Origin of the sequence: Comamonas sp. A23, from assembly GCF_004522605.1 — a bacterium.
GTDB classification, from domain to species: Bacteria; Pseudomonadota; Gammaproteobacteria; order Burkholderiales; family Burkholderiaceae_C; genus Comamonas; species Comamonas thiooxydans.
Genome location: NZ_RSDT01000001.1, coordinates 566899 through 623173 on the forward strand (window position 1 = coordinate 566899; position 56275 = coordinate 623173).

Annotated in this window: 52 protein-coding genes and 1 riboswitch (2 of these 53 running past the window's edge); of the genes, 29 read left to right on the plus strand and 23 right to left on the minus strand. The window is 61.9% G+C overall.

The genetic code is table 11. From position 1 onward, the window contains the following. Nucleotides 1-394, plus strand: the final stretch of a protein-coding gene (locus tag EIC84_RS02670) for a tripartite tricarboxylate transporter substrate binding protein (protein WP_050789015.1). It extends 605 nt beyond the left edge of the window; the window shows 394 of its 999 coding nt (coding positions 606-999); its start codon lies beyond the left edge, outside the window; the stop codon is at nt 392-394. A gap of 23 nt (nt 395-417) precedes the next feature. Further along, entirely contained in the window at nt 418-2043 is a 1626-nt protein-coding gene (locus EIC84_RS02675) for an FAD-dependent monooxygenase (protein ID WP_003070099.1), read from the plus strand. Nucleotides 2044-2205: 162 nt separating this feature from the next. On the opposite strand, the gene EIC84_RS02680 is transcribed toward EIC84_RS02675, so the two are convergent. Together EIC84_RS02680 and EIC84_RS02685 are read right to left on the minus strand one after the other, a co-directional pair. Then, nucleotides 2206-3462, minus strand: a complete 1257-nt coding sequence (locus EIC84_RS02680) for a hydantoinase/carbamoylase family amidase (RefSeq protein WP_003070096.1) — start codon at nt 3460-3462, stop codon at nt 2206-2208. After that, a complete protein-coding gene (locus tag EIC84_RS02685; protein ID WP_003070093.1) occupies nt 3459-4130 on the minus strand; it encodes an orotate phosphoribosyltransferase in 672 nt (223 codons plus the stop codon). The genes EIC84_RS02680 and EIC84_RS02685 overlap by 4 nt, the downstream gene beginning before the upstream one ends. A gap of 177 nt (nt 4131-4307) precedes the next feature. Between EIC84_RS02685 and EIC84_RS02690 the strand changes: the two genes are divergently transcribed. Beyond that, the gene (locus EIC84_RS02690; protein WP_003070090.1) at nt 4308-5228 is read left to right on the plus strand and encodes a LysR family transcriptional regulator; all 921 of its coding nucleotides are present in this window, start codon (nt 4308-4310) and stop codon (nt 5226-5228) included. Between the two features lie 133 nt (nt 5229-5361). Here EIC84_RS02690 and EIC84_RS02695 read toward each other — a convergent pair whose 3' ends face one another. From EIC84_RS02695 to EIC84_RS02705, 3 genes are read right to left on the minus strand one after another with little or no spacing between them, the layout of a single operon-like run. Further along, nucleotides 5362-5781 carry a YeeE/YedE family protein gene (locus EIC84_RS02695; RefSeq protein WP_003070086.1) on the minus strand — a complete coding sequence of 140 codons (420 nt, stop codon included), beginning with the start codon at nt 5779-5781 and terminating at the stop codon, nt 5362-5364. An 18-nt stretch (nt 5782-5799) separates the two neighbouring features. Further along, on the minus strand, nt 5800-6243 hold the full coding sequence (locus EIC84_RS02700; protein WP_003070083.1) for a YeeE/YedE family protein: 444 nt from the start codon (nt 6241-6243) through the stop codon (nt 5800-5802). Continuing rightward, nucleotides 6240-6584 carry a helix-turn-helix transcriptional regulator gene (locus tag EIC84_RS02705; protein WP_003070079.1) on the minus strand — a complete coding sequence of 115 codons (345 nt, stop codon included), beginning with the start codon at nt 6582-6584 and terminating at the stop codon, nt 6240-6242. The genes EIC84_RS02700 and EIC84_RS02705 overlap by 4 nt, the downstream gene beginning before the upstream one ends. Before the next feature lie 93 nt (nt 6585-6677). Here EIC84_RS02705 and EIC84_RS02710 point away from each other — a divergent pair, with 93 nt between their 5' ends. Then, nucleotides 6678-7583, plus strand: coding sequence for an MBL fold metallo-hydrolase (locus EIC84_RS02710; RefSeq protein ID WP_003070075.1), 906 nt, complete (start codon nt 6678-6680; stop codon nt 7581-7583). On the opposite strand, the gene EIC84_RS02715 is transcribed toward EIC84_RS02710, so the two are convergent. From EIC84_RS02715 to EIC84_RS02730, 4 genes are all read right to left on the minus strand, one after another. Continuing rightward, entirely contained in the window at nt 7584-9065 is a 1482-nt protein-coding gene (locus EIC84_RS02715) for an MBL fold metallo-hydrolase (RefSeq protein ID WP_240701968.1), read from the minus strand. A gap of 17 nt (nt 9066-9082) precedes the next feature. Beyond that, complete coding sequence (locus EIC84_RS02720) at nt 9083-10480, minus strand: DUF1254 domain-containing protein (protein ID WP_003070069.1); 1398 nt, start codon at nt 10478-10480, stop codon at nt 9083-9085. 124 nt (nt 10481-10604) lie between these two features. Further along, a complete protein-coding gene (locus EIC84_RS02725) occupies nt 10605-11990 on the minus strand; it encodes a DUF1329 domain-containing protein (protein WP_003070065.1) in 1386 nt (461 codons plus the stop codon). A gap of 420 nt (nt 11991-12410) precedes the next feature. After that, the gene (locus tag EIC84_RS02730; protein WP_034363257.1) at nt 12411-12821 is read right to left on the minus strand and encodes a hypothetical protein; all 411 of its coding nucleotides are present in this window, start codon (nt 12819-12821) and stop codon (nt 12411-12413) included. A 328-nt stretch (nt 12822-13149) separates the two neighbouring features. Here EIC84_RS02730 and EIC84_RS02735 point away from each other — a divergent pair, with 328 nt between their 5' ends. The 4 genes from EIC84_RS02735 (at nt 13150) to EIC84_RS02750 (ending at nt 16321) form a co-directional block, all read left to right on the plus strand. Beyond that, the gene (locus EIC84_RS02735) at nt 13150-14196 is read left to right on the plus strand and encodes a methionine ABC transporter ATP-binding protein (protein WP_003070063.1); all 1047 of its coding nucleotides are present in this window, start codon (nt 13150-13152) and stop codon (nt 14194-14196) included. A gap of 5 nt (nt 14197-14201) precedes the next feature. Then, complete coding sequence (locus EIC84_RS02740) at nt 14202-14867, plus strand: methionine ABC transporter permease (protein ID WP_003070061.1); 666 nt, start codon at nt 14202-14204, stop codon at nt 14865-14867. Between the two features lie 141 nt (nt 14868-15008). Next, nucleotides 15009-15317, plus strand: coding sequence for a single-stranded DNA-binding protein (locus EIC84_RS02745; protein ID WP_012838140.1), 309 nt, complete (start codon nt 15009-15011; stop codon nt 15315-15317). A gap of 203 nt (nt 15318-15520) precedes the next feature. Continuing rightward, nucleotides 15521-16321 (plus strand): MetQ/NlpA family ABC transporter substrate-binding protein, encoded by an 801-nt coding sequence (locus EIC84_RS02750; RefSeq protein ID WP_003070058.1) that lies wholly within the window; start codon nt 15521-15523, stop codon nt 16319-16321. A 243-nt stretch (nt 16322-16564) separates the two neighbouring features. On the opposite strand, the gene EIC84_RS02755 is transcribed toward EIC84_RS02750, so the two are convergent. From EIC84_RS02755 to EIC84_RS02785, 7 genes are all read right to left on the minus strand, one after another. Further along, nucleotides 16565-17278 (minus strand): nitroreductase, encoded by a 714-nt coding sequence (locus tag EIC84_RS02755; protein ID WP_034363254.1) that lies wholly within the window; start codon nt 17276-17278, stop codon nt 16565-16567. A gap of 25 nt (nt 17279-17303) precedes the next feature. Next, the gene (locus tag EIC84_RS02760; RefSeq protein ID WP_003070056.1) at nt 17304-18518 is read right to left on the minus strand and encodes a thiolase family protein; all 1215 of its coding nucleotides are present in this window, start codon (nt 18516-18518) and stop codon (nt 17304-17306) included. 5 nt (nt 18519-18523) lie between these two features. Further along, the gene (locus tag EIC84_RS02765) at nt 18524-20035 is read right to left on the minus strand and encodes an AMP-binding protein (RefSeq protein ID WP_003070054.1); all 1512 of its coding nucleotides are present in this window, start codon (nt 20033-20035) and stop codon (nt 18524-18526) included. Next, nucleotides 20032-20625, minus strand: coding sequence for a biotin transporter BioY (locus tag EIC84_RS02770; RefSeq protein WP_003070053.1), 594 nt, complete (start codon nt 20623-20625; stop codon nt 20032-20034). The genes EIC84_RS02765 and EIC84_RS02770 overlap by 4 nt, the downstream gene beginning before the upstream one ends. Before the next feature lie 10 nt (nt 20626-20635). Next, nucleotides 20636-21229: an energy-coupling factor transporter transmembrane protein EcfT gene (locus EIC84_RS02775; RefSeq protein ID WP_003070052.1), complete on the minus strand. Its 594-nt coding sequence runs from the start codon at nt 21227-21229 to the stop codon at nt 20636-20638. Next, on the minus strand, nt 21222-21971 hold the full coding sequence (locus EIC84_RS02780) for an energy-coupling factor ABC transporter ATP-binding protein (protein ID WP_003070050.1): 750 nt from the start codon (nt 21969-21971) through the stop codon (nt 21222-21224). The genes EIC84_RS02775 and EIC84_RS02780 overlap by 8 nt, the downstream gene beginning before the upstream one ends. Nucleotides 21972-22588: 617 nt before the next feature. Next, nucleotides 22589-24718 carry a TonB-dependent receptor gene (locus EIC84_RS02785; RefSeq protein ID WP_003070048.1) on the minus strand — a complete coding sequence of 710 codons (2130 nt, stop codon included), beginning with the start codon at nt 24716-24718 and terminating at the stop codon, nt 22589-22591. Nucleotides 24719-25029: 311 nt separating this feature from the next. After that, nucleotides 25030-25121, plus strand: a riboswitch (TPP riboswitch). Between the two features lie 70 nt (nt 25122-25191). Here EIC84_RS02785 and EIC84_RS02790 point away from each other — a divergent pair. The 6 genes from EIC84_RS02790 (at nt 25192) to EIC84_RS02815 (ending at nt 31257) form a co-directional block, all read left to right on the plus strand. Continuing rightward, a complete protein-coding gene (locus EIC84_RS02790) occupies nt 25192-26286 on the plus strand; it encodes a long-chain-fatty-acid--CoA ligase (protein ID WP_003070887.1) in 1095 nt (364 codons plus the stop codon). Next, nucleotides 26283-27749 (plus strand): acyl-CoA reductase, encoded by a 1467-nt coding sequence (locus tag EIC84_RS02795; protein ID WP_003070884.1) that lies wholly within the window; start codon nt 26283-26285, stop codon nt 27747-27749. Before EIC84_RS02790 ends, EIC84_RS02795 begins: the two co-directional genes overlap by 4 nt. 25 nt (nt 27750-27774) lie before the next feature. After that, nucleotides 27775-28512, plus strand: coding sequence for an ABC transporter ATP-binding protein (locus EIC84_RS02800; RefSeq protein WP_003070880.1), 738 nt, complete (start codon nt 27775-27777; stop codon nt 28510-28512). Further along, on the plus strand, nt 28509-29297 hold the full coding sequence (locus EIC84_RS02805) for an ABC transporter permease (protein ID WP_003070878.1): 789 nt from the start codon (nt 28509-28511) through the stop codon (nt 29295-29297). The genes EIC84_RS02800 and EIC84_RS02805 overlap by 4 nt, the downstream gene beginning before the upstream one ends. A 22-nt stretch (nt 29298-29319) precedes the next feature. Beyond that, nucleotides 29320-30318 (plus strand): ABC transporter substrate-binding protein, encoded by a 999-nt coding sequence (locus EIC84_RS02810; protein ID WP_003070876.1) that lies wholly within the window; start codon nt 29320-29322, stop codon nt 30316-30318. Between the two features lie 141 nt (nt 30319-30459). After that, nucleotides 30460-31257 (plus strand): SDR family oxidoreductase, encoded by a 798-nt coding sequence (locus EIC84_RS02815; protein WP_134737294.1) that lies wholly within the window; start codon nt 30460-30462, stop codon nt 31255-31257. Between the two features lie 42 nt (nt 31258-31299). On the opposite strand, the gene EIC84_RS02820 is transcribed toward EIC84_RS02815, so the two are convergent. Together EIC84_RS02820 and EIC84_RS02825 are read right to left on the minus strand one after the other, a co-directional pair. Further along, nucleotides 31300-31701 (minus strand): hypothetical protein, encoded by a 402-nt coding sequence (locus EIC84_RS02820; protein ID WP_050788992.1) that lies wholly within the window; start codon nt 31699-31701, stop codon nt 31300-31302. Between the two features lie 231 nt (nt 31702-31932). After that, a complete protein-coding gene (locus EIC84_RS02825; protein ID WP_003067966.1) occupies nt 31933-32550 on the minus strand; it encodes an FMN-dependent NADH-azoreductase in 618 nt (205 codons plus the stop codon). A gap of 194 nt (nt 32551-32744) precedes the next feature. Here EIC84_RS02825 and EIC84_RS02830 point away from each other — a divergent pair, with 194 nt between their 5' ends. The 7 genes from EIC84_RS02830 (at nt 32745) to EIC84_RS02860 (ending at nt 39524) form a co-directional block, all read left to right on the plus strand. Then, nucleotides 32745-33686 (plus strand): LysR family transcriptional regulator, encoded by a 942-nt coding sequence (locus EIC84_RS02830; RefSeq protein WP_003067965.1) that lies wholly within the window; start codon nt 32745-32747, stop codon nt 33684-33686. A gap of 142 nt (nt 33687-33828) precedes the next feature. Then, nucleotides 33829-34416 carry an alpha/beta hydrolase gene (locus EIC84_RS02835; protein WP_003067964.1) on the plus strand — a complete coding sequence of 196 codons (588 nt, stop codon included), beginning with the start codon at nt 33829-33831 and terminating at the stop codon, nt 34414-34416. A gap of 217 nt (nt 34417-34633) precedes the next feature. After that, on the plus strand, nt 34634-35635 hold the full coding sequence (locus tag EIC84_RS02840; RefSeq protein WP_003067963.1) for a sulfate ABC transporter substrate-binding protein: 1002 nt from the start codon (nt 34634-34636) through the stop codon (nt 35633-35635). A 167-nt stretch (nt 35636-35802) separates the two neighbouring features. Further along, complete coding sequence (cysT, locus tag EIC84_RS02845; protein WP_034352054.1) at nt 35803-36660, plus strand: sulfate ABC transporter permease subunit CysT; 858 nt, start codon at nt 35803-35805, stop codon at nt 36658-36660. Beyond that, nucleotides 36660-37700 (plus strand): sulfate ABC transporter permease subunit CysW, encoded by a 1041-nt coding sequence (gene cysW, locus EIC84_RS02850; protein ID WP_003067961.1) that lies wholly within the window; start codon nt 36660-36662, stop codon nt 37698-37700. Before cysT ends, cysW begins: the two co-directional genes overlap by 1 nt. Nucleotides 37701-37729: 29 nt before the next feature. After that, the gene (locus EIC84_RS02855) at nt 37730-38857 is read left to right on the plus strand and encodes a sulfate/molybdate ABC transporter ATP-binding protein (protein WP_003055644.1); all 1128 of its coding nucleotides are present in this window, start codon (nt 37730-37732) and stop codon (nt 38855-38857) included. 166 nt (nt 38858-39023) lie between these two features. Further along, nucleotides 39024-39524 (plus strand): disulfide bond formation protein B, encoded by a 501-nt coding sequence (locus EIC84_RS02860; RefSeq protein ID WP_003067960.1) that lies wholly within the window; start codon nt 39024-39026, stop codon nt 39522-39524. Between the two features lie 117 nt (nt 39525-39641). On the opposite strand, the gene EIC84_RS02865 is transcribed toward EIC84_RS02860, so the two are convergent. Beyond that, nucleotides 39642-40358: a glutathione S-transferase gene (locus EIC84_RS02865; RefSeq protein WP_012838161.1), complete on the minus strand. Its 717-nt coding sequence runs from the start codon at nt 40356-40358 to the stop codon at nt 39642-39644. 139 nt (nt 40359-40497) lie between these two features. Further along, nucleotides 40498-41361 (minus strand): LysR family transcriptional regulator, encoded by an 864-nt coding sequence (locus EIC84_RS02870; protein WP_003067957.1) that lies wholly within the window; start codon nt 41359-41361, stop codon nt 40498-40500. 113 nt (nt 41362-41474) lie between these two features. Between EIC84_RS02870 and bla the strand changes: the two genes are divergently transcribed. The 8 genes from bla (at nt 41475) to EIC84_RS02910 (ending at nt 50936) form a co-directional block, all read left to right on the plus strand. Beyond that, a complete protein-coding gene (bla, locus tag EIC84_RS02875) occupies nt 41475-42380 on the plus strand; it encodes a class A beta-lactamase (protein WP_003067956.1) in 906 nt (301 codons plus the stop codon). Nucleotides 42381-42860: 480 nt separating this feature from the next. Continuing rightward, entirely contained in the window at nt 42861-43328 is a 468-nt protein-coding gene (locus tag EIC84_RS02880) for a sigma-70 family RNA polymerase sigma factor (RefSeq protein WP_003067955.1), read from the plus strand. Next, a complete protein-coding gene (locus tag EIC84_RS02885) occupies nt 43325-44308 on the plus strand; it encodes a FecR family protein (protein WP_003067954.1) in 984 nt (327 codons plus the stop codon). Before EIC84_RS02880 ends, EIC84_RS02885 begins: the two co-directional genes overlap by 4 nt. Nucleotides 44309-44407: 99 nt before the next feature. Next, nucleotides 44408-46990 (plus strand): TonB-dependent siderophore receptor, encoded by a 2583-nt coding sequence (locus EIC84_RS02890; protein ID WP_034362774.1) that lies wholly within the window; start codon nt 44408-44410, stop codon nt 46988-46990. A gap of 10 nt (nt 46991-47000) precedes the next feature. After that, nucleotides 47001-48641: a PepSY domain-containing protein gene (locus EIC84_RS02895; RefSeq protein WP_003067952.1), complete on the plus strand. Its 1641-nt coding sequence runs from the start codon at nt 47001-47003 to the stop codon at nt 48639-48641. Next, on the plus strand, nt 48638-48955 hold the full coding sequence (locus EIC84_RS02900; protein ID WP_167598989.1) for a hypothetical protein: 318 nt from the start codon (nt 48638-48640) through the stop codon (nt 48953-48955). Before EIC84_RS02895 ends, EIC84_RS02900 begins: the two co-directional genes overlap by 4 nt. Further along, nucleotides 48952-49308, plus strand: a complete 357-nt coding sequence (locus EIC84_RS02905) for a DUF3325 domain-containing protein (protein ID WP_003067950.1) — start codon at nt 48952-48954, stop codon at nt 49306-49308. Before EIC84_RS02900 ends, EIC84_RS02905 begins: the two co-directional genes overlap by 4 nt. A 197-nt stretch (nt 49309-49505) precedes the next feature. Continuing rightward, complete coding sequence (locus EIC84_RS02910) at nt 49506-50936, plus strand: chloride channel protein (RefSeq protein ID WP_003067949.1); 1431 nt, start codon at nt 49506-49508, stop codon at nt 50934-50936. Between the two features lie 414 nt (nt 50937-51350). Here the strand turns inward: EIC84_RS02910 and EIC84_RS02915 are convergent, their stop codons facing one another. The 3 genes from EIC84_RS02915 to EIC84_RS02925 form a co-directional block, all read right to left on the minus strand. After that, nucleotides 51351-51998, minus strand: coding sequence for a dihydrofolate reductase family protein (locus EIC84_RS02915; RefSeq protein ID WP_003067947.1), 648 nt, complete (start codon nt 51996-51998; stop codon nt 51351-51353). 230 nt (nt 51999-52228) lie between these two features. Then, nucleotides 52229-54622, minus strand: coding sequence for an adenosylcobalamin-dependent ribonucleoside-diphosphate reductase (locus EIC84_RS02920; protein ID WP_003067945.1), 2394 nt, complete (start codon nt 54620-54622; stop codon nt 52229-52231). A 253-nt stretch (nt 54623-54875) separates the two neighbouring features. Next, on the minus strand, nt 54876-56275 hold the 3' portion of the coding sequence (locus tag EIC84_RS02925; protein WP_003067944.1) for a 2-isopropylmalate synthase. It continues 280 nt past the right edge of the window; 1400 of the gene's 1680 nt are visible here — the last part of the coding sequence; its start codon lies off the right edge, out of view; it ends in the stop codon at nt 54876-54878.

The window sequence follows — 56275 nt, forward strand, 5'->3', positions numbered from 1 at the left end:
CTTGCTGGGCGGACAGATTGATCTGATGTTTCTCCCTATCCACGTTGCTTTGCAGCACATCAAGGCAGGCAAGCTTCGCGCGCTTGCGATCAGTTCAGACACGCCATCCCCGCTCCTGCCTCAGGCGCCCTCGCTGAGGAGCCTGAACCTGGGCGATATGAATGTGGACATGTGGTATGGCTTGCTGGGGCCCAAGGGCCTGCCTCCCGAGTTTGTGCGCAGCATCAACGAAGCCCTGAAGAGCATTCTTGCTCAGCCTGAAGTTGCCAAAGCATTCGAGTCTCAGGGCATGACGCCCCAGCACAGCACTCCCCAAGCCTTCCAGGCCTTGATCGAAGCCGATGCCAGGCGCTGGGGCAATCTCATCAAGACCCAGGGCATTACTGCCGAATAAGCCGACCATAACAAGAAGATCGAATGAATATGCAAGTCAATCTGACACAAGTTCCTGACAAGGATGCAGATGTAATCATCGTGGGCGGCGGCCCCGTGGGCATGGGGCTGGCGATAGAGCTGGGTCAGCGCGGCATCCGCTGTATCGTCGTGGAGCGCTACGCCAAGCTGCAACCGATTCCCAAGGGGCAGAACCTGACCCAGCGCACCATGGAGCATTTCCACGCCTGGGGTGCGGAAAAAGAACTTCGCGCAGCTCGTACCATTCCGCCCGAATACGGCATAGGAGGCCTGACGGCCTACAACACATTGCTGGGGTCTTATTCTTACGACTGGCTCCAGCGCGATCTCGTCAAGCCTTACTATTTCACGGCGAACGAGCGCCTGCCTCAGTACGCCACGGAAGCGGTTCTGCGGGATAGAGCCGCCGAGCTGCCATCTGTTGAGACCTTTTACGGCTGGAATTTCGATAGCTTGCAGCAGGACGACGAGGGCGTCAGCGTCACGGTATCCGAAAAGAATGGATCGGATAGCAAGACGCTGCGTGCAAGCTATGTCGTCGGCTGTGATGGAGCGCGCTCGGGCGTGCGCCTGCAAGCGGGCATCACCCAGACCAAGACCGACCATGATCGACTCATGGTACTGCTCGTATTCCGCTCACAAGGACTGCACAAGTTGCTTGAGCGCTTTCCCGGCAAGTCTTACTACAACGTGCTTCAGCCTGAACTCAAGGGCTACTGGAAATTCTTCGGCCGCGTCGATCTGGGCAATACCTGGTTCTTCCATGCGCCAGTGCCACCGGGAACCACGGCAGACAACTTCGACTTCCAGGCTTATCTGGAAGGTGCTGTCGGAGCATCTTTTGATGTCGAGTTCGAGCATATAGGCTTCTGGGATCTGCGCTTCATGCTTGCCGACAGCTATCGCTCAGGCCGGGTCTTTATCGCCGGGGATGCAGCGCACAGTCATCCACCCTATGGCGGCTATGGGGTGAACTCAGGCCTTGAAGATGCACGTAATCTCGGGTGGAAGCTGGCAGCCGTGCTGAAGGGCTGGGGCAGCGAAACACTGCTGGACTCCTATGACCAGGAGCGCCGTCCTGTATTCAGATCCACCATTGACGACTTTATTGCCAAGTCCATAGAGACCGATCACCAGTTTCTGGACAGCTTCGATCCAGAAAAGGATAGAAGTGCCTTTGAAGCAGCCTGGAGTCAGCGGGCAAATGGGGCCGCAGGTGAGGTTCATGCTTTCGAGCCCAACTATGAAGGCTCTCCAATTGTGCGCAGTGCTCGGGAGTCGGCCATCGGCAATTGCAGTGCCAAGGGCTCACACATATTCACCGCACGTGCCGGTCACCACCTGGCTCCAGCCGCGCTCGACGATGGCCGGAATGCATTCGAGCATTTGGGGGAGGGCTACACGCTGCTGGCAGCCGATATGCCTGCGCAAACGCTTGAGACGTTTCGATATGTTGCCGGCACCAGGCAGCTGCCTCTGACCATTGTTGAAACCGCAAAAACGGATGAGTTTGCGCGCTACGGGTCAGACTTGATACTGGTTCGTCCGGATGCATTTGTCGCTTGGACGAATAGCGAGAAATTCATATCGAACGAGGATGTGGAAAATCTGCTCAAGGCAGTCATCTGAAAGATCGAGAACAGCTCGATGCTCCCTCGCTTGAGTCGAGCCTGGGCTTGGGCGAGGGGCAGCCTTGGCTACCAAGACTGGCTTCCCGGTAGCAGGCGGCAGCGCAATCATGGCTGCCGGCTTGCAATACGCTCGGAAGTGCCCGGCTAGAGCGGGCAGGGTTCAGACAATCAGCGCGCGAGTCAACAAATCCACTCCAGCCAGGAAGTCGCCGATGTCCATGGCTTCATGCGGATTGTGCGAGCCATTTTCGTTGCGAATGAAGACCATGGCCGATGGCACGCCTGCATTGGCGAACACTGCTGCATCATGGCCGGCACCGCTTGCCATGCGCTCCAGTTTCATACCTTGCTCAGCGGCTGCTTCCAGACGGTTCAGCCAGCTTGCATCCATGGTGGCCGGTTCCGTGAACAGGCGCTCGTCGAACTCGAAACGCACGCCGCGGGCGCGCTCTATGGCCTGACACTCTTCGCGCATCAGGGTGTAGAAGCGCTCCAGCGTCTGGGTGTCCTGGCTGCGCACCTCGAAGCTGAATGCCACTTCGCCGGGAATGACGGAAACGGCATGCGATTGCGCCGAGGTGGAGCAAATGCCCGTGGTCATCACCATGTCCATGCCCATCTGCAGCAGCACGCGCCAGTGTTCGTCCATGCGCGACAGCAGCTCGGCAACCGCCAGCAATGCATCCTTGCGCAGCCAGCGCGGCACGGCGCCCGAGTGGCCGGTTTCGCCGATGCAGCGGATCAGGTTGTGACGGACGTTGCCGCGGATGCCTGTGACCAGGGCCACGGGCCAGCCGCGATTGACCATGACCGGCCCCTGCTCGATATGCAGTTCCAGATAGGCAGATATATTCGCGAGATCCAGCAGCGGCTCGGCGCGTTGAATGGCGTCGATATCGGCGCCGCAGCGCGACATGGCTTGGCTCAACACGCCTGCGCCATCGCGGTGAGGGCGTTTCAATGTGGCGGCGGGCAGCTTGCCCAGCAAGGACAGAGAGCCGAGGTAGGCCTTTCCATACCAAGCGCTTTCCTCGCCGCGCAGGGCAAGAACGCGCAGTGGCGGAGCCTGTTCGTGGCGACCGCGCAGCTGCAGCAGCATCAGCATGCCGGCGACAATGCCTGCCAGTCCGTCGAAGTTGCCGCCCTGCGGCACGGAATCGGCATGAGAGCCAACCACGACGTAGGGTTCCGTCCGGTTTTCCTCTGGCAGACTCAACCACAGGTTGCCGGCTCGATCCCATTCATGGTTCAGGCCCAGATCTTCGGCCCGCTCCTCAAGTATGCGCAGCGCAGCAGTCTCGCCTTCGCCGTAGCTTTCGCGAGTGACGCCAAGGCCGTCGCGGGTGGCATCGCGAATTTCAGAGAGCAGGGCTTGCGCGAGTGCGCTGGTATCCGTCATGGTGTTGCAGGCCATCATGCTCCGCTACCTCCGTGTCGGATGGACCAGTCCACGGGCGAGGCCGAGAAGTCCGCCAGCGTGGCCTTTTGCTCGGCACTGAGCTGTCCGCTCGCAAGCAGCGCTTCATGCAGCTGATTCCAGGTCGCCAGAGCATGCAGGGACAAGGCGTGATCGGCCAGGGTGCCTGCTTGGGGGGCATAGAGCGCATAGTCGAGCAGAACCAGCACGTCCTCGACCACGGGACCGGCGCGGCGCAGGGCGGCAACCGTCCCGGCCTTGGAGCGACCGTCTGTGGTGACGTCATCCACCAGCAGGACCTTGGCATCGGCAGGCAGGCGGCCTTCGAGCTGGGCTGTGATGTCCCAGCCGACAGGACGCTTGCGCAGATAGAGCATGGGCAGCTCAAGTCGCTCGGCCAGCCATGCCGCAAAGGCAATACCCGAGCTTTCGGTTCCCACGATGGCATTGATGCCGCGGGCTGCAACCAGTGGCCGCATGCAGCGGGCTGCGATGTCCATGATTTCGCTGCGCAGAGCGACATCGGACATCAGGACCTGGGCATCCACATAGACCGGGCTGGCCCAGCCCGAGGTGTAGATGAACGGTTGATGCGAAGCAATGCGTACAGCACCGAGGCCGACCAGGGCCCGGGCAACGCGTGGCGCGTCGGAAGCGGATAGAAGCATGAGCGTGTGTGTTGGCAAAGTGGGCATGTTAAGTAGGCAGGCTTGCGGCAAGAAGTGGCTAAAATTCCTCGAGCCGTTCCAAAACGTGATGGCTTGAGCTGCGCGTCTGGGTGTTGACCGCTGCGTCTTGTTTGAAATCCCTGGCTGCGCTTCCGTGCGCCTGCTTGTCATCGCCCCATGTCCGACTTCACTTCGCCGCGCAGCTTTCTGCGCCAGATAGACCTTTCATCGCTGGATCTGTTCGTGCTGATCTGCGAACACGGCAGTATTGCGCGAGCGGCCGAGCAGGGCGGCATGGTCGCCTCGGCGGTCAGCAAGCGTGTTGCCGAACTGGAATCCCTGGCCCGCACTCCCTTGCTGCTGCGCCATGCCCGCGGGGTGCGCCCGACCCCTGCCGGAGAGTTGCTGCTCGCGCATGCGCGCACGATTCTTCTGGGTGTCGAACACCTGCGTGACGACCTTGGCGAATATGCGCGGGGCGTACGTGGGCTGGTGCGCCTCAGTGCCAATGCCTCTGCCGTGGAGCAGTTCTTGCCCGAGGATATTGCTGTCTTCGTGAAGCATCATCCCGATATCCGCATCGATCTGCGTCAGGCAACCAGTCGCTCGGTAGCGCGTGCCGTGCGCGATCACATGGCTGATCTGGGGGTCTGCAGTCCAAGCGACGAAGTCGAGGGCCTGGAGTCCATGCCGTACCGGCATGAACGCATGGTATTGATCATGCCCAATGACCACGCTCTGGCCCATCATCAGGAACTGGCCTATGAAGAAGCACTGGACTATGCCCAGATCGGTTTGCGCGACAGCAGCATCGTTCAGGAGGTGCTCAATCAGGAAGCCCGCGCCGGCCGACGAATGCTGCGCCAGCGCATCGAGGTCGACAGCCTGAGTGCCATGTGCCGAATGATCGAATGCGGGCTGGGTGTAGGCGTCATGCCCGAAGGCGCATACCAGAGACTGGGCGAGGCTCGTGCTCTGCATGCGGTGCCGTTGACCGATGCCTGGGCAGAGCGCAGCCTCAAGCTGTATGCCAATAGCTTTGCCGACCTGCCTGCGCCGGCCAGACATTTTGCACAGGCACTGATGCCGAAGGAGTGAGGCAGGGCGGGTTTCATGAAGCGCTAGGGGCGCTGCTTGCCGTCTGCAAATCCACGGACAAGTGGCGCAGGCTGCCTGCACGGTCCAGGGGCCTTGGTTGCTGGGGGCCTCCCGATCGGATCGCAGCCAGATCTCAGCTATTTTTTGCAGCCCACAGATGCTGCGCCCACATGCCAGCCAGCATGGCGGCGACAAACAGCCAGACCTGCGGTGTAAGGGTCGCCAGATTCATCAGCGCAGGGCCGGGGCAAAAACCTGCCAGTCCCCAGCCTATGCCAAACAGGGCTGAGCCTGTCAGCAGCTTGCGATCAATGACGGTGCTGGCCGGTAGTTGCATGGGCTCGCCCAACAAAGCGGTCTTGCGGCGCTTGGCCCAGGTGAAGGCAATCAAGCCTACGGCGATGGCTCCGCCCATGACGAAGCCCAGCGAAGGATCCCATCGACCGAAAAAATCCAGAAAGTTCTGCACCTTGGCGGGGTTGCCCATACCCGAAAGAATCAGACCCAGGCCAAACACCAGTCCGCAGAGCAAGGCAGCAATATTGATGATCATCATGTTCTCCTTGCTGACTCAAGCAATGACATGGCGCATCACGAACACGGTGATGGCGCCTGTGGCGATAAAGGTTGCCGTAGCGGCCAAAGAGCGCGGCGACAGGCGTGACAGACCGCACACGCCGTGGCCGCTGGTGCAGCCCGAGCTCATACGTGTGCCGAAGCCCACCAGCAGGCCGGCGGCGATGATGATTGCTGGGCTGGAAGGCAGCTGCATGGCTGGCAGCGGGGCAAACAGCGACCAGACCAACGGCGCGGCAATCATGCCCAGGATGAATGCCAGGCGCCAGCCCCACTGCCTGACAGAGGACCAGGTCGGCAACTGCAGCAATGCCCCGGCAATGCCGCTGATGCCCGCCACGCGACCCAGCAAGGCAATGAGCAGGGCAGCGGACAGACCGATCAGCAGGCCGCCGACCAGAGATGTCCAGGGCGTGAATTCACTCCATAAGATGTTCATGCTGTCTCTCCTGGTTGGCAGAACAATTGATACAAGGTTTGCATCAGCTGCAGGGCGCGGGCATCGGCCAACTGATACCAGATGAACTTGCCTTCGCGGCGGGTGGTGACCAGACCCTCGCGCCGCAAAATGCCCAATTGCTGGGACAAGGTAGGCTGGGACACGCCTGTCAGTTGCTCCAACTCGCCCACGGTGCGCTCCTGCAGGGAGAGCTGGCACAGCAGCAGCAGTCGGTCTTCATTGCCCAGTAGCTTGAGCATGACCACAGCTTCGCCTGCATGGGTTCGCATGGCATGCAGATCCAGCGTGGCCTGTGCTTCGTCAAAGGTTGATGAGCTCACTGTTTCACTTTCAAAATATTTTCATATATTATATAAAAAAGTAAATTAATTGGTGTGCTTCGGTGTTTCGGGTACATCGTTTTAGGAGTCACCATGTCCGCCAATGTGATGCATATCGAGCCGTTTTTTGATGCGGCTACCGGTACCGTGAGCTATGTTCTGGCCGATACGATCAGTGGTCAGGCCGCAGTGATTGACCCGGTGCTGGATTTCGAGCCCAAATCCGGCACCCTGAGCAGCCGCTCCGCGGACAAGCTGATTGACTATGTGCGAGCCAATGGCTGGCAGCTGCAATGGATTCTGGAAACTCACGCTCATGCGGATCATCTCTCCGCGGCCCAGCATATTCGTCACCATCTGGGCGGCAAGGTGGCGATCGGTGTCCATATCCGCGATGTGCAGGCCGTGTTTCGCAAGATCTATCACTTCGAGCGCAGCTTCTTGCCTGACGGCAGCCAGTTCGACCATCTGGTGCAGGATGGCGAACGCCTGCCTCTGGGTCAGTTGGAGTTGCTGGCCATGCATGTGCCCGGCCATACTCCGGCCGATATGGCCTACCGTGTGGAGGATGCCGTGTTTGTGGGCGATACCTTGTTCATGCCCGATGTGGGCACGGCACGTGCCGACTTTCCCGGCGGCGATGCGGCGACGCTCTATCGTTCGATTCGGCGTATCCTGGAACTACCTGGGCAGACCCGCATTTGGGTCTGCCACGACTACCCGCCGGCTGGTCGCAAGCCGCAATGGCAGACCACGGTACAGGCCCAGCGCGACAGCAACATCCATGTGCATGATGGCGTCAGCGAGGCGGAGTTTGTGCAGATGCGCACTGCACGCGACGCTACGCTGGATATGCCCACGCTGATTCTGCCTTCGGTGCAGGTCAATGTGCGTGCCGGCAAGCTGCCGCCTGCACAGGACGATGGCCGTACCTATATTCAGCTGCCCATCAATGCCTTTGCCAAGAATGGGCAGCTTCCGCAGGGTCTGCAGCAGTGATTAACGCGCTGTGCTGCCCTGACTGGCGCTTGCCGCGCGTGCGCTGTTCAGCTCATTGAGCTTGAGCTGCAGGCGCACCATGTGCTCGGCATAAACCAGTACTTCCTGCGTGGGCAGAGGCTTGGCAACACGCGCGGAATAGACCTTCAGTGCGCCTTGAGCCACCTCGGGGTCATCGCTGTCTGCATACCAGGCCCAGTCGGCCAGATGGGAGGCCAGCTCCGGATTGCTGTCTGCCAGCGCCACAGCACGCTGAATCACCGGCCTGGCACCGCCGGCTAGCTGCACGATTTCTTTGGCCTCATTGGCCAGGGGTGCCGGGCGCCAGTGCGATGGAATATCGTCCCACCAGCCACTGTACTCGCTGACTACCATGCGGCCGATGTCCTTGGCCGAGACATAGAGCTCGCGCGCATCGCTTCGCCGGGCCAGCTCTGGCGGCAGTGTGATTTTGTCAATCACCAGATCGCGGCGCTCGCCGCTGTTGAGGCCAGCCACCACTTGCCTGGAGATGCTATCCAGCATCTGGGCCTGGGCGGGCAGTCGGTCCTGAATTTCCTCGGGCTTGGTGATGGCCGGGCCATGCGCAGGCAGCAGTAGCTCGGGTTTGAGTGCTGCCATGTCGCGCAGGGCCTGGGCCCACTCCTCGGGGTAGCGCTGGCGGCGCTTGCCGTTGCCAGCATTGGGCAGAAAGCCCTGGAAGTAATCCGCGCTGGCCACGATCTTGCGGCCTGGCACGGCAACCCAGATCTGGTCTTCGGTCTCGCCGCGGGCATGGGTCAGCACAAAATCTTCGCCGCCAATTTTGAGTGTGATCTTGTCCCTGAACGTCTGGGTGGGCCGAACTGCATCTGCCCAGGTGCGGGGCACATCGGCCACGCTTTGCTGGTTATTGCGCGCAATCAGACCGTTGCTGCGCATGTCCAGCTCCATCTGAGTGATGAAGCGCTGCTCGGTCACTACACGCGGTTTCTGGTCCATCAGCGCCCAGGCGCCAAAGGCATGGTCGGCATGAAAGTGCGTGAGGATGACGGTGTGCAACGGCTTGCTGCTCAGCTTCTTCAGCGTTTCGGCCAAGGCCGGGCCCGCAGGTGCGTAGCCGCTATCGACCAAGACCAGGCCTTCGTCGGTCTCGAAGACCACTACATTGACGATGGGAAAACGCAGCAGCCAGGTGCGTGAAGCCACGGCCTCGACTTTGAGCTTGGCTCGGGCATCTGCAATGGCGTTCTGGTCGGTTCGGCTGTACATGCTGTTGGCCACTGCATACGACAGCTCAGTACCAAAGCCCCCTCCTTCCGTGATGGACTTGACCATTTGCGGATTGGCCTTGAAAACCTGGGCGCGGGCAGCAAGCACAGCGGGGCTTTTCGCTCCCGAACCTCCGCGATCATCTTGATCGTGGGCGTTGGCCATGCCGAACTGGCTCAGTGCCAGGGCCGTGACAAAAGCGTATCGGGAGATCTGAGGTATTTTTTTCATGTGTGCCATCACTGCATTCATTGGGGGCTGATTAGCTGAACGGGCTCCAGAATCCACGAAGGATCCAGAACCTCGGGCCAGGGCTGATAGGCGCGGGCCATCAGATAGAACAGATTCTTCTCGGGCGTGGGCAGCCAGTTGGCACGCTTGTCAGGGCCCGGCTCCGTGGGCTGCAACCAGATGTCGAGGCTGCCGTCGGCGTTGAACTTCATGCCCTTGGTGCGGTCGCCAATGGAGTAGCGGTTGATGGGGTTTTCCACCATGTACTGCCCCCCGGTTGCGAATTCATAAAGAGAGATAGACCAGAATGCATCGGCGGGCAGGCGACCTTGAGGCAGATGCAGGCGGTAAGCCTGTCCTTTGCCGAGAGCCTGATTGTTGGCGTCCACACTGGCAGCGAAATAGGTGGCCTCTGCGGCCTCCAGGCCCAGGATGCCGCCCGACATGGCTGCCGACTGAGCACGCATGGCGTAGTTTGTGCCAAAGCCATCCGGCAGGCGAAAAGGGGTCCAGCCGTTTCTGCGTCCAGGGTCAGCTGTCTTGCGGTCGGCATTCAGGCGATTCTTGAGTTCGTTTTTCTCGATCTCGGGTGCCAGGCTCAGCCAGCGCTGCTGCACGGCCTCGGGCAGCTTGTCCCAGCTGCAGGCCTTGCCGCAGATGCCCACGCTGGCAAAGCGCTGCAGCAGTGCTTGTTCCGTACCGGGCGGTGGGTTGCGTGCCAGGGCCTCATTGCTCACATCGACAAAGCGGCTCCAGTCCTGGGCTAGCGGCTTGATCTTCGGACTCTCTTCGTGAGTCTTGAGCACAGGCTCCATGCGAAACCCATCCTGTACTGCATGGGCGGTCTTGAGGTCATCTTCACCGGTAACCAGCACGCGCAGATTCAGATAGACATCACGTGTAGGCGCGCGCACGATCTGGTCGACCTGCGGAATCTTGCCGCTCCAGCGGGGGCCGACCAGGGCGACCTTGCGTGACTTGGTGCCCCCAATGCGCCTGCCCACGTAGGAGAAGGTATTGAGGTCTGCGCCAATCATGGCAATCACGTAATAGCGGCCATGGGTTTCCGGCAGAGACAGCACCAGTGGAGATTTCTCCAGATCCAGCCAGGAGGTGGAGTAGAAGGTGTCTCGAATCGGGCCGTTGGCCCAGCGGTCCTTGGGCGTGGCCAGGTGGCGCGAGTGGCGGAAGTGGTTGAGCGTGGTGGCGGTGGCAGAGTCCTTGACCTCCAGGGCTTCATGCCGCATTTTCATGAATTCCTGATAGGGGTAGGCATAGAGCATGGCCTCGCGGATCAGGCTGTCCAGAGCCTGGTCGTCGGTGGCTGCGGCCGACTGGGCATGGGCCATGCCCAGGCAAAGGCCCAATGCAGCAGCCGCCATGGCGCGCAGCCCGGCGCGATTCAACTTTGACATGTGATTGAAATGGTGTTGTTGTGGTGATGACCGGGGCCGGTGGCCTTTTCCATCCCGGCCCGGTTCTTTCTGAGGCGAGCACCGCATACAGCGCGTGCTGGCGGCTCATGGGGGAACAAGCCACTCAGGTGCCGGCGTTGCGCGTGGCTTCAGGGGTGAACATGGAGGGGTTCATGTCTCCCTTGTTGAGCACGGGGCCCTTGGGGCGCTCCTGGAACAGGTTGTAGGCCACATAGCCGCCGCCGACCAGGTCGTGGTAGAAGGCCGTGCCTGCATGCCAGGCGTTGGAGTCGAACGCGTAGTAGTAATTGATGAGGCCTTGCTGCCACAGATTGCCGCGTGTATCGTAGAAGTCGCTCATCACGGCGTGGCCGGTGTCTTCGTCAAGGAAAAGCACGCGCTTGCCGTAGAGATGGCGGTAGCCTTCCTTGAGCGTGGCTTCGAGCACCCAGACGCGGCGCAGTTCGTAGCGCATGTACTCGGGGTTGGCATGGCCGGGCTTGAGCAGGTCGGCGTACTTCACGGTATTGGCGTGAATCTTGTACGCGTTGGCGGGAATGTAGATTTCCTTCTTGCCCAGATTCTTCCAGTTGTAGCGCTCGGGCGAGCCATTGAAGAGACGGTCGGAATCAATCGTCATCTTGGCACCCACACCGCCACCCATGGGCTGGTCAAAACCATACTCGGGGATCTGGCGTACCCGGCGTGTGCCCGGGTCATAGCTCCAGCCCAGGCGCTTGTCCTTGCCGAAGTTGACCGGCTCACGGCTGACGCTGACCCCGCCTTTTTCGCGCTCGGGCAGCTTGACCGCATTCATGCCCTGGGCCATGGTGCCTTCCAGCGGCTTGCCTGCTTGCTCGGGGGAGTTCAGCAAGCTCATGCTGCGGTTGTCGGCTCGGCCGAAGACGGTGGAGCCGTCCTGCATCACGTAGGCGTTGTCACGCAGTGTGTGTTCGGTGAACGAGCGCAGCGGAAACAGGTTGTTGAAGGCCAGTTCCATGCCAGTCTTGGGGAAGGGGAACGGTATGGCACCCTTGACCGCGTTGTCGGCACCCATTCCGTCTGCGCTGATCACGGCGTTCTGCGCATTGGCTTTGGCCGAGGCGCAAGCAAAGTCCGGATAGCGGAAGTCACGATGGCCCGGATACACGGGAATGCTGAAGGTCTTGGGGTAGCGCGCAAACATGGCCTTCTGGCCTTCGGTCAGATTGGCGGCGTACTTGGCGACATTCTCGGCTGTGATGGAGAACAGGGGCTTTTCATTGGCATAGGGGTCCACCGGGTGCTGACCCGCATGCGGCGTGTACTGAATTCCAGGTGGTGTTCCCAGCCATTTGCCCGTGTATTCGGGCACGCCGCTGGCGGTGCCGGCCTTTTCGGCGCCGATACAGGTCAAGGACTTGCCCAGCTTTTCAATTTCTTCGGGGCTGCCTTTGGCGGCGGCTGCACCAGCCATGACGCTGGTCATGGTCAGCGCGATCAGGGCGCGGTAGCTCACGTTGCTTTCCATCACGAATCCTCAAAGATGTATGTGTGCAGCATTTGCACTATCGATCTGCCCGCGAATCGGGCCAAGGTCTAGTCCAAGACAGCTAGTCGCTGACTTGGCGCCTGTCGATGAATTCAATGTTCAAGCGAGCTTTGCGGCTCACCATCACTCGTTTGGACTAGCCCGTAAGGCCTAGCGAAGTCACCTCAGAGACAGACTGCTGCTCCAGCCTCGCGCTGACTGGATCAGGCAAGGGAAAACCTGTGGTATCCGACCTCGGGAAAACCAAGGTGAAAATGCGTTTGAGGGAGGTCCGGCGTGATGCTTTTGAAAGCGAAAGGCCATCATGGGCCGGGCAGCGTAGGCCGCAAGGACTACCGGTGTCTGAAGGACCAGGTGGTGAAGTGCCTGCTTTGTTGCCGGGCGTTGCCCTTGCTTGGCTCAGCTGCCGGGCATGCCAAACAGGTCATGGGCATCCAGCAGGGCCCAGGCAATCTCGGGCCTGCGCTCCAGCCCCTTGCGGATCGCGGCGGGGATGCTCTGACGCGTTTTGCGGCATAGACCGGGCATATCTCCGAGATCGATCTGGATGCCGCGCATGGTGCGCACCTCGTTGTTGCCGGGAGTGATGCGTATTTCCAGGCCCAAGAGCGCGTGAATGCGCTGCTGCATATGCTCGAGATCGACCAGGCTGCTGATGCTCTCCAGGCGCTGCAGCAGCTTTTTCTCCTCTTCGCGCGTGAGCCGCAGAATGCGCAGATCCGCATCCGGCGTGCCAAGCAGTTGCTCACGTCGGCAGTCGCAGGCGCCGGGCGGGCATTCAACACGGATGGGCAGGGAAGGCGGCTGCATAGGGCGGCAGAGAAAACCAGAGGCAGATGCAAGCATGCTAAGGCCTGCAGTGCCGCGCCGCCAGTGGGGACAGGCCCGGGCAAGACCTGCGTTTGATGGCTTGCTGGGGGCGCCATAAGTGAATTCACTTGTCCCAGTTGCTCTCAGGTTTGCCTAGACTCAGGCATTATTGAGGGTTACTACTAAAAGTAGGCTGGCTTGATCTGCCGGTTTCTACCAGAACGAAGGCCTGCATTGCCCGCTGCCCGGCAGCGCTGCAGCTGGGATGGGATCAATCACTTTTTATAGCGTCAATCGCATTGTTCATGCGTAATACGCGATATTTTTCATGATAGAAATTCGGGATTTATCCCTGACATACCAAGGCCCCAAGGGCCCGGTGCACGCCTTGCGTGGCATCAATCTGGAAATCGCTTCGGGCGAGGTATTCGGCATCATCGGCCGCTCCGGCGCGGGCAAAAGCTCGCTGGTGCGCTGCCTGAATCTGCTCAACCGCCCCACGGAAGGCAAGGTCATCGTCAACGGACGGGACCTCATGCAGCTGTCCGATGGCGAGCTGCGCGCTGCGCGCCGCGACATCGGCATGGTGTTCCAGCACTTCAATCTGCTGTCCTCGCGCACCGTGTATGACAACGTGGCACTGCCGCTGGAACTGGCCGGTATTTCCAAGGACGAGATTTACCAGCGCGTGACGCCGCTGCTGGAGCTGGTGGGCCTCGATCATCTGGCCGATCGCTATCCGGCCCAGATTTCCGGTGGGCAGAAACAGCGCGTGGGCATTGCCCGGGCGCTGGCCAGCAACCCCAAGGTGCTGCTGAGCGACGAAGCCACATCGGCACTGGACCCCGAAACCACGCGCTCCATTCTGGATCTGCTGCGCAAGGTCAATCGCGAATTGGGCGTGACCGTGGTGCTGATCACCCACCAGATGCTGGTGATCAAGCAGATTGCCGACCGCGTGGCCGTGATCGACGGCGGCGAGATCGCCGAGCTGGGGCCTGTGATCGATGTCTTCACCCGGCCTCAGAAGGCGATCACCAAGAGCCTGATCGACGAAATCGTGCCCCAGCAACTGCCCGAGTCGGTGATGACGCGTGTGAACCAGCTGGCCGCTCAGCTGCAGCCCGGCCAGCAAGGCCAGTTGTTGCGTCTGTCCTATGCGGGTGAGAGCGCCTATCAGCCTATTTTGTCGCACCTGATTCGCGAGCTGGGTCTGGATCTGTCGATTCTGCACGGGCAGATCGACGAGATCCAGGAGCAGACCTTTGGCTCGCTGGCGGTGTACGCCAGCGGCGAGGCAGCCAAGATTGATGCTGCCGTGGAGCACCTGCGTGCCAGCGGTGTGCAAGTGCAGATCGTGTCCAGCAAGGATTGAGAGCGATGTTTGAGAATTTTTCGGAAATGATGCTCCAGCTGCTGCTGGATTCCTTCTGGGAGACGCTGATCATGGTTGGCGTCTCGGGCCTGATCGGCGGCCTGATCGGTATTCCGCTGGGCGTCTTCCTGCGCCTGACCGACCATGGCGGCATCTTGCAGAACGGTCCGGCCAACAAGGTTGTCGGCTGGATCGTGAATGCGCTGCGCTCCACCCCCTTCATCATCTTGCTGGTGGCCATCATTCCGCTGACGCGTCTGATCACGGGTTCTTCCATTGGCACCTGGGCGGCCGTGGTGCCGTTGACGATTGCGGCGGCGCCTTTTGTGGCCCGTCTGGTGGAGACCGCCTTGCGTGAAGTCGATGGCGGCCTGATCGAAGCGGCCCAGTCCATGGGGGCGACCACCGGCCAGATCGTCTGGAAGGTGCTGCTGCCCGAGGCGCTGCCTGGCATCGTCGCTGGCCTGACCATCAGCTTCGTCAGCCTGACCGGCTACTCGGCCATGGCAGGCGCCATCGGCGGTGGTGGCCTGGGCGACCTGGGTATCCGCTACGGCTACCAGCGCTTCTTGCCCGACGTGATGCTGGTCGTGGTGATCATCCTGATCTTCTTTGTGCAGGCCATTCAAAGCCTGGGCGACTGGGCAGTGCGGCGCCTGAGCCATCGTTGAGCCGTGCCGTACATTACAAAAAATTAAGAAAAGGGCTGCTGCCTGGAAACAGGCGCCGCCCTAAAATGCAGGTTCAAGATTTTTTGAAAGGCCGCTCTTGCTTAAGGGCGGCCATGATTTTTTCTGGGTAGATAACAGCAAATGATGGATGGTTTGATTACCGGCCGACTGACCGGCATCCCCGAGAGTCGCGTAGACCGCAACCGCCGCCCCTATATGGTGGCCCGTATGCGAGCCAATGCCGGCGATGGCTCCTCGATTCCCGTGAATATCGTCGCTTTCGACAACGCACCTTGCGCCGTGCTGCGCAGTCTCTCCGAAGGCGATGCGATTGCCTTGCGTGGCAGCTTCACGCCCAAGGTCTGGATCGACAGGCAAGACGAGTCCCATGCTGTGCTCGACGTGGTGGCCCAGCAAGTGCTGGCAGCACCCACGATGTCCGATCTTTGACAGCCTGCGCATGCAGACAAGCCCGCCACCGTGAAGGAGCGGGCTTTTTTGTGGGCGCTTGGGTTGCCGCATGCAACTCGTTACGGCTTGCATTGTCAATCTGTAGTTTGCATCTGAGCAATCTGTCTAAGAAACAGCGCTCCGGCACATGAAACTGACGCTACAGTCTTAGCCACTCTCAATCTTTGGCACAAGGAATCTGCATGTTGAACAAGCGCTCGCTTTTGCGCACCACATTGGCCGTGGCTGCTACAGCTACCCTGAGCTTTGCCGCCCAGGCCCAGGACAAGACCATCAAGATCGGCGTGACCGCCGGTCCTCACGCGCAGATCATGGAAGTGGTCAAAAAGGTTGCTGCCAAGAATGGTTTGAACCTCAAGGTCATCGAGTTCGGCGACTATGTCCAGCCCAATGCAGCGCTGGCCGCCGGCGACCTGGATGCCAACAGCTACCAGCACCGCCCCTATCTGGATGCCCAGATCAAGGATCGCGGCTACAAAATCAGCTGGGTGGCCGACACGGTGAATTTCCCCATCGGCATCTACTCCAAGAAGATCAAGGCCTTGTCCGAGCTCTCCAGCGGCGCCAAGTTCGGCCTCCCCAACGACCCCACCAATGGCGGCCGCGCGCTGCTGCTGCTGCAGGCCCAGGGTCTGATCAAGCTCAAGGAGGGTGCTGGCCTGAAGGCGACGCCCCTGGATGTGGTGTCCAACCCCAAAAAGCTCAAGTTCGTCGAGCTGGATGCAGCCCAGTTGCCACGTTCGCTGGACGATCTGGATGCCTCCACCGTCAACACCAACTTTGCGATCTCGGCTGGTCTGAACCCCAAGAAGGATGCGATTGCGCTGGAGTCGGCCAAGAACCCCTATGTGAACATCATGGTGGTGCGCGATGCCGACAAGAACCAGCCCTGGGTCGCCCAGCTGATCAAGTCCTATCACTCCGATGAGGTGCGCCAGTTCATCGACAAGGAATTCAAGGGCTCGGTCTTCCCGGCGTTCTAGAAGCTCCCCCTGAGCCGCTTTGCGGCTTCCCCCTGAGGGGGACGACAGCATTGCTGCGCGGCGGCGCTTGCTGGCTGTCTCTTTGATGGGGCATGCCTGACTGAGGGCATTGAACTAAGCGCTGCACCTGCAGCGCTTTTTTGCTCTCTTGTTGATAGCTGCCTGCGCTGGCTGCACATTGATTTTCGCTTCTTTCTATGGAAAACCATTTAATCACTGGCGCTGGCAGCTATTGTTTTTTGCTTATTCCATGACCTGAAACCATTCAGCCAGCGGTGCACGCGTGGTCTGGGTCTGGTTGACTGGGGCGGCCTCGTCGGCCCAGCCCAGGGCCAGGCCGCAGACGATGTGCTTGTTCTCGGCCAGGCCCAGCACGCGACGCACGGTAGCCGGGTACGAGGCCAGGGCACCGATGGCGCAGCTGCCCAGGCCCATGGCGGCGGCCGCCAGTTGCAGTCCGTAGAGCGTCATGCCCAGGTCCATATAGCCACCGGGGCCGTAATGGGCGTCGATGGTGACGACCAGCGCCACGGGTGCATCGAAGAAGCGGTAGTTGCGCGCAAATTGCGCTTCGCGCCCGGCGCGGTCGTCGCGCGCCACGCCAAGGGCGCCGTAAAGCGCCTGTGCCGAAGCCACCTGGCGCTTGCGCAGCTGCATGGGCATGGGACGCGGAAAGTAGGCGTAGTCCTCGCATTCGGGCACCTGGCTTTCAACGTCCTGCAGCAGGGCGGCAGTCAGTTGCTCGCGCAGCTTGCCGCGCACTGCGATCAGCTGGCCTGGTTGCAGATTGCCGCCGCTGGGCGCCTGGCGCGCCGTCAACAGCAGCTGCTCCAGCAGCGCGTCAGGCACGGCATCGGGCATAAAAGCACGTGTGGAGCGGCGCTGCTGCATCAGCGCCATGCCTGCTGGCAAGTCGAAGCCTTCAGATGTTTTTACGACTGAACCGTTGCTGGACATGGGGTAATAGCTATCAAAAATGAATTCAGGGAGCGGCTTGCAGCCATTGCACCAGGGTTGCGGCTCCGATACCGCCGGCACCGGCGATGGCCGCCAGGCCGAGTGCGGCCTTGGGTGTCCATGACTGGGCCTGATACTCAAGCTGAGCCAGGCAGCGCACCAGCGCAATCGCGCCTGACGCGCCTATCGGGTGACCGCGCGCCAGGCCGCCGCCTGCGCTGTTGATCTGCTCGGGCGCGAGGCCCATGGCGGCGCAAAAGGCCAGGCCTTGAACGGCAAAGGCGTCATGCAGTTCGATGGCCGATAGGTCTTGTGCCTTGAGCTGTGGGCTTGCCAATGCCTGGCTACCCCTGGCCAGCGTCATCTGCGCCGCCGCAATGGCCGCCAGCAGCGGTGTTTCGGGTGCGGCGCCCACGCTGGCGCTGGCCAGCCATTGCGCGCGGGGCTGCAGATTCCAGCGTGCGCAGGCCTCGGGCGTGGCCAGCAGGATCAGGGCCGCACCATCGGCCTTGGCCGAGACGGTCAGGGGGCTGAGTGCGTGGGCCGCGATATCGTCGGCACTCGCGCCCTCACAACAGCCCCGGGCCAGGGTCGGCATGCGCGCGGCACGTGCAGGCTGCAGCGCGCGCGGATAGGCATCGGCCTCAAGCCCTGCCACAGGCACGATTTCGGGGGCGAGTTGCGCCTGGGCGGCCAGGGCACGATTGTGGCTCAGCAGCGCATACTGCTCCTGCTGGCTGCGGCTGAAGCCATGCGCGAGCGCATAGTCGGCCGCCGATTGCAACATATCGGGGTCGCGCTCGGGATCGGGGGCAAATGGCGGGCGCTCGTAGCTTTGGGGCTGCTCGCCTGGGAGCTGCGGGCGGGTCTGGCGAATGGGGGCGCGGCTCCAGGCCTCGATGCCGCCGGCAATCACCACCTCGGCCTGACCCGATTGCAGCAGACCCACGGCCATGGCCACCGCATCCAGGCCCGAGCAGCACTGGGTATCGATGGTGTGTGCGGCGCAATTGTCGGGCAGGCCGGCGGCCAGTGCCAGCATGCGCGCCGGGTTGCCGCCGGCGCCCAGGGCGTTGCCGATGACGACTGTGTCCACGGCATGGGCCGGCAAGCCGCTTCGCTGCAGCAGTGACAGCAGCAGCGGCCGGCCCAGTTCATGGGGACTGAGCCGGGCCAGGGCCGAGCCTAGCGGAGCCACCGGGCTGCGGGCCCAGGCAATGATGGGGGTCTTGCTTGGCATGGGCCTCAACTCTGCCACGGCCGCAATGCGGGGAGCTGGGCAGGGGATATGGCAGCTCCCGCAGGCCCGGCCATGCTGGCGCGCAGGGCCTGAGCCAGCTGGCCGTGATCGGTCTTGCCGCTGGCTGTGTGCGGCCAGTGCTCGCAAACCCACCACTGGCGCGGCACCTTGAAGGCTTCGGTGCGCTCGCGCAGCCACTGGTTCAGCTCCAGGGCCGAAGGCGCCTCGGTCTGGGGCCTCCATTGCAGCACCGCGTGTACCTGCAGGCCGCGCAGCGCATCGGCCTGGCCGTGCAGCGAGACCTGGGCAATCGCCGGGTGGCTGGCCAGCAGGTTCTCCACTTCCTCGGGAAACAGGTTCTTGCCCTGGGTGACGATCATGCGGCTCTGGCGTCCTGCCAGGCACAGCATGCCGCGTTCGTCGATATGGCCCATGTCGCGCACGGACAGCCAGTCGCCATCGCGCAGCACGGCCGTGGCGTCATGGGCGTCGCCCACATAGTCCATGAACAGCATGGGGCTGCGGATATAGATCAGGCCGTCGCTGGCGTGGCTGGTGCCATGCTCGGCCAGCGCATTCTCGGCGGCATCGCTGCCGGTGGGGCGAATGGATAGCTCCACATTGCTGAACGGTCTGCCCACGGCCTGCGGGCCGCTGGCTTCGTCGGCATCCATCCAGGCGACAAAACTGGCCTCGGAGGCGCCATAGAACTCAATGATGCGGGCCTTGGGGAACAGGGCGCGCAGCGCCGGCGTGTGGGCGCGCATCCAGCGCGCGCCGCTGATGGTGATCAGTTCGACCTCGGGAATCGGTGCGAGCTGTCTATGCTCGGCCCATTGCAGCATCAGCAGCAACTGGCTGGGCACGGCGACAAGACAGGGGGTATCGCCGCCTGCCAGGGTTGCAAGACAGCGCGAGGCAGAGAACTTCTCCTGCATGACGGCGCCGCAGCCATACCAGATGCCTTGCATGGCTCCGAACAGAAACAGCGAGTGCGAGATGCGCCCCGGTGCCAGCGTGCGCTGGGCGACGACGGGGCCGAAATCCTGCAGGCCGACGCGAAAGCTCTCCGTCCACGACAGATGGTGGCGCTTGAAGCCCTTGGGCAGGCCGGTGCTGCCCGAGGTAAAGCCAGTATAGAAGGCTGCCGTCGGTGCCGCCGCATCCAGCTCGCAGGGCTGCTCAGGCAGCCAGCTTTCAATGCGCTGGCGCACGGCCGGTTGCCAGTCGGGGTCGGCGACTGCCGCGCAGCGGCCACTGTGGATCACGGCCAGAAAGTCCACCAGCCGCTCCAGCGTTGAGCGGTTGGCATCCAGCAGCAGCATTTGCGGCGCGCGTTGCGCCACCAGACGTGCCGAGCGCTGCTCGACCTCGGCATGCAGCTCTCCAAAGGTCCAGGAGCCGGCCTCGCTCTGCAGGGCCACCACATCGGGCCGGTGTTGCGCCCAATAGGCCAGCGGGCCATGAACCAGCTGCCACAAGCCCTGCAGCGGCGCCGCCGCGGACAGCGCGTTCACCGGCGACCGCCAAAACGCCAGTCAGGCATTCCGCGCGCCACGGTGTGGACGATGATGGCGCAGAGAACACATTTGATGAAGTCGCCGGGGACAAAGGCCAGCGTCACGGCAAAGGCCTGACTCAGGCTCATCTTGGCGATCAGCATCAGGCCCAGCACGCCAAAGGCATGCAGGCACAGCAGGCCGCCGATCAAGGAGGCGATGAAGGCGCTCAGCGCCGTGCGACGCGGCGTGCTCTGCGGCAGGGCAGCCATGACGGCGCCAGTAATGCCTGCGGCCAGCATGTAGCCGATCAGATAGCCGGCAGACGGTGCCATGAAGACTCCGATGCCGCCGCGACCGCCCGACAACAGTGGCAGACCTACGGCCACGGCCGCGAGAAACAGTGCCATGGACTGCAGACCGCGCCAGGGCCCGAGCATGACGCCTGCCAGCATCACGCCCAGCGACTGGATGGTGATGGGCACGCCGAACGGCAGGTCGATCTTGGGAATCAGGCCCATCACGGCCATCAGGGCGGCGAACAGCGATACCTGAGCCATGGAGCGTGCGCCGCCGCGCGATACGGTGTGAGAGGGTGTGGTAGTCATCAATGCTCTCCTAGAAACCCAGTCTTGCCCAGAGGGCGTCGGCCACACGGCGCGTGGCCTGCAGCATATGAATCGTCAGCGGTGCAATCAGGCGCAGGCCGCCGCTTTTGCCGGTGCGCAGGCGGTATGCCTCGTCCAGCTTTGTCCATTGCACAAAGAAATGTTCGGTAAAGCGCAGCATGAGTGCAAGCTGCATGGCCACGCGCTCGGTGGGGATGCCCAGGCGGGCCAGCGGGGCCAGCAGCCATTCCAGTACCTCGACCAGATCGCTGGGGCGGGTGGTGATGGTCAGCGCAATGCCCAGGGTCGAGGCGCAGACCAGCCGAAGGCTGCTGACGGTTGCCAGCACAGGGTTGCCCATGAAGACATGAAAGCCCGCCACCAGCAGTGCCGCGACGATAACCGAGCGCATCAGCCGGCGCGCCACCTGTGTGGCCTGACCCAGCGAGATCCAGAGAAGCAGGCAAGCCACGCCGCAGCCCGCCAACACCCAGGGGCTGGCTATCAGAAATAACAGCGTGCCAAAAACCGCCAGCAGCAAGAGCTTGAGGCCGGCCGACCAGCGATGCAGCCAGGTCGCAACTTCGCTGTAGAGACTACCCATGCAGGTCTCCGTACGAGCTTTTCTTCAGCAACTGCTCCTGCACTGAGGTCTCGTAGGCGCTGCAGATGTCGCGGCCCGGGCCGTCGGCGCGCAGCCGGCCTTGCTCCAGCCAGATCACGCGCTCAAAGTCACGCACATGGTCGAGCACATGGGTGGAGACCAGCACCTGTTGCGGTGCGGTGGCAATATCCTGGGCCAAGCGGGCTTGACCGGGCAGGTCCAGGCTGGCGAAGGGCTCGTCCAGCAGCAGCAGTTGCGGTGCGGCAATCAGCAGCGAGAGCCAGCACACCTGCTGGCGCTGGCCCTGGCTCAGACTGCTGACAGCACGCTCGGCCCAGTGGGCCAGGCCGCGTGCGGCCAGCAACTCGCGCGCCCTGGCTCTGGCCTGCTGCTTGCTCAGGCCCTGGGGGCGAAGGCCCAGGGCCAGTTCTTCCTCCACGGTGGGGAAGATGATCTGATCGTCCGGATTCTGGAACATCAGGCCGATCAGGCCGGGCTTGTGCTGGCGGGCCTGCAGCAAGGGCATGCCATCCACCAGTACTTGTCCGGCCTGGGGCAGCTCGAGCCCGCAAAGCAGGCGAAACAGGCTGGACTTGCCCGCGCCGTTGTTGCCGATCACGCCGATGCGCTGTTCCGTCAGGGCCAGGTTCAAACCGTCAAACACCTGGGTCTGGCCGCGCTGCAGCCGTATGTCGACCAACTGCACGCCCTGTTGGGCGGGGCTTTGCAAACCGTCACTCATACATCAGCTCCGGCTGCTGGAATGGCAGGGCTGCAAGGTGCCGGGCTGGAATGTGGATGACAAGAAACGAAAAGGGCTGACATACGGAGGAGTCTGAAACCGTGCCCCGGCTTAAAACATACGAGGCAGCGCTGGTGGCGGATTCTAGCGCTGTGAATTTGCTTTCAAAAGCCCGCCATCTGAGCTCTTTTTATGTGAATTTCCTATAAGAAATGATTTCTTTACTTTGGGGAGTCACCTGTTGCCATTTGCCCTGCATTTCGTAGAAGTTGCACGCCTGATGGCAGCGTGTTGCAGAGTGAAGAATTTCTGTGTGTCGTTCATGCCTGCTTCAGGGGCTAACTTCGCTCAAACTGCACGAGCGCTAGCGTGAAGATTTGTGAGATTGGACGTGGATAGCCATGTTTTGACGTGGCTTGCACTGCTGAAGGGCGCAAGCTTGCTGGAGGCATCTATCGTCAGGCAGTCAAACCGGCGCGAGATTGGCGGCTTTCGGGCTCAAACAGGCAGTTTGCAGGCACCAAAATTTTTCTGAAGAAATCGCTTTTGAGCCGTCCGGATATAAAAAAGCGGGCTCTGGGCCCGCTTTTTGCTGTCCGGCAACTCGGATGACCTAGCTAGAACTGGTAGCTGAGGCTGGCACCTGTCATCCATTGACGTCCCGGGGCCGGCTCGTAATAACGTCCATTGCCTTCGTTGACGATGACCGAGCCCACATAGTTCTTGTCCGCCAGATTGTCGATGCGGGCAAAAGCACTGAGCTTCCAGGCGCCCAGGCGCCGGGTGTAGCCCACGCTCAGGCTGGCCACGTTGTAGCTGGGGGCATAGACCTGGTTCTTGTCGTCAGCGGCAATACGGCCCACATGACGCCAGTCCAGACCCACACGCCAGTCGGTGGCGGGAAGCCATTCCAGCCCCAGGTAGCCCAGATGTCTGGCCGTGCCGGCAATGCGGTTGCCGGCGGGAATGCAGTCCTGGCCCTTGCTGTCGCAATAGCCGCTGCGCAGACTGGCATCGAGCAAGGTCAGCGCGCCGTTCAGGCGCAACTGGGGCATCAGCCAGGTGCTGGTGCTCAGCTCCATGCCGCGGCGGCGGGTCTTGCCGGCATTCTGATAAGAGGTGCGGCCGTTGTCGTTGCTGGCCACCACGATTTCATCGTCGGTGCTGGTCTGGAACAGCGCGGCAGACCAGTCGCCGCGCAGGCCGGCCACATTGAAGCCTTGCTTGATGCCCAGCTCGGCACTGGTCGATACCGCAGGCTTGAGGCCGAAGTTCAGGCCGCCCACCAGATCGGGGCGGTACGAGATCTCGTTGAAGGTGGGTGTTTCCATGCCGCGACCCAGCGAGGCATAGATATTGGTGTCCTGAGTGAGTTCGTGCTGCAGCGAAACAACCGGCAAGAGTTTATGGAATCCGGTGCTACCGCTATCGTCCTTGTCGGCCAGGAAATGGTCGCGCGACTGGAACTGCACATTGCTCCAGCGCAGGCCGGCATCGAGCTTCCAGCGCGGCGCAAAGGCCCAGGAAGCCTGCAGATAGGGGTCGATGCTGGTGAGGGTATTGCGTTCGTCGCGCACCAGCGCGCCGACTACGCCCAGCTGGTTGCCCACAAAGTTCTTGTAGCCCTGACGGTCTTCCCTGACAGTATTGGCGGCCAGGCCGGCAATCAGGCTCAGGCTGCCGCTGCCTAGCTCGTACTTGCCGCTCCAGCGTGCATCGATGCCACCATAGTCGCGCTTGAGGCCGATCACCCCGCCTCTGTAGCCGGGCTGCGAGTCCTTGGGTGTGGACTGAAACTGCATCATTTCGCGCTGACCGGCATAGGCCATGAGGCGCAGCGCCTGGCCGCCGTCCAGCTGGCGCTCATAGGTCAGGCCGGCCTGGGTCTGCTTCACGCTTTTGCGCGAGTTCATTTTGATCGCATTGGCGTTGACGTCCTTTGGATTGAGGGTCCATTCACTGGGTTTGATGCCGCCGGGGTCCTTGGCATCGATGTTCACATGGTTGGCGACCAGGGTCAGCTGGCTGTATTCGTCTGGCTTGACATCGATGCGGGCGTTGAACAGGTTTTTGTCCGCTGCGCTCTGGGCCCGGTAGCCGTCGGTGAGGAAACGGCTGGCGCTGAGCACATAGCCAATCCCGTTGGTTTCGCCCTTGGCCTTGAGGCCCAGTCGCTTCTGGCCGTCGCTGCCCAGCGCAAAGCTGCTTTCCACCGAGGGCGCACCCTCGCCGCGTTCGGTATAGGCGTTGATCACGCCGCCAGAGGCGTTGCCATAGAGCGCGGAGTAGGGGCCGCGCAGCACTTCCACGCGCTCCAGCGAGGCGATATCGATATTGTTGGTCTGGCCCTGGCCATCGGGCATGGTGGAGGGGATGCCGTCCACATAGATCTGTATGCCGCGCACACCGAAGGTGGAGCGCGCGCCAAAGCCGCGAATCGACAGCTGCAGGTCTTGCGCGTAGTTCTGGCGGTTCTGCAGCTGCAGGCCCGGAGCTGCGCTCAGGGACTCCGAGAGATTGACCTGCAGATTGCGCTCGCGCATGCGCTCGCCGTCGAGCACGGTGACGGAGGCCGGGGTCTGCTCAAGCGCGGACTCCTGCAAGGTGCTGCGCACGGTGACTTCGGACAACTGGGGCAGGTCCGGCTGGGCGGCGGCTTGCTGGGCTGTTGCGGACTGAGCCGTCAGCAGCAGTCCGGCGGCGGCCACAGGCCAGCCTGCCAGATGACAAAGGCGCGAAAAATGCATGTGAATATCTCTGGGGCTTGGGGTGGACGTTCGGTGCCCTGGATGGCTGCAAGCTCTGTTGACAGCGTTCCTTGCCACGGCGTGAAACTCGCTCAGGCAGTGCCGTGCCTGCGTCATTGTCGGTGCCATGGCAAGGTGCGTGTCGGGCAGCTTGCAATTTTGCTCCGATTGTATTTGGGTGGTAATGTTTTAATGATTTCTGCTGCGGATTACCTTCTTCCCCGTGATAGAGCATTACCCCAGGTTACAAGTGACGCGACTTTCATGCGGCGGCTCCGGCCCCTTGCAGCGATGCCGTTGGGGTAAGATGGCGCCGCGCTCCGGGGTGCACGCCAGTGCTGAGATCTACACCCGCGAACTTGACCCGGTTCATACCGGCGGAAGAAGAGCTTGCAAGCTGACCTCAGTGCAGTGCGTTCTCGCATGGTCAGCAAGCCTTCGGAGCAAAATGTCCCCGCTCTCGAAGGAATTTCATGGACAAGGCCGCTTCGCTGGTCGCCGATCTGCTTGCTTTCATCGCAATGGATGACTGCACCGACGACCAGTTCAATCAACTCGCCCTGCGCCTTTTCGCCTACCAGTACGAATGCAATGCGCCGTTTCGCAGCTTTTGCCAGCGACGCGGTGCCACGCTGCGCAATGTCAGGAGCTGGCGCGATGTTCCGGCCGTGCCCATCGATGCCTTCAAGGCCATGGAGCTGCGCAGCGAGCCACCATCGCCCGCCGAGCGCGTATTCATGACCAGCGGCACCACGGGCCGCGCCGCACGTGGACGTCATTTCCATCCGCAGCTCGATGTCTATGACTTGTCCATGAAGCGCTATTTCGCCAGACGTTTCATGCAGGGTCTGGAGCGCATGCCCATGGGCATTCTGTTTCCCGATGAGCAGGCCATGCCCAATTCCTCGCTGGCCCACTATCTGGCCCTGGCCCGCTCCGAATTCGGCTCGGCCGGCAGCCGCTACTATCTGAACTCGGAAGGGCTGGATATGCCGGCCCTGTGCGCTGCGTTGGCAGAGTCAGAGCGTAGCGGCCAGCCCTTTGCCCTGCTGGGCGCGAGCTTCAGCCTGGTCCATGTGATGGATGCCCTGCGTGCGCAGGGCCGCAGCTTCCGCTTGCCTGCAGGCAGCCGCGTGCTGGATACGGGCGGCTACAAGGGGCAGTCGCGCGAGCTGCCGCTCGAGCAGTTCTATGCCGAGCTTTCCCAGTTGCTGGGCGTGCCGCGCAGTCTGTGCATCAATATGTATGGCATGACGGAGCTGAGCACCCAGTTCTATGACGATGGCAATGCGGTGCTGCCTTCGGTCAAGTCCGGTCCGCACTGGATCCGTTCGCGTCTGGTCGAGCCGATCACCGGCAGGGACGTGGCCGCTGGTGAGCGCGGCATTCTGGTGCATTGCGATCTGGCCAACTACAACGCGGTGACCACCATCCTGACCGAGGATGTGGGCCTGTGGGCCGGCCAGCAGGAAAAAGATGGCTTTTTGCTGCTGGGGCGCGCCGAGGGCGCCGCCGCCAAGGGGTGCTCGCTGGCGGTTGAAGAGTTTGTGAAAGCTGCCGGCGCATGAGCGAGCAGCGCAAGCTACAGCGTATCAAGGCTGGCTATCTGCCGGGCCTCGGCGACGACGAAGTGCAGTGGCACACGCTGGACTTCGGGTCTCAGGACGGTCAGTTGCTGGAAGTCAGCGTGCCCGTGCTGACGGCGCCGCAGATGCAGACACTGGCCTGTCGTGTGCGCAAGGCCGCAGCCATCCATCTGCGCCCCATGCCGGTTGCCGAGATCATCGATGCCATCGATCGTGCGATGGCCCGCCTGCTGGACCGTAACGACATCTACCGCCAGCAGGCCGAAGCCTGGCTGCCCGTGGTCAGTGGCTATGACGCCGATATGGTGCGGCTGGGGCTGACAGGATTTTTCAAGACCTTTCGTGCGGCGCAGCTCAAGCGCTTTGTGGCCGAGGATTTTCCCAACCCGGCAGTGCTCGACGGCTTTCAGCCGGCAGCCAAGGGCGGAGCCGTACGTGCTTTCGGCCCGGATCTGCTGGTGCATAGCTGGGCCGGCAACGTGCCTGCGCTGTCGCTGTGGAGTCTGGTCTGCGGCTTGCTGGTCAAGGCCCCTGCGATAGGCAAGCTGGCCAGTGCCGAGCCCTTGTTTGCCGGATGGTTTGCACGCTTGCTGGCCGAGGTTCACCCGCCGCTGGCCGATTGCCTGGCCGTGGTGTGGTGGCGCGGTGCAGGCGGCGAGGAGGCCGACACGCTCTATGACCAGGCCGATACGGTGCTGGCCTACGGTGGCAACCAGACGCTGGATGCGCTGCGTCGTCGCCTGCCCGTGACGACACGCTTCTTGCCCCATGGCCACAAGCTGGGCTTTGGCCTGATCGGTGCGCAGGCGCTGGATACGCTCAAGGCTCCTGGCATGGCAAGGCTGGCCGCCTGGGACGTGATGCGCTATGACCAGCAAGGCTGCTACTCGCCCCATGTGTTCTATGTGCAGCGTGGGGCGCCGGTTTCGCCGCGTGCTTTTGCCGACTATCTGGCGGCCGAGCTTGCCAATCTGCAGCGACGATTCGCACGCCGCGAGCTGGATCTGGAAGAAGGGGCGGCGCTGGCCCGCTGGCAGCAGAACATGGAGTGGGGCGGTGAACCTCACCAGCTGCTGGGGCCGGTGGATGCGCCCTGGAGCGTGGCCTACAGCGAGAGTCTGCAGCCCCTGGCACCGACCGCGCTGTACCGCACGATTGCCGTGGTGGCCGTGGACCGGCTCGATGCCGTGCTGCCCGTGGTGGCCGCTCAGCGTGACTATCTGCAGACCGCAGGCATTGCGGCCGGCCCCGAAGAGCTGTACCGCCTGGCCGGGCTGCTGGGCGCGGCTGGCGTCACGCGCATCAGCGCCATCGGCTCCATGAGTATGCCCGAGGCGGGCTGGCACCATGACGGGCGCTTCAACCTGCTGGATCTGGTGCGCATGACGGAGATCGAGCAGTCGGCAGAACTGGCGGCCCAGCCGCTGGCCGATTATGCGGATTGAGGGGGCGGGTACGGTCGTGGCATTCATGGAGTTCAAGCAGGCCCGATTCAGCTACCCGGGACGAGTGCCCGTGGTGGATGGCGTGGACTGGCAGGTCGGGGCCGCAGAGATCCACTGCCTGCTGGGGCGCAGCGGCTGCGGCAAGACCACGCTGCTCAAGCTGGCGGCAGGCCTGCTCAGGCCTCAGTCGGGGCATGTCTTGCTGCGCGGCAGCGAACTGGCAGCGCCGGGGCCGCAGCTGGGCTTTATGTTCCAGGCACCGACGCTGCTGGATTGGCATACGGTGATCGACAATGTGCTGCTGCCCGTGTCGCTGCAGCGCAAACCCACGCAGCAGGACCGACAGGCGGCCATGCAGTTGCTGGAGCAACTGGGCCTTGCCGAACATGCTTCGCTCTATCCGCGCCAGCTCTCGGGCGGTCAGCAAAGTCGCGTGGCGCTGGCGCGAGCCCTGATTCTGGAACCATCGCTGCTGCTGCTCGACGAGCCTTTTGCGGCGCTGGATGCCATTACGCGTGCCGAGCTGCAGGACGATTTGCTGCGCACCTGCCAGCGCCATGGCACGACGGTGCTCTTTGTTACCCACGACATCAACGAGGCCGTCTATCTGGGCGACCGCATTGCACTCATGCATGGCGGCCGCATCGTGGACGACTGGTCCATCGAGCTGCCACAGCCGCGCCAGCAGAGCCTGCGCCACGGTGCGGCGTTCAACGACTATTGCGCGCGCATTCGCGCATCCATGGACCGAGGTTGCGCATGAGCAGCTTGCTGAACAAGACACATTGGCTGTCCGCCTCGCTTTTGGTAGCCGTTCTTGCAATATGGGAGCTGGCTGCGAGGCAATTTGGCTTGTCGGCGCTGGTGTTGCCCGCGCCCTCGGCGGTGGCGCTGTCGCTGTGGTCGGGTCTCGCGTCCGGCTATTTCTGGCCGCATCTCTGGGCTACCTTGCAGGCCTTGCTGCTGGGGCTGCTCATAGGCAGTGCCGTGGGCTTGCTGGCTGGCATGGCTCTGGCCGAGTCCGAGTTGCTGGAGCGCGTGCTCAAGCCCTATGTGGTGGTTAGCCAGGTCGTGCCCAAGCTGGCTCTGGCGCCGCTGTTCGTGCTGTGGTTCGGCTTCGGCATGCTGCCGACGGTGCTGATCACGGCGCTGATCTGCTTTTTCCCATTGATGGAAAACACATTGACGGGCCTGCGGCAGGTGGATGGCCAGCGCCTGCAGCTGTTTCGCATGCTGGGCGCAACCAGGCTGCAGACCTTGCTGCGCCTGAAACTGCCGACCGGGCTGCCCGCGATTCTGGCCGGGCTGCGCGTGGCTGTCGTGCTGGCCCTGGTCGGTGCCGTGGTGGCCGAGTTCATGGGTGCAAGCCAGGGCCTGGGCGCCGTGGTCATTGCCGCACAGGGAATGATGGACACCACGCTGATGTTTGCGGCGCTGGTGCTGATTGCCGTCATGGGTCTGCTGCTGTATCAGGCCTGCCTTGTTCTGGAGCGCTATTTGCTGTGCTCCCATCACTTTTCAACCTCGCAGTCGGGCGATCAGGCCTGACTGCATCTTCAAACCATTTGTCATGCACTCCAGCAACCAGACTTCGTTCATCTCTCGCCGCAGCCTGCTCGGCGCCTGTGCAGGCCTGAGCGGCCTTGCCATGACCGGCACCAGCATGGCGGTTCCTCTGCAGGGCAAGATTCGCCTGGCCGGCTGGAGCAAGCCCATCAGCGAGATCACCAATATTCTGGTCGAGCCCGAAAAAGGCTTCTTCAAGGCGAACGGCGTGGAACTGGCCTATCTGCCCGGAGCGGGCGGCGGCGATGCGATTCGCAACATCCTCAGCGGCCAGGCCGACGTGGCGTTTACCGACCCCGGTTCCTTCTTCATGGCTCTGGACAAGGGTGAGAAGCTGGTGGCGATCTACGACATCTATCCGCAGAACGTGTTCAATGTGGTTTCGCTCAAGTCCTCGGGCATTCGCAAGCCCGCGGACCTCAAGGGCAAGAAGATCGGTGTCTACAGCCTTGCCAGCGGCACGCGCCAGAACCTGTTGGTGATGCTGCATCAGGCCGGCCTCAAGGAGTCGGATGTGAGCATTGTCGTGACCGGCCTGTTGAACTTTGCGCCCCTGATGCAAGGGCAGGTTGACGCCACGGCCGCCACGGATACCGGCCTGGCTGTGGGACTGCGCAAGGGCATCGGCGAAGTCAATGTGATGCAGGTCAGCGACCACCTCAATATGTCCAGCGACATGTTTGTGGTGCGCGAGGAGGTGTTCCAGCAGAAGAAGGACTTGCTCAAGGCATTCGTCAAGGGCTACCGCGAAAGCGCTGCCTGGATGATGGCGAATCCCGAGGAGGCCTCGGTGCTGGCCAGCAAATATGCCATCGACGGCACGCGTCGCGATATCAATCTGGATGTGATCCGCCTGCGTAACGCCTCTTCCATGCCGGCAGTCCAGGGCCAGCCGCTGGGCAGCTTCGATATGGCTGCGCTGCAAAAAGGTGCCGATGCCTATCGTGCGCTGGGCATGGTGCAGCGTCAGATCAAGGTGGCGGATGTGGTTGTGCCGCTGTAAATCTCCCCCTGGAGGCGCGTTGCCTGGGCGGCCTCGCGCCTTGGGGGAGGACAGCATTGCAGTGGGGCGGCGAGGCCGCCAAGGCCCTTGCCTGCTGTCTCTTCCCTGGGATCTGCCAGTGTTTGAACGGAAATCGTGAATATGAGTCAGTCTTCTTCAATGGGCTTGCGCGGCAAGGTGGTGCTGGTGACGGGCGCCAGCCGCGGCATCGGTGCGGCGATTGCCCTGGCGTTTGCGCGCGAGGGGGCGGCGGTGGCCGTCAACTACCTGTCCAATGACGAGGCTGCAGCCAGCACCGTGGATGCCTGCTTGGCCGCGGGCAAGGACTCGGGCGGCGATGCCTGGGCGGTCAAGGCCGATGTGGGCTCGCCCGATGCGGTGCAGAGCATGGTAGACGGCATCGTGCGCGAAGCGGGGGGCATCGATATCGTGGTCAACAATGCCTTCAGGCCCTATGCATTCGATCCGGAACGCCGCAGCCGTTTTGACGATCTGCAATGGGCGGACTATCAGGCACAGTTCGATGGGGCCGTAGGCGCAAGCTTCAATGTCTGTCGTGCGGTGCTACCGCTGATGCGCCAGCGCGTGCGCGGCAGCATTGTCAACATCGTCAGCAATCTCGTGGAGCAGCCTGTCGTCGCCTATCACGACTACACCACATCCAAGGGCGCTCTGCTGGCCTTCAGCCGCAATCTGGCCAGCGAGCTCGGGCCAGTGGGCATCCGCGTTAACTGTGTGGCGCCCGGGCTGGTCTATCCCACGCAGGGCACACAGGGCAGCAAGGAGTCTTTCCGTGAATCGCTGATGGCGGCCACGCCGCTGAGGCGGCTGGCACGGCCCGAGGATGTGGCAGGGCCGGTGCTGTTCCTTGCGTCGGAACTCAGCGGTTTCATGACTGGGCAGCTGCTGCTGGTCGACGGCGGTCTGGTGATGCGCTGAGCTTCCAGGCAGCCAAGGCAAAGCCTGTCTGCCTTCTTGCCCTTACTGCTTGGCGGATGCTTGGGCGTGATCTATCGCATCGATGATGGCCACGCCGGTCTGCTGCACGCCCGGAGCGTTGAAGCCGGGGCCTGGCGTGACGGCAGGGTGGCTGAGCAGCTTCTCGGCCATGCTGGGCGCTGCGGCAGGAGCGCTGGTCTGTACGGGGGAAGGCGGGTTGGCGGCAGGCTTGGCAGTTGCCTGTTCGGTGGAGTCCAGATAGTCGTTATAGCGCTTGTAGGCCTGACGCTCGCTGCGAGTCTGCTCCTGCTGCTGCTGTGAATGCTTGAAGTATCGATAGGCGACCGTACCCAGAATCAGTGCTGCCACCAGAAATACGGCAATAGCGGTGACGACGAGGTTTTCGTCGGAGCGCTGAGGCGATTGACGGACGGCGGTGGGCATGGGACGGGAAGCTGGCATCTGGGAAAGCATGTCCGAGCAACCGAGACTCGGACCTGATCGGTATCTAACTGTTTTCAGCGTATCAAAAATAGCCGGTTCAGGCCTTCAGATCGGCAGTTTTTTCCAGAACTTCAGTCGGAAATGTCCAAAACCTTGGTCGTGAGCAAGTTTTTTTGCGCAAAAAAGCCGGTACGCCCTGGGCGGTACCGGCTTTTGCAGCTTTGCCAGCTATCAGGCAGCGACGGCTTGTGCTTGCTCGATCTGAGCCTTGGCTGCTTCCATGGCGGCAGCCTTGGCGTCGGGGCCCATGGCCACGCCTTCGGCACGAACGATGGTCACGTCGGTCACGCCCATGAAGCCGAAGATCACCTTCAGGTAGCTTTCCTGGTGCTCCATGGCCTGGCCCGCTTCGCTGGTGGAGTATGCGCCGCCGCGAGCGGAAGCGACGATGACCTTCTTGTCGCCGGCCAGACCCACGGGACCGGTGGCGGTGTACTTGAACGTACGGCCAGCCTGGGCGATGCGGTCCAGCCAGGCCTTCAGCTGCGAGGGGATGGTGAAGTTGTAGAAGGGGGCACCCACCACGATCACGTCAGCAGCCAGGAATTGGCTGACCAGCGCTTCGGAGACGGCGTTTTCCTGGCGTTCGACTTCGGTGGCAGCGGCCTGGCCGGTGCGAAAGCCCAGAGATTGCGCGCTCAGGTGGCTGGGGGCGCTCACGGCCAGGTCCAGGTAGTCCACCTTGGCTTCGGGGTTGGCCTGCTTGAGGTTGGCAACGATATCGGCTGTCAGGGAGCGGGTAACGGAACTGGAGCCAGTGATGGAAGAGTCGATGTGCAGGATTTGCATATTGGTACCTATACCTCTAAAAATGAGTAAAAGAGCACTTCTTGCCCAGCTCAGATGCTGCGTTGCGGCAAAACAGTGATTCGTTTTGAATTGCAATGGGATAGATTGTAGATTTGTTTAGATTCGGCAATAAGTCTGCAAAAATGCGATAGATCGTTCCAAATATCAATTCAATCGAGTCCAAGGATATATGCATGGTGGATCTCAACGACATGCTGTACTTCGTCGAAGTGGTCGAGCGCGGCGGCTTTGCCGCTGCGGGACGGGCACTGGGTATTCCCAAGTCGCGCCTCTCGCGCCGTGTTGCTGAACTTGAGGCCCACCTTGGGGTGCGCTTGCTGCAACGCACCACCCGCAAGCTGTCTCTGACACAAGTGGGGGAGACCTTTCTGCGCCACGGCCAGGCCATGCGCGATGCCGCCCTGGCAGCGTCGGATGCCGTGGCCGAAGTCCAGACCGAGCCGCGCGGCACCATTCGTGTGACCTGCCCGGTGACGCTGGCGCAGACCGTCCTGGGCGAGTTGATGCCCGAATTCCTCAAGCGCTGCCCGCTGGTGCAGGTGGAGATGCAGGTCACCAACCGCCCAGTAAATCTGGTCGAGGAGGGGGTTGATGTCGCATTGCGCGTGCGTGCCACGCTGGAGGACAGCGGCTCCATGGTCGTCAAGCGACTCGACAGCTCGCGCCAGATTCTGGTGGCCAGCCCCGATCTGCTGCAGCGCCAGGGCACCCCCAGGTCGCTGGAGGACTTGCAGTTGCTGGACAGCATGGCGATGACGGCAGTCGACGGTCATTCCAGCCTGCTGCTCGTCGGGCCCGAAGGCAAGGAGCACCGGCTGCAGCTGCAGCCGCGCTATGTGGTCGATGACTTGCTGACGCTGAAATTTGCGGCCCTGGCCGGCAGCGGCATGTGCTGGCTACCTGACTATATGTGTCAGGACGAATTGACCCGGGGCACTCTGGTGCAGTTGCTGCCGCAATGGGCACCTCCGCGCGGCATCGTGCATGCGGTGTTCCCCTCACGGCGTGGGTTGGCACCGGCGGTGCGGCATTTTCTGGACTTCCTTGGGGAGCGCATGCCGGGCAGCAGCATCTCTGCCGTGCAAAAGGCAGCATCGGCCTCGGCGCAGCATTAGCTTCTGCCCATAAGATAACAACAAAACATTCGTTGGGATTTGGGCAGGCCTTGCCCACAATGACTGCCTTGTTATCAGATCAGGAGCACGCCGGGCTTTTTTCCTCTGGCCCGGCTGGCGCTTCGAGATTACAGGAGGCAGCATGACATCCCCATTTCGCATCGTGATTGTGCCTGGCTGGCGCAACTCCGGTCCCGGACATTGGCAAAGCCTGTGGGCAGAGCAGCTGGAAGGCGCCGTGCGTGTACAGCAGCAGGACTGGCTGGTGCCGCACCGCGATGCCTGGGTGGCGGAGCTGGAAAGAGTCTTGCTCGCCGACGAGCGACCTGCCGTCATCGTGGCTCACAGCCTGGGCTGCATCACGACCGCGCATCTGGGCGAGGCTGCTGCGGCGCGCGTTCATGGCGCTTTGCTGGTGGCGCCTGCCGACCCCGAGCGTCGCGCCCAGTTGGCCGACTTCGCCCCCGTGCCCTATGCGCCGCTGCCCTATCGCAGCGTGCTGGTGGCCAGCAGCAATGATCCGTTCTGCCCCATTCGCCGTGCGGGCGCTTATGCCAGGGCCTGGGGCAGCGAGCTGGTGCGTTTGCAGAACGCCGGACATATCAATATCGAGTCGGGCTTTGGCGCCTGGCCGCTGGGGCTGGCACTGCTGCAGTCGCTGACCGAGCAGGGCGGCTGGAATGCTCAGACCTCGACCCGGCCCTTGCAGGCAACTGCACTTGCGGCCTGAAATCCAGGGGCTGTTCCTCTTTCATGCTTTTCTTTTGATAGCTGTATGCGCTTTCTGATAGAGCGCTTACGGCTATTTTTACCTTGAACTCGCGTGCTGTTTTATTCTTTATATTGAATTTCAGAAAAACAAAGAAAAATATATTCTTTTGAGTTTTAAGGAGTCGTTCGCACAATGTCTACATCTATACACATTGCTCAAGAAAAGGCAGCGAACCATGCATTCCGTGAAGCTCAAGACATTGTTGGCATCCATCGCACTGGCAGCAGCAGGCGCTGCCTCGGCACAGACTCAGCTGCTCAATGTCTCCTATGACGTGGCCCGCGAGTTCTACAAGGATTACAACGCTGCATTCATCGCCCATTACAAGAAGACCAAGGGCGTGGACATCAAGGTGGATCAGTCCCATGGCGGCTCCAGTGCCCAGGCCCGCGCCGTCAATGACGGCCTGGCTGCCGATGTGGTGACTTTCAACACGACCACCGATGTGGATTTCCTGGCCCAGAACGGCGTGGTTGCCAAGGACTGGAACAAGAAGTTCCCGCATGACGCATCGCCCACTACATCGACCATGCTGTTCCTGGTGCGCAACGGCAATCCCAAGAACATCAAGGACTGGTCCGATCTGGTGCGCCCAGATGTGAAGGTCGTGGTGGTCAACCCCAAGACCGGCGGCAATGGTCGCTACGCCTATCTGGCAGCCTGGGGTTCGGTGCGTGAAAAGGGCGGCACCGATGCGCAAGCGGCCGAATTCGTGCAGAAGCTCTACAAGAACGTGCCCGTGCTGGGCAAGGGCGGTCGCGATGCGACCAGCATCTTCTTGCAGCGCAATATCGGCGATGTGCTGATCACCTTCGAATCCGAAGTCGTGTCCGTGGACCGTGAATTCGGTCAGGGCAAGGTCGACGCGGTCTACCCTTCGGTAAGCATCGTGGCCGAGAACCCCGTGGCCGTGGTCGAGCGCACCGTGGCCAAGAAGGGCACGACCCAGCTGGCCAACGACTATCTGCAGTGGCTGTACTCTGACGAAGCCCAGGAAATCGCTGCCAAGCATGCGATCCGCCCGCGCTCCGAAGCAGTGCTGAAGAAGCACGCCGACCAGTTCAAGCCCATCAAGCAGTTCACCGTGGCCAAGTACTTCGGTTCGCTGACCGAAGCGCAGAAGGTGCACTTCAACGATGGCGGCCAGTTCGACAAGCTCTACACCCCCGGTAAATAAAGACTCCCTTTGAGCGGCTATGCCGCTTCCCCCTCTCTCGCTGCGCGGGAGGGGGCGACGCCCCAAGCGTAAGGGGCGGCCCTTGCTCGGCGTCCCTGTGGGGCGCCTGCCTGTTCATAGGCCCGGCATGTTGGCTGCAATCACTTTTTCTACATCGCCTTTTGAATATGTCCTCTGCTGCTCTAGCCCCCCGCAAGGCGCGTAGTGCCAAGCGAGTGTTGCCCGGTTTCGGGTTGACGCTGGGCTACACCATTTTTTATCTGAGCATCATCGTGCTTATCCCGCTGGTAGCCCTGCTGTTCAAAAGCTTCTCATTGACCTGGGAACAGTTCTGGACTGCGGTATCGGCGCCGGCCGTGGTCGCTTCCTACGAGCTGTCCTTCACCATGTCCTTTATCGCGGCCTGCGTGAACGTGGTGTTCGGCATGCTGATCGCCTGGGTGCTGGTGCGCTACCAGTTCCCCGGCAAGAAGGTGGTGGATGCGCTGGTCGATCTGCCGTTTGCGCTGCCTACGGCCGTGGCCGGTATCTCGCTGTCGGCGCTGTATGCGGGCAATGGCTGGATCGGACAGTACTTCGAGTCGCTGGGCATTCAGATGGCCTACAACCCAAAGGGCATCGCCATTGCACTGATTTTCATCGGTCTGCCTTTTGTGGTGCGTACCGTTCAGCCGGTGCTTGAAGACTTCGAGAAGGAGCTGGAAGAGGCGGCAACCAGCCTGGGCGCATCGCGCTGGCAGATTTTCTACAAGGTCATACTGCCGCATATCGGTCCGGCGCTGCTGACCGGCTTTGCCATGGCTTTTGCGCGCGCCGTGGGTGAATATGGCTCGGTGATCTTCATTGCCGGCAACATTCCCATGGTCTCGGAAATCACTCCGCTGATCATCATGGCCAAGCTGGATCAACACGATGTGGCTGGTGCCACGGCCGTGGCCGTGGTGATGTTGCTGATCTCTTTTGTATTGCTGCTGCTGATCAACGCACTGCAGGCATGGCAGCGCAAGGCGCAGGGAGGCCGCTGATGTCTTCGATTCACGCAGCGATTCAGGCGCTGTTTCCCAATCTGCTGCCCATCTGGGCGCATCTTTTCACCATCGTCGCCATTGCTCTGCTGGTCCTGGTCGTGCTCTACAAGATCACGGCCCCGCCCAAGAGCGCCAAGCTGGAGAAGATGACCACGACCGAGCCACGCTGGGTGCGCTGGGTTCTGACCACAGTGGCTCTGCTTTTCATGCTGATCTTCCTGATCCTGCCACTGCTGTCCGTTTTTGGCGAAGCATTGCGCAAGGGTTGGGATGTCTATGTCACGTCGCTGGGCGAGCCTGATGCGATCTCGTCCATCAAGCTCACGTTGATCACGGCGCTGATTGCCGTGCCCCTGAATCTGGTCTTCGGTGTGGCCGCAGCCTGGTGCATCGCCAAGTACGAGTTCAAGGGCAAGGCCTTTTTGACCACCTTGATCGATCTGCCATTCTCCATCTCGCCCGTGGTTGCCGGTCTGATGTACGTGCTGGTGTTTGGTGCCAATGGCTGGCTGGGCCCTTGGCTGGCCGAGCACAACATCCAGATCATCTTTGCCGTGCCCGGCATCGTGCTGGCCACCGTGTTCGTGACCTTTCCCTTCATCGCCCGTGAACTGATCCCGCTGATGCAGGCCCAGGGCAGCGACGAAGAGCAGGCCGCCATCGTGCTTGGCGCTTCGGGCTGGCAGACTTTCTGGAATGTCACCCTGCCCAATATCAAATGGGGTCTGGTCTATGGCGTGATTCTGTGCAACGCCCGTGCCATGGGCGAGTTCGGTGCCGTGTCCGTTGTCTCCGGCCATATCCGGGGCCAGACCAACACCATGCCGCTGCATGTGGAAGTGCTGTATGCCGACTATCAGGCGGCAGCCGCCTTTGCCGTGGCATCGCTGCTGGCGCTGCTGGCGCTGGTGACACTGGTGATCAAGTCCCTCGCCGAATGGCGTGCCGAGCAGCAGGCCAGGGCCGCTGCCGAAGCACCGCCCGAGCGCCCAGGCCAGATCAGCCTCGCAACGAACAAAACCGCCAAGGCAGCCTGAGCTGCCCGGATCAGAACAAGAGATTCATCATGAGTATCGAAATTCGTAATGTCAGCAAGCAGTTCGGCGATTTTCAGGCCCTGCGCGATGTGAGTCTGGATATCAAATCGGGCGAGCTGATCGCCTTGCTCGGCCCATCGGGTTGCGGCAAGACCACTCTGCTGCGCATCATCGCGGGTCTGGAGACTGCCGACGTGGGCAGCATCCACTTCAGTGGAGAAGACACGACCGATGTGCATGTGCGCGATCGCAACGTGGGCTTTGTGTTCCAGCACTATGCGCTGTTCCGCCACATGACCGTGTTCGAGAACGTGGCTTTCGGCCTGCGCGTCAAGCCGCGCAAGGAGCGCCCCAGCGAGGCAGTGATCAAGGAAAAGGTCATGAAGCTGCTCAAGCTGGTGCAGCTGGACTGGATTGCCGAGCGCTATCCATCGCAACTCTCGGGCGGCCAGCGTCAGCGTATCGCGCTGGCCCGTGCCCTGGCTGTCGAGCCCAAGGTGCTGCTGCTTGACGAGCCCTTTGGTGCCCTGGATGCCAAGGTGCGCAAGGAGCTGCGACGCTGGCTGCGCCAGTTGCACGACGAGTTGCATGTGACCTCCATCTTCGTGACCCACGACCAGGAGGAAGCCCTGGAAGTGGCGGATCGCGTGGTGGTCATCAATCAGGGCAAGATCGAACAGGAAGGCACGCCCCAGCAAGTCTGGGATAACCCCGCCACTCCGTTTGTCTATGGCTTCCTGGGCGATGTGAACCTGTTCAAGGGCCGCGCCAGCGATGGCCGGGTCTATCTGGACGAAGGCATGCAGCTGGACAGCAGCGATGCGCGCGGTGCCCAGGACAGCCAGGCTTTTGCCTATGTGCGACCCCATGATCTGGAAGTGGAGCGCTATTCCCCGGGCCAGAACCTCGACGCCCAGGGGCGCCCCACAGGCATCGTGGCTCAGCTTTCGCGCGCCATTGTGGTCGGCCCCATTGCAAGGCTGGAACTTATTCCCTCCGAGACCACACCAAATGCCAGCCATGCCGGGGAAGACGGGTTGATTGAAGCCCAGATTCCCGCACAGCAGTTCAAGGACATGGGTCTGCGCGAAGGTGAAACCCTGGTGGTGACGCCGCGCCGGGCCAAGGTGTTCCTGGATGAGGCGGCTGGGATTTGATACCCCCTGAGGCGCTATGCGCCTTACCCCTGCCTCTCAGGCGGGAGTCTCAGAGTCGCCGAGAGGCGGCTCTGGCTTGCAGTCTCCTGCGAAGGAGTCGTGCAGGCATCAGAGGGCGTTATCCTTGGTGCTGGCATGATTCAGAAATTTCGCAGAAAGAATATTGATGCTTCAATGGTTTGAAACCGCGCCGCGGCGCATCCTGGCGCTGATCAGCGTCGCCTGTGTGGCCATGCTGGCGCTTGGCCTTTACTTGCAGCATGTGGTGGGTCTGGAGCCTTGCCCCATGTGCATCGTACAGCGCTATGCACTGATTTTGGTAGCTATCTTCACAGGGCTGGCAAGCTTTAGAGACCAAAAAGGCTGGTGGATGAGCTTTGGCATTCTGGCCCTGTTGGCCAGCGGTTTCGGTGCATTTGTGGCGGCACGCCAAAGCTGGCTACAGTGGTATCCACCCGAGTTTGCGACCTGCGGCCGTGACTTCTACGGCATGATCGAGCACTATTCCTTCAGCCGCTCCATTCCCATGATCTTCCAGGGCTCGGGCGACTGTGCGGCCATTGACTGGACTTTGCTTGGCGGCTCCATTGCCAACTGGTCGTTTGTCTGCTTCGTGGCGTTTTTCGTGATTCTGGCCATGCTGTTGATCAAGGGCGTAAAGCGCTGAATCCCGGCGACATCCAAACTATGAAGCCCCGGCAAGCGTAAGCTGCCGGGGCTTTTTCATGGCTTGGAAACACTGGCCGTAGCTGTCACTCCAGCAGCTGCAGCCATGGTTTCACCATTAGAGGCTTTCCACGCTCTCGCCCACAAAGGTCGGCCCCTTGCTGCCGGGCAACCAGCCTGGATAGGTTTCCATGACTTCGGCAAACAGGGCCGAGTCAATCCAGCGCTGCAGCCAATGCTGCAGATGAGGCCAGGGCTGCTCGTTCCACTGCGCTTCGTCGATGCGCGCGTACTGGCGCACAAAGGGGCGCAGTGCCATATCGGCCAGACTGGGGTTCAGACCGAACAGATAGCCGGTTTCCTCGAGCTGATCGTTCAGTGCCGACAACCAGGTCAGCGCGTCGGCCTGGGCCTGGTTCACGGCCTCGGCATCGTGGCGCTCGGGGTATTTGCAGCGATCAAGAGCCTGTTTGAAAAAGCCGTCGTTGCGCTCGATCAGAGCCAGCATGTCCTCCAGGCTGCCATGCGTGGGTTGCAGCCAGCCATCGGGGTCGTTGCCGTGCAGCGCATGCAGCATCACCTCCAGGCTCTGATCAATGACTTTTCCGTCCTGCAGCACCAGCACGGGCACCGTGCCCTTGGGCGATGCGTCGAGCAGTGCCTGTGGCTTGTTGCGCAGATTGATTTCACGCAGTTCGCAAGCCAGGCCCGCATGGGCCAGCGCCAGACGGGCTCGAATGGCATAGGGGCAGCGACGGAAGGAGTACAGGACGGGCAGGGTGGCGGCGGCAGTCAAGGCAGGTATCTGATGAGATGAATGAAACCAAAGCGCCATGGCGCTTGCTGGGCGTGTACTGTACCTCTTGCCCTGAAGCCATGCAGACCTGTGCGGCTTAGATGTTTTGGAGTACTCACGGATTGATAGCTTGAAACGATTGGAGTGAAACGGTTTTAGCCATTAAAGAGCGCTGGTTTCAGTCAGTTTGCAACTGGGTCATCAGCCATTGTCTGAAGGTTTGCAAGGCGGCGCTGGCCTGACGCGATTTGAGATAGGTCAGCCAGTAGGCGCCGGTGTCGACCTCATGGGCAAAAGGGCGCACCAGCCGGCCCTGTTGCAGCATGTGCTCGAACATGCGTGCGGGCAGCAGGGCAATGCCTGCGCCCTGAGCGGCGGCCTCGGCCAGCGTTAGCGAAGAGTCGAACATGGCTCCGCGCGCCAGCGGGGCTGCCTGGTCAAGGCCGGCAAACCAGCCTTCCCATTCCTGGGTGCGATAGGAGCGCAGCAAGGTTTGCCGGGCCAGGTCGGCAGGCTCGCGCAGCTGTTGTGCCAGCATGGGGGTGCACATGGGCGAGAGCGGTGCGCGCAGCAGCATCTGCGCGTGCGTGCCATGCCAGGCACCGTCGCCAAAGCGCACGGCGGCGTCCAGCCCTTCGCCGGCCAGATCCACGCGATTGTTATTGGTCAGCAGCCGAAGATCTATATAGGGGTGCAATTGCTGGAACTGGCTCAGCCTGGGGATCAGCCAGCCTATGGCAAAAGTGCCGACCACGCCCACGGTCAGAATTTCGCGTGGTCGTGGTTCTGCCACCTGCTGCAGCGATTGCTCTATGCGCTCAAAGCTCTGTGCCACCACGGGCCACAAGGCCTGGCCTTCGTCGGTCAGGGCCAGGCCGCGCGGCAGGCGGCGAAACAAAGGCTTGCCAAGGCGCTCTTCGAGATTACGGATGTGCTGGCTGACGGCGGCCTGCGTCACATGCAGCTCCTGCGCGGCGCGAGTCAGGCTCTGGTGACGGGCGGCCGCATCAAACATGCGCAAGGCGTTCAGTGGTAGCTGCATATCTCAATCAAGATAAAAGTTTTTCTAATGGATGGTGTCAATTATTACTGCTGGTTCATACGAATCTACCGATTTATGCTTCAAACCATGACAGTTAACCAAAAGAGGATCTTATGCAGCGACGCAGCATGCTGACAACAGGACTGGCCTTGGGGCTGGGGGCCTGGGGACTGAGCGGCTGTGCTTTTATCTCCAAGCAGCAAGCCGCAGCAGCGAGAACATTGAGCGACGAGTTGGCGGCGTTGGAGATTCAGGCCCAGGGCCGATTCGGCCTGTATGTGCTGGATACCGTCAGTGGCGCCGAGGCGGGCTGGCGCGGCGATGAGCGCTTTCCCATGTGCAGTACCTTCAAGACCTTGTTGGCTGCACGCATGCTGTATCTGGCACAGCGAGATGAAATTCGTCTGTGGCGCAAGCTCTATTACTCTCCTTCCGAAGTCGTGGCCTGGTCGCCGATATCCGAAAAGCGCGCGGGTGCCAATGGCGGCATGACGGTGCAGGAACTGTGTGAAGCGATGGTGCTTGTCAGCGACAACACGGCGGCCAATGTGCTGCTGGAGGCCAGCGGCGGGCCGGCGGCGCTGACGCAATGGCTGCGCGAACTGGGGGACGGCATCACCCGGCTGGACCGCAACGAGCCTTCGCTGAACACTGCGCTGCCCGGCGATGAACGCGACACAACGACGCCGCAAGCCATGGTGCAAAGCCTGCAGAAACTGCTGCTGGGCGATGTGCTGGAGGGCTATGCCCGCGCCTTGTTGCAGCAGTGGCTGGTGGACAGCCGTACCGGTGACAAGCGCGTGCGCGCCGGCATGCCCGGCGACTGGACAGTGGGCGGCAAGACAGGCAGCGGAGAGAGGGGCACGGCTTGCGACACTCTCATCGTCTGGCCTACCGCACAATCTGCGCCGCTGCTGGTGACGGCGTATCTGACCGGCAGCCCGCTCGATGGGGCGGGGCGAGAAGCCGTGTTGGCCAGGGCTGGCGAAGCGATCAAACGCTGGTATTACACGATCTGAACCAGCGGCGGTCATTTCGATCGTGGGCAAGGATCTTGCATGCCTGCAGGCTTGGGGGAAGCTCTGTTACAGAAGCCTGACCATCCACTCGATTGCAGCCCGCAGGATGCTCTGTGGGCTTGCCTTTCAGGCTTGAGGTTTGCTGCCAGGCAGGGTAGGGGGCTGACCAATCACAAGTCCTGTCCGAGCCTTGCGCTTGAACTTGGGTGGGCCCGGCAGCAGTTGTTGCGCCTGAATGGCTGATCGCAGGAGATGACCCGGGGCGGAGCTCACCCAGTCGCGCCAGCGTTGCAGACGCACGTTCAAAGTTTGTCGCGACGCCGGCTCTGCATTGATGCGAAGAGGCGTCGAGATCTGTCATTTAATGAGATTGATTCTCATTTTCTGATAGAGTCTGCGCTTTCCCGCTCCGTAGCTGCATGTTTTGCGGCCGATTCCAGAGCCTGGGCGGCATGCCTCGCAAGAGGTCGAGGTGTACCCGTGGTTGCGCACTATTACGCAGAACTCGTCAGTTTCTTTGCTCGCTCGCTCAATAGCCGGGATGCGGCTGCAGATGTCGTGCAGGAAAGCTATGCCCGCGTCTTTGCCATGCAGTCGCGAGAGCTTGCGGTACGGGATTTGCGAGCACTGCTGTTTCGTACCGGCAAGAATATTGTGATCGACGATGCACGCCGCCGCGCTGCAGAAGCACGCATGCTGGAAACTCTGGCGGTAGTGGGGGCCGATGAGGTGCCCTCGGCCGAGCGTCAGGTGCAAGGGCGACAGCAACTGGTCTTGCTGTCACGGCGCCTGCAAGCCATGCCGCGCAAGCGTCGCGAGGTGTTTGTGCTGGTGCGCATCTATGGCTTCAGCCATGCCGAGGCAGCAGCGCATATGAGTATCAGCGAAGCCGCCATCGAAAAACATGTGGTGCGTGCCGTCTGCGATTGCATGGGGCTCAAGTCATGAAGGCCGAGATGCCCGAGCGCAAACGGCTGGAATACGCCTTGTTGCTGATTGCTCGCCAGCATGGCGCAAGTACCGAAGCAGCGCAGGTAGCGGTAGAGACGCTGGAACGCTGGCGTGCCAGTGAGCCCGCGAATGAGCTGGCGGCCCAGGCTGCCATGGCGGGCTGGGCGCAGACCGATGGCACTGCTTTGCAAGGCGATATGCCCATGCCCGCCACCCAGTCGGCGCGTGCGCAGCAGACGCGCCGGCGTGCGCTTTCCGTGCTGGGAGTCGCTGGTGTGGCGGGCCTGGCCGGCATGCTTGGCCGCTGGCACTGGCTGCAGCCAACGGAGCAGATCGCGCTGCATACAGGCCATGGACAGCAATTGAGCCGTCATCTGGCCGATGGCAGCCAGCTCGATCTGGCGCCTGGCACCGATGCCTTGGTGGTGCTCTACCGTCAGCGTCGCGAGATCCATCTGCGCCAGGGCGAAATCCGGCTCGACGTGGCCCATGATGCACAGAGGCCGCTGGAGGTCCACACGGCCCTGGGCCGGGTGCGTGTACTGGGTACGGTTTTTTCTGTGGCCCTTAGGCCTACCGGCCTGCAGGTCAGCGTCGCCCAGGGCCGTGTGGCCGTGTGGCAGCAAGCCCGCATGACGGATCAGAATCCCGATGCCATGCTGGGCGCCGGCCAAGGCCTGCGCATCTATGCAGGCGGCGAGCTCGCGCACTACTCGCTCAATGCTTCGGATGTGGGCGCCTGGCGCGAAGGCTGGCTGGTGTTCGACCGCACGCCACTGACCGAAGTCGTGGCGCGCTGGAGTGACTATCTGGCCCAGCCGATGCTGCTGGACGATGGGGCTTCTTTGCAATCCCTGCGATTGACCGGCAGCTTCAAGCTGCGCGAGCCTGCCATCTTCATTGCCAGCCTGTCGCGCTCCCTGCCGGTGCGCGTGGAGCAACTGGCCGATGGCCGCACCATCATCCGTCGGCGCTGACGGCCGGCAAGGCCGGATGAAAATTTTTGTCCGGTACAAACCGTTTCATGCGTCTTCACTGTGAAAGCACTTTGACAAGCAGTTCACAGGACGTATTTGATGAAAAGAAATCACTCTCATTTTTCTTCTAACCAAGGGAAGGGTTTGGCTGCGGGTTCGCATGGTGGCAGTCTGCGCAGCGTGGCTCTGGCCAGTGCCTTGGCTTGTCTGAGCTGGTCGGGCCTGGCGGTGTTGCCGACGGCTCATGCCCAGAGCGCCAGCAGCCAGACAGCCATGTCCACATCGCGCAGCCTGAGCTTGCCTGCGCAGCCCCTGGGACAGGCATTGAATGCACTGGCCCGCACCTGGGGGGTGTCGGTCTCGGTTGACGCTGCATTGGTGGAAGGCCGCACGGCGCCGGCGCTGCAAGGCGTTCATACCTTGAACGAGGCGTTGGGCAAGGCACTGACTGGGAGCGGGCTGGAAGCGGTACCTGCCGGGTCGGCCATCACCGTGCGCCGCCACAGCAACCAGACCGGCATGCTGGGCGAGGTGACGGTGACGGCCCAGGCTGAACGCGAAGCCACGGAAGGCAGCGGCTCGTATGCCGCCTCATACGTGTCCCTGGGCAAAGGGCAGGACATCCGCGAGACACCACAGTCGATCTCGGTGGTGACGCGCCAGCGCATTGAAGATCAGGCCATGAGCAATGTGGGGGAGGTGATGCAGCAGACCACCGGCGTGACGGTGGACTATGGCGGCGCGGGTGGACTGGGCGGTGCGGCCACCAAGTTTCTGTCGCGCGGCTTCGAGATCAGCAATGTGCAGATCGACGGTGCCAGTGTGGACGCGTTCAGCCAGCAGCTGTTCGACCCCAATCTGGCCATGTATGACAGTGTGCAGGTGGTGCGCGGCGCCAACGGTCTGTTCAGCGGTAATGGGGAGCCTGGCGGTGCCATCAATCTGGTGCGCAAGCGTCCCACGGCGCAAAAGCAGATTCTGGGCTCGGTGGGCGTCGGCAGCTGGAGTCGCAAACAGGCCGAGCTGGATGTTGCGGGCCCGTTGAATGAAGCAGGGAGCCTGCGAGGTCGTGCCGTGCTCGCGCATTCGGACAAGAACTTTTTCTATCGCGGAGCGGATTCGCAAAACAGCTTGCTCTACGGCATTCTGGAGGCCGATGTGACCAGCTCCACGCGTGTGAGCCTGGGAGCCAGCTACGACAAGCTCAAGGCCACTCCCTGGCGCGAAGGCCTGCCGCGTGCCGCCAATGGCGACGATCTGAAGCTGTCTCGCAAAACCGCGCTGATGGCGGGCTGGAGCCACTACGACAAGAGCGCCAAGGAGATTTTTGCGCAACTCGACCAGCAACTGGCGGGGGACTGGAAGCTCAAGGCTCAAGTCAATTATCAGAAGGTGGACAGCGATTCACGGCTGGCGAGCCTCAGCGGAGCCGTTGACCCTGCAACAGGTCTTGGCGCCAACTGGACCGGCTTTTCCAACGACTTTCGTTCGGAGAAAAAAAGCCTGGATGTGCATGCCAGCGGCCCGTTCTCGCTGTTCGGCCGCAAGCACCGCTTGCTGCTCGGCGCGGACTGGAGCAAGGTCCGTGACGATCAGGACACCTATTACTCCGAGATGGATACGCCACTGTCTCTGACCAATGTCTATGAGTTCGATCCCGGCCGAATTCCCTCGGCAGTAAGCGAGCGCAAGACACGCAGCTATCCCGGCTACGGCGCCACGCAAAAAGGCTTTTATGGTCGTGCCAACCTGAGCCTGACGGATCAGCTCACTGCCATTGTCGGAGGACGTTATGCCAGCTACTCCTACGACACGCCATACATCAACTACAACGCCGATGGCAGTGTTCGGGCGAGCGGTCGCGAGTACTACAGCGAAAGCGGTATCTTCACCCCCTATGCAGGCCTGGTCTACGACCTGGGCAAGCAGTGGACAGCCTATGGCAGCGTGACCGAGATCCACAAATCGCAGGCCAATATGCTGGCCGGGCCGGCACCGGGGGCCGCGCTGGACCCGATCAAAGGCCGCAGCTTCGAGCTGGGCATGAAGGGGGAACTCGCCGATGGCAAGCTCAATACAGCGCTGGCTCTTTACCGTATCGAGCGCAAGGGGCAGGCGGTGCGTGATCCGCGTTATCCGGAAACGGATGTGGGGAATCTGGGCCTGAGCTGCTGCTATGTCGCGCAGGGCAAGATCATCAGCCAGGGGCTGGACATGGAAGTGACCGGTCAGCTGGCGCAGGGCTGGCAGCTGTTTGCCGGCTATACCTACAACCACAATCGCAACAAGACCGACCCGTCGCAACTGGTCTACAGCTCCATCACACCCAAGCACCTGTTCAAGCTGTGGAGCACGTATCAGTTGCAGGGTCAGCTCTCGCCATGGACGGTGGGCGGTGGCGTAACGCTGCAAAGCGCCACCTATGTCAGCGGCACGGCCAACAGCTACAACCCGGCATCGGGCCAATACGATGGCAATGCCGTTCCCTTCCGCTTCACCCAGGCCGGCTACGCCGTCTGGGGTGCCAGCGTGCAGTACCGCATCAATCGCAACTGGTCGGCTGCACTCAATGTGCACAATCTGTTCGACAAGACTTACTACAAGACGGTTGGGACCTCGGGCAGCGGCAACTGGTATGGCGAGCCGCGTAGCGTGCTGCTGACCTTGCGTGGCGCGTTCTGAGCGGGCTGACATGAGCGGCAAGCCAGCATCTCAGCCCGGACTTCGCCAGACCATGTCATGGCTGCACACCTGGTGCGGCCTGGTGTGCGGCTGGCTGCTCTGCGCCATTTTTCTGACGGGCTCGATCAGTGTGTTCCGTGAGCCCATCACGCGATGGATGCAGGGGTTGCCACTGGAGGGCAGCGGCCAGCAGCCGCTTTCTCCGCAAGAGCGTCTGCAGGCCTTGCGGCTGGCCGAGCAGCACCTGAGCAAGACGGCGCCGGATGCCAGTATCTGGCGCATCGGTCTGCCGCTGCACGCAGGCGATGGGGTCAAGGTATTCGCGCGTACCCTGGACGGCGATCAGCAGGCCAGCCTGCATGCACAGACGGGCGAAGCCTTGCCCGAACCCGCCACGCGCGAGACCGAAGGCGGCCGGCATTTCATGTCCTTTCACTATTCCTTGCAGGGCGGTATCGCTGGCTTCTGGGTGGTGGGACTGGTGTCGATGTGCATGATGGTGGCGCTGGTCTCCGGCGTGATTGTGCACCGGCGCATTTTTCAGGACTTCTTTACCTTCCGGCCCGGCAAGGGCCAGCGCTCCTGGCTGGATGCTCACAATGCATCGGCCGTGCTCACGCTGCCGTTTCTGTTCATGATCGTCTACACAGGACTCGCGCATTTCTACACCAGCTATATGCCTTGGCCGCTGCAATCGCTGTATGGGCAGGACCGTTCGGCCTACAGCCGCTACGAGTCCGAGTTGAATGCCAGACCCGAGGCGAATACGCTCTCGAATGTGCCTGCCATTGCAGCTGTGGACCTTGTCAGCCTTGCGCAGCAGGCCCAGTCCCTGCTGACGGAGCCCGTTGTGGGCGTGGTGGTGCAGCGACCTGAGGGGGCGCCGGCCACGATACGCTTCACGGAAGGCAAGCCGGATACGGCAGTGACGCGCCGCCTGGTCAACGCCGCGCGTGCCGTGACCTTCGATGCCGTCAGCGGCCAGGTGTTGCTGCCACCTGCAAATCCCCTGTCCCGCAATCTGGCGACCGACACCTATCCCGTCATCAGCGCGCTGCATCTGGTCACCTTTGGTGGCTGGACGATGAAGTGGCTGTATTTTGTTCTGGGTCTGATCGGCACCGCGATGATTGCCAGCGGATCGATCTTGTTTGCAGTCAAGCGTCGTGCAAAAAGCGGTCATGAATGGGGTGTGGCCACGCATTTCATGTACCGCTGTATCGATGGGCTCAATGTGGCTGCATTGGCAGGCTCGGCGCTGGCGTCCATTGCCTATCTGTATGGCAATCGTCTGCTGCCCCTGGTGCTGGAGGCGCGTTCCAGCTGGGAAATCCGCGTGTTCTTTGCGGTCTGGGCTCTGAGCCTGCTGCATGCGCTGCTGCGCACGGCGCGCCAGGCCTGGTGCGAACAGCTATGGATGCTGGCCTTGCTGTGTCTGGGCTTGCCGCTGCTCAATGTCATGACTACAGGCCAGCACCTGCTGCTGTACCTGGCGCAGGGCGATGGTCAGCGGGCAGGGCTGGAGCTGACCTGCATGGCGCTGGGCCTGCTGGTGGCCTGGGGGGCATGGCGGCATGAAAAGTCGCGGCGTAGCAAGACCATGGCGCAGCCGCGTGCGGGCCGTGACGCGGTCACGGGAGGTCTCACATGAAAGCGGCGGCAATGACCCAGGCACAGACAAGGCGCTATCGCTGGGCCGTACTGCTGCGCGTGCTGATGGCCACGCTGGGCGGCTATGCGCTCACGGCGCTGGCCTGCGCCGTGATGGCCCATGTGCTTGTGGCCGTGGGCGCTATGCAGCGTGCACCTGCCGTGCTGCTTTCCACCTTGCTCAGCTTTTTGCTCTACACCGCAGTGGCGCTCTGGGCCTTCCATGTGCGCAGCCTGCTGCGCGTGATGGCATGGATGGCGGGCTCGGCAGTCTTGTTGATAGCTGCGCTGCAGGCGCTGAAAGGTGTGGCATGAGCCTGTGGCAGGTGATGGCCTGCGCCCTGGCGCTGTGCTTGGCAGGCATGCTGGTGCTGAGCCAGGTCATGGACAGGCATTGCGATCAGCTTGTATCGCGTGGCGAGCCCGGGCCGGCGCTGCGGGTCGTGCTGCGCCTGGCGGGGGCGGCGCTGATGCTGCTCGCACTGTGGCTGTGCATGGGCTTGTGGGGTGCTGCGGTGGGAACCATCGTCTGGCTGGGCTGCCTCAGTGTGGCCGCGCTGGCACTCACATGGCTGCTCGCCTATGTGCCTGGGCCCGGTGCAGTGCTGGTGGCCATGGGAGGTCTGGTCGCCTTGGCCGGGACGCTTTGGGTGGCATTCACGGGATGAGTTAGACGGCATGACCGCATGGGCATTCCCTCGGGCTTTAGCCGGGCGATTCGCAATAGATGTGCGAATCGGGCGGTCGTTGTAAAAACCTGTGTGGGCAATCGTTGTGGCTATTGCCGATCTGGCAAGCCCTTGGGCGGGCGCAGAATGTGGGTCTTCGCCCATTTTTGCAGCCGCCCCGAAACGATTGCCCGCCCATGCAGCAAGAGCCAGATTTCTTCCACAACCTCAATGAAGAGATGCGCGATGGAAAGCGCTGGCTGGAGCGGACGGTGGTGCTGGCCTATGCCGCGGCAGCGGGGCTGAGCGTGGTGGCTTTCACGCTGCTGGCCGAGGCGGCTTTCGGCTTTTTCGAGAGCATCTACCACGGCGTCCACGGCTGGCTGGTGTTGATCTGGATGCCGGCCATCACGGCGGCAGCGGTCTGGGCCACGCGCAAATGGGCTCCGGGTGCCAGCGGCTCGGGCATCCCGCAGGTGATTGCCACGCTTGAGCCATCGGTCGATGCCAGTCTGCGCAAGCGCTTTGTGTCGCTGTGGCTGTCGTTTGCCAAGATCGTGCTGTCCAGCGCGGGATTTCTCGCTGGGCTGTCGATAGGGCGCGAAGGGCCGTCGGTGCAGGTGGCTGCCGGTGTCATGCATTCGGCGCGGCGCTGGCTGGGCCCCAAGTCCGTCATCAACACCCATGCCTTGCTGGTGGCCGGTGGGGCGGCAGGTATTGCAGCAGCCTTCAACGCCCCGCTGGCGGGCGTGGTGTTTGCCATCGAGGAGCTCTCGCGCAAGCTGGAGTCGCGCTCCAGCGGACTCATCATCGCGGCCATTGTGCTGGCCGGTCTGATGGGGGTCTCGGTCTTCGGCAATCTGAGCTATTTTGGCCGCATCCGCGTGGCCGAACTCGGCTGGCGTGACCTGCTGCCTTGTCTTGCCGTGGCGCTGACCTGCGGCGTGCTGGGCGGCCTGTTCGCCAAGCTCATGACCCACTCGCTGACTTCATCCACGGAGCGCCTCAACAAGCTCAGGTCACGCTTTCCGATCCGCTTTGCGGCAGTGCTGGCCCTGCTGATTGCCGTCATCGGCGTGGTCACCGGCGGCGCCACCTTTGGTGCGGGCTCTGAAGCCGTCAAGCATATGCTGCAGGGCGAGGCCGATGTGCCCGAGTTCTATGTCACGCTCAAATTCATCGCTACCTGGCTATCGGCCTGGGTGGGCGTACCCGGCGGTATCTTTGCGCCCTCGCTGTCGATTGGTGCAGGCGTGGGGAATAACGTTGCATCGATTGTTGGAACTACGGATATAGCGCCTGCATTGATAGCGATGGGCATGGCGGCCTTTCTGGCGGCAGTCACCCAGGCGCCGCTGACGGCCTTCATCATCGTCATGGAGATGGTGGACGGCCACTCACTGGTGCTGAGCCTCATGGCATCGGCCATGATCGCCAGCATGATCTCGCGCATGATTGCGCGGCCGCTGTATGAGTCGCTGGCCTTGCACATGCTCCAGATGGCAAGGGCCTCTTTGCCCAAGGTGCCGGAGCCTGAAACCGCTGCGGCTCCGGCGGAGTCCACACAGCCTGTGGCGCGGGACGAGTCTTCCGAGCCTGATGCACTGCAAAAGTCGCGTCAAGGCTAGGCTGTCGGTTGAATCCATCAGCAGCGTCTACGCGGAATTGAACTAGCTTGGGCCAACGGTGCTTATGCTCGGGTGAAATCAGTAGTTCAGGTGATTCTGGACGTGAGGCGCAGTCGGTGAGTCAGGCCTACAGGCATGTGATATCCAAAGAGCGAGAAGTGGGGCGACCTCGCCATTGGTGAGGTATGTGACGTCTACGACTGAGGCCACTTGCAGCACCGATCTGGCCTATCGTTCCAGTCGGTCATCTTTTTCGACTTCCGAAGCCAAGCGTTAAGCAAGCGTCCTGGATACGACTGCCGCTGGCCATCGCGGTTGGAACATGAGCGTCACAAGTGTCAGGTCCATGGGCTTGAACAGTCCGGGCAGCCAGGAGTACGCCTGTGGTATCAAGTGCGACCCGGTTTTCAGGTGTTAGGCTTGTTTGTGCACCATCACATGCATGGCTCGTTCGCCCTGCCTCACTTCGGCGACCTCATAGCCCAGAGCGCGCATGTCCAAGCCTTGCCAGAGGTTTTCGCCGGACCCCATCAACAGAGGACGTATAGCGAGGTGAATCTCATCGACCAGTCGCGCCTGCAGGAACTGTCGCACGGTGGCTACGCCGCCGCCAATGCGAATATCGCGATCACCTGCGGCTGTCTTGGCTTGCGCCAGCGCCGATGCAATGCCATCCGTGACGAAGTGAAAATCAGTGCCTCCCTGCATGCGCAGCGAGGGCCGCGCGTGGTGGGTCAGGACAAATGCGGGCACGTGATAGGGCGGCTCATCGCCCCACCAGCCCTGCCAGCTTTCGTCGGGCCAATGGCCGCGTATAGGTCCGAACATATTGCGCCCCAGAATCCACGCGCCGATGTTCTCGAAGGAGCGTTCGGCCATCTGATTGTCGACACCTGTTTCGCCGATCTGAGACCCCCCATGCATGCGCTGAAAGACTTGGGTGTGGAAGAACCACTCAAGGATCTCAGGTCCACCGACGCCGAGCGGGTTCTGCAAATCCTGGTTGGGTCCGGCGGAGTAACCGTCCAGCGAGATGCCGAAGCAGAGGACTTTGACTTTCATGACGGAACACCTTTCAGGTTGGAGAGCGATGATCGATTGCCTCGATATCAACGTCTGTACTTAGCGTTTCCACATGCCTCGGTCACCCGTCGCATTGTTGAGCTCAGGGTGTTGGGTCCGAAGTCGCGTCTGACCGCTGCTTTGGGTATCCGCTTGAATGGACGCTGCTGCTGCGGACTCAGTCATCCATCGCACTGCTCAGCTTGATCGCGACTCAAGCTATCCATTTTTCAACCGCATGACCCCACAAAACCGCAGGCGGTACAGAACTGACAGCCATCTTTTTTGATCATGGCATGTGCTCCGCAGTCGGGACACTTTTGACCGCTGACTGGGGCATTGTTCTCGGGCGGAGATGCCGGCGTGGCCGCCGTGCTGGGCGCCGGCTGGGGCAGGCCGCGATTGGCGATGATGCTTTGAATCGCATAGGCCAGCAGCGCCACTTCGCTGTCATGCCAGAGCGGGATGCGGCTGCCGTCGTCACGCGTCCTGTTGCCGTAGCGCACCGGGCCGCGATCCCAGGCCACTTTGCGCAGATCGGCCAGGGCCTTGTCGAGAAAGCCGCCACGCGCGGCCAGGCTCAAGCTGCGCATGGTGGCCGTGATCCATTGCTGGCTTTCCCCGGTCTGGCCCACGGGCATGAAGAATTCGATGGGACGCTCCACACCGTCGACCACCATGAAACTGACGACCAGATAGAGACGCCGTATGCCGTCATGTGTGAAATACTCGATCTTGTCCACCACGGCATTGAGCGGACCCTCGGGGCGGCGCTCGATCACGGCCGTCATGCCGCTGCTGCTAAGCGAGTTGATTGCAGCCTGCGATTTACCGGTAGGCGCTTGAGAGGGGGCGGGGGCTGAATCGGTAGACAGAACCGCGCCCAGCGTGTCGTTGGGACGGTAGGTGGCACAGCCTTTGAGGCCGACCTCCCAGCACTCCATATAGAGGTGCTTGAAGTCCTCGAACGGATAGTCGGCCGGGATATTGACGGTCTTGGAAATCGAGGTGTCGATAAAGGGCTGGACGCAGCGCATCATGGCCACATGCTCGCTGGCGCTCAGCTCCAGGGCGCTGACAAAGCACTCGGGCAGCGGGACATCGTCGCCGTGCAAGGCCTTGTAGAGGCGGTAGGCGTGATCTTGAACAGTGTAGAACTGCTCTCCGCCGTTGGCCGTGCGCTTTTTGCGCGTATAGGTCCACGAGAAGGCCGGCTCGATGCCGTTGGACGCATTGTCGGCAAAGGCCAGTGATACCGTGCCCGTGGGGGCGATGGACAGCAGATGACTGTTGCGCAGCCCATGTTTTTTGATGGTAGCGCGCAGCTCCTTGGGCAAGCGTTTGGCAAAGCCGCTTTTCAGATACTGCTTGGCGTTGAACAGAGGGAAGGCACCTTTTTCCCGTGCCAGCTCCACCGACGCGGCATAAGCCGCATCGCGCATGGCACGGGCTATTGATGCGGCCTGCTGCAGGCCAGCATCGCTGGCGTAATGCAGGCCCAGCAGAATCAGGGCGTCTCCCAGCCCCGTGAAGCCCACGCCGATGCGGCGCTTTTGCTGTGCCTCGCGCTGCTGCTCGGGCAGGGGCCAGACGGTGGCGTCCAGCACATTGTCCAGCATGCGCACCTGAACCGCGACGGCGGCGCGAAAGGCCTCCATGTCGAAGAAAGCCTGAGGTGTGAACGCTTCGCGCACAAAGCGCGTGAGTATGACCGGGCCCAGATCGCAGCAGCCGTAAGGCGGCAGGGGTTGCTCGCCACAGGGATTGGTGGCAGCAATCTGCTCGGCATACCAGAGGTTGTTGTCGGCGTTGATGTTGTCGAGGAACAGGATGCCGGGCTCGGCGAAGTCATAGGCCGAGCGCATGATGGCATCCCATAGTGCACGCGCAGGCTGGCTTTTATAGACCCAGAGACCATCGTCGCGGCGATGGGCGCCGGCCTGTATCTGTGCCTCGCTGGGACTGGCGACATGGATCAGCTCCCATTCGGCATCGTCTCTGACCGCCTGCATGAACGCGCTGCTCACGCCCACAGACACATTGAAATTGTTCCAGCGGCCTTTTTGTCGCTTGGCGGTGATGAATTCCAGCACATCGGGGTGGTCAATGCGCAGCACACCCATCTGGGCGCCGCGGCGCGCACCGGCCGACTCCACCGTGGTGCAGGATGCATCGAAGACATCGATGAAGGAGCAGGGGCCCGACGCAAAGGAGTTGGTGCCGCGCACCAGCGCACCGCGTGGACGCAGGTTGGAAAAGTCATAACCCACGCCGCCACCGCGGCGCATGGTCTCGGCTGCCTGAGAAAGCGCTGTGTAGATGCCGGGGTTGCCCTGGCTGTCGAAACCATTGGTGGCGTCGGCGACGGGCTGCACAAAGCAGTTGATCAACGTGGCCTTGGTGTCCAGCCCCGCCGCTGCCATGATGCGGCCGGCACCGATGGCACCGCGCTGCAGATTGGCCAGAAATTGCTGTTCCCAATGCGTTTGAAGCTCAGGCTTTTCAACAGCGGCCAGGGCTCGTGCCACGCGGGCAAACAGCTCTTGCTCGGATTGCTCGCCGTCGGCCAGATATTTTTCGGCCAGCACATCCTGGCTGATGGCCTGAGGAGGGAGTGTGTTCATGGCATGCCTCATGCTAATCGGATGCTGACTTTGTAGCCCAGACTGTTTGGTGGTGCTGTGATGCAGCGCAACATCGGCGATGCACCAAGTGGCCAGAAGCCTCCATCGCCAGAACGGGCCCGCCCCAAAATTGTGACAGACCCGCCGAAAATAGACGGAAAAGACCGGGGCGGCGTATGAGGCAGGGCACCGCGCAGGCCGAGCTTCAAACGGTATCGGCCGACAAGAGGGAGACGCAACGATCTATCGAAGGCTACGCGCGGGTCTGAATCATGTCCCCCTCAAAGCGCGCAGCGGCATTCACGACCGCCATCACTGATGCGGTGACGATGTTCGCGTGCATGCCTACGCCAAACCGTGAGCCGGGCACGCCAGGCCATGCGGCTTCGATGACGGCAACGGCGCAGGCGTCGGCGCCGTTGCCCAGGCTGCGCTCTTCGTAGCTGTCGATGCGCAGCGGCAACTCCAGTGCAGCGACGGTGGCTGCAATAGGGCCGTTGCCGATGCCGCTGCGCAGCCTGGGTTGCCCGTTGGCGTCGTGCCAGTGCAGTTCGATACCCTGGCCTTGCGGGCTGTCGAACAGGCGGTGGCTTTCATAACGCAGTGACCGAGACCCGGCTTGGGCATGCAGGTAGGTGGCTTCAAACAGCTCCCAGATCTGTGCGCTGCTAAGTTCGGTTTCGCTGCTGTCGGCCCAGGCCTGGACAATGGCGCTGAACTCGATCTGCATGCGCCGCGGCATGGTGATGCCCCTGTCCTTCTGCAGCAGGAAAGCAATACCGCCCTTGCCGGACTGGCTGTTGACGCGCACGATGCTGTCATAGGTTCGTCCCAGGTCCTGCGGGTCTATGGGCAGATAGGGTACGCGCCACGGGGCGTTGGGTTGTTGCGTCGCAAAGCCCTTGGCAATCGCATCCTGGTGTGAGCCGGAAAATGCCGTGAACACCAGGTCGCCCACATAGGGGTGGCGCGGATGGATGGGCAGGGCCGTCGAAGCTTCGGCAATGCGTGCCACGGCAGCGATGTCGGAGAAATCCAGGCCCGGAGCAATGCCTTGGGTGTAGAGGTTCAGGGCCAGCGTCACCAGATCCACATTGCCGCTGCGCTCGCCGTTGCCGAACAAACAGCCTTCCACACGCTGGGCACCGGCCAGCAGGGCCTGCTCGGCACAGGCCACGCCGGTGCCTCTGTCGTTGTGGGGGTGTACCGAAAGCGTGATGTGCTCGCGCCGTGCCAGACGCCGGTCCATCCATTCGATCTGGTCGGCAAACACATTGGCGGTGGAAACCTCCACCGTGGTCGGCAGGTTGATGATCATGGGGCGCTTAGGACCGGCATCCCAGGCTGCAATGGCGGCATTGCACACGGCCAGGGAAACGTCCAGCTCGGCCATGCAAAAGGTTTCCGGGGAGTACTGCAGCACCCATTCGGTTTCGGGGTGCTGCTCGGTGAGTTGCCTGAGGTGGCGTACATGGTGCTCCACCATGGCAATGATCTGCGGCACTTCCATGCCAAAGACGATTTCGCGGAAGGCCGGTGCCACGGCGTTGTACAGATGCACGATCACGCGGCGTGCGCCGGCCACGCTGCGCACCGTGGTGGCAATCAGGTCCTCACGCAGCTGGGTGATGACCATGGGCGTGACATCGTGCG

Bases quoted from the DNA above. Each gene is read 5' to 3' on its own strand.
- EIC84_RS02675 (WP_003070099.1), top strand. From the start codon at position 418: ATGAATATGCAAGTCAATCTGACACAAGTTCCTGACAAGGATGCAGAT.
- EIC84_RS02680 (WP_003070096.1), bottom strand. From the start codon at position 3,462: ATGATGGCCTGCAACACCATGACGGATACCAGCGCACTCGCGCAAGCC.
- EIC84_RS02685 (WP_003070093.1), bottom strand. From the start codon at position 4,130: ATGCTTCTATCCGCTTCCGACGCGCCACGCGTTGCCCGGGCCCTGGTC.
- EIC84_RS02690 (WP_003070090.1), top strand. From the start codon at position 4,308: ATGTCCGACTTCACTTCGCCGCGCAGCTTTCTGCGCCAGATAGACCTT.
- EIC84_RS02695 (WP_003070086.1), bottom strand. From the start codon at position 5,781: ATGATCATCAATATTGCTGCCTTGCTCTGCGGACTGGTGTTTGGCCTG.
- EIC84_RS02700 (WP_003070083.1), bottom strand. From the start codon at position 6,243: ATGAACATCTTATGGAGTGAATTCACGCCCTGGACATCTCTGGTCGGC.
- EIC84_RS02710 (WP_003070075.1), top strand. From the start codon at position 6,678: ATGTCCGCCAATGTGATGCATATCGAGCCGTTTTTTGATGCGGCTACC.
- EIC84_RS02715 (WP_240701968.1), bottom strand. From the start codon at position 9,065: ATGAAAAAAATACCTCAGATCTCCCGATACGCTTTTGTCACGGCCCTG.
- EIC84_RS02720 (WP_003070069.1), bottom strand. From the start codon at position 10,480: ATGTCAAAGTTGAATCGCGCCGGGCTGCGCGCCATGGCGGCTGCTGCA.
- EIC84_RS02725 (WP_003070065.1), bottom strand. From the start codon at position 11,990: ATGGAAAGCAACGTGAGCTACCGCGCCCTGATCGCGCTGACCATGACC.
- EIC84_RS02730 (WP_034363257.1), bottom strand. From the start codon at position 12,821: ATGCAGCCGCCTTCCCTGCCCATCCGTGTTGAATGCCCGCCCGGCGCC.
- EIC84_RS02735 (WP_003070063.1), top strand. From the start codon at position 13,150: ATGATAGAAATTCGGGATTTATCCCTGACATACCAAGGCCCCAAGGGC.
- EIC84_RS02740 (WP_003070061.1), top strand. From the start codon at position 14,202: ATGTTTGAGAATTTTTCGGAAATGATGCTCCAGCTGCTGCTGGATTCC.
- EIC84_RS02745 (WP_012838140.1), top strand. From the start codon at position 15,009: ATGATGGATGGTTTGATTACCGGCCGACTGACCGGCATCCCCGAGAGT.
- EIC84_RS02750 (WP_003070058.1), top strand. From the start codon at position 15,521: ATGTTGAACAAGCGCTCGCTTTTGCGCACCACATTGGCCGTGGCTGCT.
- EIC84_RS02755 (WP_034363254.1), bottom strand. From the start codon at position 17,278: ATGTCCAGCAACGGTTCAGTCGTAAAAACATCTGAAGGCTTCGACTTG.
- EIC84_RS02760 (WP_003070056.1), bottom strand. From the start codon at position 18,518: ATGCCAAGCAAGACCCCCATCATTGCCTGGGCCCGCAGCCCGGTGGCT.
- EIC84_RS02770 (WP_003070053.1), bottom strand. From the start codon at position 20,625: ATGACTACCACACCCTCTCACACCGTATCGCGCGGCGGCGCACGCTCC.
- EIC84_RS02775 (WP_003070052.1), bottom strand. From the start codon at position 21,229: ATGGGTAGTCTCTACAGCGAAGTTGCGACCTGGCTGCATCGCTGGTCG.
- EIC84_RS02780 (WP_003070050.1), bottom strand. From the start codon at position 21,971: ATGAGTGACGGTTTGCAAAGCCCCGCCCAACAGGGCGTGCAGTTGGTC.
- EIC84_RS02785 (WP_003070048.1), bottom strand. From the start codon at position 24,718: ATGCATTTTTCGCGCCTTTGTCATCTGGCAGGCTGGCCTGTGGCCGCC.
- EIC84_RS02790 (WP_003070887.1), top strand. From the start codon at position 25,192: ATGGACAAGGCCGCTTCGCTGGTCGCCGATCTGCTTGCTTTCATCGCA.
- EIC84_RS02795 (WP_003070884.1), top strand. From the start codon at position 26,283: ATGAGCGAGCAGCGCAAGCTACAGCGTATCAAGGCTGGCTATCTGCCG.
- EIC84_RS02800 (WP_003070880.1), top strand. From the start codon at position 27,775: ATGGAGTTCAAGCAGGCCCGATTCAGCTACCCGGGACGAGTGCCCGTG.
- EIC84_RS02805 (WP_003070878.1), top strand. From the start codon at position 28,509: ATGAGCAGCTTGCTGAACAAGACACATTGGCTGTCCGCCTCGCTTTTG.
- EIC84_RS02810 (WP_003070876.1), top strand. From the start codon at position 29,320: ATGCACTCCAGCAACCAGACTTCGTTCATCTCTCGCCGCAGCCTGCTC.
- EIC84_RS02815 (WP_134737294.1), top strand. From the start codon at position 30,460: ATGAGTCAGTCTTCTTCAATGGGCTTGCGCGGCAAGGTGGTGCTGGTG.
- EIC84_RS02820 (WP_050788992.1), bottom strand. From the start codon at position 31,701: ATGCCCACCGCCGTCCGTCAATCGCCTCAGCGCTCCGACGAAAACCTC.
- EIC84_RS02825 (WP_003067966.1), bottom strand. From the start codon at position 32,550: ATGCAAATCCTGCACATCGACTCTTCCATCACTGGCTCCAGTTCCGTT.
- EIC84_RS02830 (WP_003067965.1), top strand. From the start codon at position 32,745: ATGGTGGATCTCAACGACATGCTGTACTTCGTCGAAGTGGTCGAGCGC.
- EIC84_RS02835 (WP_003067964.1), top strand. From the start codon at position 33,829: ATGACATCCCCATTTCGCATCGTGATTGTGCCTGGCTGGCGCAACTCC.
- EIC84_RS02840 (WP_003067963.1), top strand. From the start codon at position 34,634: ATGCATTCCGTGAAGCTCAAGACATTGTTGGCATCCATCGCACTGGCA.
- cysT (WP_034352054.1), top strand. From the start codon at position 35,803: ATGTCCTCTGCTGCTCTAGCCCCCCGCAAGGCGCGTAGTGCCAAGCGA.
- cysW (WP_003067961.1), top strand. From the start codon at position 36,660: ATGTCTTCGATTCACGCAGCGATTCAGGCGCTGTTTCCCAATCTGCTG.
- EIC84_RS02855 (WP_003055644.1), top strand. From the start codon at position 37,730: ATGAGTATCGAAATTCGTAATGTCAGCAAGCAGTTCGGCGATTTTCAG.
- EIC84_RS02860 (WP_003067960.1), top strand. From the start codon at position 39,024: ATGCTTCAATGGTTTGAAACCGCGCCGCGGCGCATCCTGGCGCTGATC.
- EIC84_RS02865 (WP_012838161.1), bottom strand. From the start codon at position 40,358: ATGGCGCTTTGGTTTCATTCATCTCATCAGATACCTGCCTTGACTGCC.
- EIC84_RS02870 (WP_003067957.1), bottom strand. From the start codon at position 41,361: ATGCAGCTACCACTGAACGCCTTGCGCATGTTTGATGCGGCCGCCCGT.
- bla (WP_003067956.1), top strand. From the start codon at position 41,475: ATGCAGCGACGCAGCATGCTGACAACAGGACTGGCCTTGGGGCTGGGG.
- EIC84_RS02885 (WP_003067954.1), top strand. From the start codon at position 43,325: ATGAAGGCCGAGATGCCCGAGCGCAAACGGCTGGAATACGCCTTGTTG.
- EIC84_RS02890 (WP_034362774.1), top strand. From the start codon at position 44,408: ATGAAAAGAAATCACTCTCATTTTTCTTCTAACCAAGGGAAGGGTTTG.
- EIC84_RS02895 (WP_003067952.1), top strand. From the start codon at position 47,001: ATGAGCGGCAAGCCAGCATCTCAGCCCGGACTTCGCCAGACCATGTCA.
- EIC84_RS02900 (WP_167598989.1), top strand. From the start codon at position 48,638: ATGAAAGCGGCGGCAATGACCCAGGCACAGACAAGGCGCTATCGCTGG.
- EIC84_RS02905 (WP_003067950.1), top strand. From the start codon at position 48,952: ATGAGCCTGTGGCAGGTGATGGCCTGCGCCCTGGCGCTGTGCTTGGCA.
- EIC84_RS02910 (WP_003067949.1), top strand. From the start codon at position 49,506: ATGCAGCAAGAGCCAGATTTCTTCCACAACCTCAATGAAGAGATGCGC.
- EIC84_RS02915 (WP_003067947.1), bottom strand. From the start codon at position 51,998: ATGAAAGTCAAAGTCCTCTGCTTCGGCATCTCGCTGGACGGTTACTCC.
- EIC84_RS02920 (WP_003067945.1), bottom strand. From the start codon at position 54,622: ATGAACACACTCCCTCCTCAGGCCATCAGCCAGGATGTGCTGGCCGAA.